The organism is Streptomyces sp. NPDC030991, from assembly GCF_055571235.1.
Genome location: NZ_JBVIFR010000019.1, coordinates 56196 through 113866, shown reverse-complemented (window position 1 = coordinate 113866; position 57671 = coordinate 56196). Strand labels below are relative to the sequence as shown.

The following is a 57671-nucleotide window of genomic DNA, read 5'->3' as shown; positions in this document are numbered from 1 at the left end:
CGACCAGTACACCGCGCTCGTCCGCCTCGCCTACCTGACACTTCCCGCCGCCCTGTCCCGGCACCGCAGGGTGCTCATGGCGCACGCGGCGGCCCAGCGCGCCCTGCCCGGCGCGCGGCCGGTCCGCGTGCCGGGCCCCCGGGCCGCGGGCGCCGGGCCGGGCGACGCGGAGGACGCCCTGCGGGTGCGGGTGCTGCGGTCCGCCCTGGCCGGGGCGCACCGCCCGGCCGGCTGGCCCGCGGTGCTGCCGCCGCCCCGGGCGCTGCTGCCGCGGCTGCCCGTGGTGTGGGGGCTGCGGATGTTCCCGCGGGCCGGCGGCGCCGAGGAGATCGCCCTCGGACAGGCGCTGGCCGGGGCGTCGGCGCCGGCCAGGGCCGCGTTCGTGCTCCGCCGGGTCGACGGGTTCTCCGCCGGCCGCGCGGCGGCTCTGCTGGGCGCAGCCGGGGTGACGGACCCCGGCGACGTCGTCCGGGAGGCCGCGGGTCTCGACGCCGGGGCGGGCGCCGCCGCCGAGGCTCTGCTGCGCTCCCAGGAGTTCGACGCCTGCTCGGTGCAGACGCGGCCCACGGACCTGATCCGGCGCTCGCGCCGCAGGCGGTTCGCCTGGGCGCTGGGCGCGCTCGCCCTGATCACGGCGGTCGTGCTCACCACGCCCGGCGGCGACTCCGCCGGCCACCCGGCTCCCCGCGCGACCGCGGCCCGGGCGGGCGCCCTGGACGCCGGCCGGTTGGCGCGCGCGGCGGCGGACGAGTGGGCGGACACCTCCCGGGTCGACTTCACGGTCTGGCCCGCACGGGGCGGCCGCACCGGCGACGAGGCGTTGCTGGCGCGGGCCCTGGATTCCTGGGCGGCGTCCTCGGGCGCCGTCGCGGTGACGAGGACGCCCGGTACTCCGGCGGACGCGCCGCCCCGCACGCCCCAGCTGCTGTTCGCCGGGGACGTCGACGGGCACGGCGTGGTGCTGCTCCACGACGGTGACCGGCTGGCCCGGTACGCCGACCCCGTCGGCGACGGGCGCGCCACACTCGATCTGGCCCGCGTGGACGACGCCGATGTGACGACCGCGGCCGCGGTCGTGCTCTCCCGTGCCGACGGCGCCGCCCGCTACCTCACCGCCCCATGGGTCACCGAGGTCACCCGGCGTGATCTGCTGCGGCCCGACACCCCCGCGAAGCCCGTGCACCTCTCCGGGGACGGGCTGACCGACGCCGTGCCGGTCGCTCCGGCGGGGGGCTGCGCCCGGCGGCCGGTGCTGCAACTGCGTTCCTCCGCGCGCATCGTGGAGCACCATGCGTTCCTGGTCGCGGATCTCGGCGGGCTCTCGCCGGCGCATCTCACGTACACGCCGCTGCCAGGACACGGCACGCCCCCGCCGCGTCAGCCGCGTGAGGCGACGGGCGGCCGGGCCCTGCTGGCGTGGGCGCGGACCGCCTGTGGGCTCACACCCTGGCGGGGCGGCGCGGTGCGCGCCGTGAACGCGTGGGACTTCGCCGAGCAGGAGCTGCCGGAGGACGGCGGCCACGCGGTGTGGTCGTGCGCCCGCGCCTCGACCTGGCGCGGCCCCGGTGACGTGGCCCTGCTGCTGCGCGCGCCCGCCTCGTCGGCCGCCGCGCCCGCCCGGGTCGTCGGGCGGGCGCGGTCCACGGCCGCCTGCAGCCGGTTCGGGCAGCACGTGGTGGCTTCCGCCCGGTGGGAGTCCCCGAAGGGGCACTGGTATCTCGTGGCGGCGGGCAGCCGTGCGGTCGCCCGGATCACGGTGAGCGGCGCGGTGGACACCGCACGCGACGGCCGGGTGCTGGCCGTGCGGGCGCCCGAGCGGGGCGCGGCTCGGGTGACGGCGCGGCTGGACAACGGGGAGCGGCTGCCGGAGGTCGGTTCCTGAGCGGCGCCGCCCGGACCGAGGAGAAGCACGACAAGCAGGTCGAGCCAGGACAAGCGCTGGGCCCCCGTCCGTGTGGACGGGGGCCCAGTGTGGGGGTCCGTCGGCTCACCGCGCTGCCCGGGCGCCGGCCGACACCCGGTCAGCCAGGTACGTCACCATCCCCGGCGACCACCAGGAACGCGTCCGAATCCAGGTCCATCACTACCTTCGCGGACCGTCCCTGAGCTCGCAGCCGCGCGGCGTACTCCTCCGCCGGCCAGGATCCACGGGGCGCCCCCGCCGGAAATCGCCGCAACACCTTTGTCTGCATATCGCCGACACCTCCACACCGTCCGCACCGCACGGACGGTTCGCACCCGGTGACCGTCCGTTGTCCCTTGTGCTGCGCTTGCCCGCATCCGGAGAGACCATGCACGGGACACCGTGTCGGCCCGGGACTCATGCATCCGCGCAGGTCCCGGAGGAGGAAAGGAGTGAGGTGCCGCTGGGTGCGGTCAGCCGGTCCCTGTTCCCTCACCTCTGCCGGGAGTACTTCTGTGCGTGTCCGTGTCGTTCTGTTCACCGCCGACCTGCGGGTCCATGATCATCCGCCGCTGCGGGCCGCCCTGAACGCCTCCGACGCGGTGGTGCCGCTCTTCGTCCGGGACACGGGGATCGCCGCGACCGGGTACCCGGCGCCGAACCGGGAGGCCTTCCTCGCCGACTGCCTGCGGGACCTCGACGCGGGGCTGCGGCGGCGCGGCGGGCGGCTCGTGGTCCGGTACGGGGACGTGGCGGAGGAGGTCGCGAAGGTGGTGACCGAGACGGACGCGTGCGCGGTGCATCTGGCGGGCGACGTCAGCGCCTACGCCCGGCGGCGGGAGGACCGGCTGCGGAGCGCGCTGCACGGCATCGGCTGCGAGGTGATCGTCCACGACGCGGTGGTGACCTGTGTGCCGCCGGGCGCGGTCACCCCGGCGGCCAGGGACCACTTCGCCGTGTTCACGCCGTACCACCGGCAGTGGGAGCGGCAGCCCACGCGGGCCGTGCACCGGGCGCCGCGCGCCGTCACCGTGCCGGACGGCGTCGGCTCGGAGCCGCTGCCCGGGCGCGACGCCGTCCCCGGTGTGTCGCCGGGTCTCGCCGAGGGTGGCGAGCGGGCGGGCCGGGCGCGCCTGGCCGCCTGGCTGCGCTCGGGGATCGCCGCGTACGAGGACCGGCACGACGACATGGCGGGCGACGCGACCTCGCGGCTCTCCCCCGATCTGCACTTCGGGACGGTCAGCCCGGTCGAGGCGGTCCACCGGGCGCGGGCGGCAGGCGGCCCCGGCGCGGAGGCGTTCGTACGGCAGCTGGCGTGGCGGGACTTCCACCACCAGGTGCTGGCCGCCTGCCCGGCCGCCGCGCACGACGACTACCGCACCCGGCACGACCGGTGGCGCGGGGAGCGGTCGGCGCGCCGGGAGATCGAGGCGTGGCGGCAGGGGCGTACCGGATTCCCGGTGATCGACGCGGCCATGCGGCAACTGCGCCACGAGGGGTGGATGCACAACCGGGCCCGGCTGCTGACGGCGAGTTTCCTCGCCAAGACGCTGTACGTCGACTGGCGGATCGGCGCCCGGCACTTCCTGGACCTGCTCGTGGACGGGGACATCGCCAACAATCAGATGAACTGGCAGTGGATGGCGGGCACCGGCACCGACAGCCGGCCCAACCGGGTGCTGAATCCGGTGACGCAGGGCAAGCGCTACGACCCGGACGGGGCGTACGTACGCCGCTGGGTGCCGGAGCTGGCGGGGCTGTCCGGACGCGCGGTGCACGAGCCGTGGAAGCTGACGGGCAAGGACCGGGCCGCGTACGACTATCCGGAGCCGCTGCTCGAACTGGCCGACGGGCTGGCCCGGTTCAGACGGGCGCGGGACGTTCGGTGAGTTCGGGGTAGAGCCGTTCGATGCTGGTCAGCGCCTGCGGCAGCGTCGCCGGGCGCAGCGCGCCGCGGACCGTGCGCCCCGCCCAGCCCGGCCCGCCGAGCAGCACGGCGGGGCCGCCCCGGGCGCCGCGCACACCCCATCGGGTGTCGGTGAGGTGCCGGGCCAGCGGCATGGAGGCGGTCGACCGGGCCTGCGCCCACAGCACGACGACGCGCGGGCCCGTCCGGCGTACGGCCGCCGCGACCGCCTCGACGGGCACGGCCGCCCCGAACATGCGCTGCGGCAGGCCGAGTTCGTCGAGGGCGGCGCTGAGCGCCTCCAGGGGCAGCGAGTGCTGTTCGGCTGGTACACAGGCCAGGACGAGCGGCGGTACGGCCGTGGGGCCGTGCGCGGTGGCGCCACGGTGCAGGGTGCGCGAGACCTGGCAGGACAGCAGGTGTTCGACCTCGACGTAGCGGTCGCCCGCCTCCTCCCACTTGCGGCCGATCGCGTGCAGCGTCGGCGCCATCACGTCCTGCCAGGCGGCGACCAGGCCGTGCCGCGCCACCGCCCGGGCCAGCAGCTCCGCCACGGCGGCCGCGTCGAGGCGGGTGGCGGCGCGCGCCAGGCCGCGGCGCTCCCGTTCCAGCGCTGCCTCCGAGGGTCTCGCCGGTGCGCGGCGCGGGCCCGGGACGACGGCGGTACGGCCGCTGTCCTGGCGTTTGCCGGCCAGCCGCGCGGCCTCGGCGGGCGGCAGGCCCGTGGCCGTGAGACGGCACATCTCCTCGACGACCGAGACGTCCTGCGGGGACCAGCGCCGGTGGTGGCCCTCGGCCCGCTCGGCGGGGCCGAGGCCGTAGCGCCGGTCCCAGGTGCGCAGGGTCGTCGGTGAGACCCCCAGCCGCCGGGCGAGGGCGCCGGTGGTGACCCCGGGTTCCGTCGTCGGCGCGTCGCGCCCGTCCCGCTTCTCGCTCATCGGCTCACGATACGACGCACAAACGACGCGAGTTGCCGTTCGACCGCGTCTGTTTCCAGGATGACCGGTCCATGGACGGGGAGGCGTCCCGGCCGTCCGGTTCCCGTCCGGAAAAGGTCAAGTCCGGGGACGTCGCGAGGGGTTGACACACCGTTGATGAGCGCTGGGGTTCGGCCGGACACAGGCACCGCGTCCAGGTCGTCCGGGCCGGCGGCCGGGGCGGACCCGGCGCACCTGGCCGACCTGTACCTGCGGTGGGGTCCCCTGGTGTTCCAACTCGCCCGGCGGGCGCTGGGGAACAGCCGGGACGCGGAGGACGTCACGCAGCAGGTGTTCCTCGCCGCATGGCGCGGGCGAGCCGGGTACCGGCCCGAACGCGGCTCGGTGGCGGCCTGGCTGACGGGGATCGCCCGGCACCACATCGCGGACGCGCTGGCCTCGCGCACCCGGCGGGCGGAGCTGCTGGAGGGGTTGGCCGCCAGACGTACGGTGGCGGTGGAGGAGACGGAGGCGGCGCTCGACCGGGTGCTGGTCTCCCAGGAACTGGCACGGCTGCCGGTGCCGCAGCGCACGGTCCTGTGGCTCGCCTTCTACGAGGATCTGACCCAGCCGCAGATCGCGGACCGCACGGGTTGGCCGCTGGGCACGGTCAAGAGCCATGCGCGGCGCGGGATGGGGCGGTTGCGCATCCGGCTTCGGGAGTACGGAAAAATCTCCGGCCCGGGTGCATCCGTGCGGGGTCTCGCGCCCGAAGTACCGGACAGCCTCGTGTGACCGCCCTCGCGACGGCGAGGCGACCCGGACCCTGCCGCCTCGCGTCCTCGACGGAGTCGGCGCCGCCGAGGTACGCCCCCGGGGGACGGTGCCCGCCCGGGCACCGTCCCCCGGGGGTTCCCACGGGCGCGGGGCGTCGCTCCCGGCTAGGGTCTGCGATCATGAGTGTCCGATCCGTACAGATCCGTGAACTTCCCGAGTCCGACATCGAGCGTGCTCTCGCGCTCGCCTATCTGGTCTTCCACGAGTCACCGCGGGACGAGCGGCGCGAGCACCACCGCGAGACGCTGACCGCGTTCCTGCGTATCGGCGCCTACGAGGGCGAGGAGCTGGTCGGGTTCGCCGCCGCGCACCCGTTCTCGGTGTCCGTGCCCGGCGGCGGTGAACTCCCCTGCCCCGGGTTGACGTTCGTGTCGGTGGCGCCGACGCACCGGCGGCGCGGCGTGCTCTCCGGGATGATCACCGAGCTGTTCGCACGGTGCGCGCGGCAGGGCGCCCCGCTCGTGGCGCTGTGGGCGTCGGAGTCGTCGATCTACGGCCGGTACGGCTTCGGTCCCGGCGCGTACGGCGCGAGCGTGCGGATCGACTCGCGGCGGCCGCTGGCGCTGCGCGTCACGCCCGACCCCCGCCCCCTGCGGCTGGTCGACCCGTCGGCCGCCCCCGCGCTGCTCGGCCCGTACTTCGAACGGACGCGGGCGCAGCGGGCGGGCAGGCAGGCGCGCACGGAGGCGTGGTGGCGCGAGGAGTGGCTGGTCGAGAAGGACGAGAGCGACGACGCTCTGTCGCCGCCGCGGATCGTGGCGCTGGGCGATCCGCTCGCCGGGTACGCGGTCTACCGCACCAAGCCGGGCGACGAGGACACGGCCGCCCCGGGTCTGGTGCGGGTCGACGACCTGGAGGCCGACGGCCCCGAGGAGGCGGCCGCGCTGTGGAGCTATCTGAGCGCGATCGACCTGACCGGCACCGTGCGGGCCTGGGGCCGGCCGGTGGACGATCCGCTGCTGTTGATCGCGGCGGACCGGGACCAGGTGCGGGTCACGGAGTCGTTCCCTTCGCTGTGGGTGCGGCTCGTCGATGTGCGGGCGGCGCTGGAGGCCCGTACGTGGGCGGCGCCCGTGGACATGGTGCTCGCGGTCCGTGACGAACAGGTGCCGGCGAACGCGGGCAGGTACCGGCTGATCGCGTCGCCCGACGGGTTCTCCTACGCGCCGACGGGGGACGACCCGGATCTCTCGCTGGACGTGCGCGATCTGGCGACGGCCTACATGGGTGCGACGCCGGTGCGGGCCCTGGTGCGGGCGGGGCTGGTCGTCGAGCACAAGCCGGACGCGGCGTCGATGCTCGATGCCGCGCTCCGCACGGACCTGCTGCCCCACACGCTCGACGAGTTCTGAGGAGCCTGTCCTTCGAGAACCCCCGCCGCGCCGGCTCGGTCACGGGTCGGACTGTCAGACCGAGGCGTGGGCGCGGGAACGTAGGGCGGTGCGGGCCATGCGCAGGGCGTCCACGGACTCGGCGAGGAGTTCGTACTCGGTGGTCTCGTCCCGGGTGGCCACACGGACGAGCCGGCCGCCCGCCAGCTCCTCGGCGACGCGCTCCTGCTGGGCGGTGTCCGCGCACCAGGCGCGCAGCAGGGCGGGCACGTCCGGGGTGTCGTCGCCGACCGGCATCAGGGCGCCCTCGGGCAGGTGCGGCTGGCCGGGGCGTGGATCGAGGCGTTCGGCGATCCAGGCGGCACGGTCGCGCAGCCACCACAGGGCGAGCGGCAGGGTGGGCGCGCGGTAGGTGCCGAGCGGAACTCCGACGCGCCGTCCGCCGCAGATTCCGTACGCGGTGACATGGCACAGGAATTCATCGTGCACGATCTCCCCCAATGCCCGGCGCCATTGATCACTGCCTGTTCGGCAATTGATCAGCGATCGACCCCGGCGGCGGAAGCGATCAAGATTGTCGATCTGCCGCGCGCCGCCAGGGAACGGAATTCAACCGTCCCACCCGTCGAGTATCGGCACTTCGCACGCACTGTCACCACGCTTTTCTGGCCAGTCTCCTGGCATATTCAGGCACTCCGTTGGCCGAAATCGGCGTGGTCGACGAAACTGCACTCCATGCACTCCCATGACGTACTCATCGACGGCTACGGCCGCATTCAGGAAGAAGTACACGCGGCGGTCGAGGGACTTTCCGCCGATGATCTCCACGCGCGGCCCGGTGACGGCGCGAATTCCATCGCCTGGCTGATCTGGCATCTCACGCGCGTGCAGGACGACCACGTCGCCGACGCCTCGGGCAAGGAGCAGCTCTGGCTCGCGGGGGGCTGGGCCGACCGTTTCGCCCTGCCGCTGCCCGCGTCCGACACCGGGTACGGCCACACCTCGGAACAGGTCGGCCAGGTGAAGGTCGACTCCGGCGAGCTGCTGCTCGGCTACTACGACGCGGTGCACGAGCAGACGCTGGGCTTCCTCGGGGATCTGAAGGACGCCGCGTTCGACCGCGTCGTGGACGAGAACTGGGACCCGCCCGTGACCCTCGGCGCGCGGCTGGTCAGCGTGCTGGCGGACGACCTCCAGCACGTGGGACAGGCCGCCTACGTACGCGGGCTGCTCTGATCGCTCCGCCGCCTCCCCACGCCACCACCGAACGGCGCTGAACTACTTGTTCAGCGCCGTTTCGCCGTCCGGGCGCACCGCCGTGACGGCCGCCGCGCGCCAGAGGTCTTGACAACTCGATTGGTCTGGACCAGCTTTGGCGCACAGCGGTGGCCACCGTTCACATCCGCTCCCCACCTCTCCCCCGGAGGCACCCCCGTGGACCGTGTACGTCATGGCAGACCCAGCCCCCTGCGCCGGCTCGGCGGCGCACTCGCCGTCACCTCGGCCGCGGCGCTCGGCGTCACCGCGCTCGCCGCTCCCGCGCAGGCCGCGGACGTCAACGTGGCCAAGAACGCCGGCTTCGAGTCGGACCTGTCCAACTGGACCTGTTCGGCGGGCAGCGGCAGCGTCGTCTCCTCGCCCGCGCACGGCGGCGCCAAGGCGCTGAAGGGCACCCCGGCCGGCCAGGACAACGCCAAGTGCACCCAGACCGTCGCGGTCAAGCCCAACTCGACGTACACGCTCAGCAGTTGGGTGCAGGGCGGTTACGCCTACCTCGGCGCGAGCGGCACCGGCACCACCGACGTCTCCACCTGGACGCCGGGGAGTCCGTCCTGGCAGCAGCTGACCACCAGTTTCAAGACCGGCGCGAACACGACGTCGGTGACGGTCTACACGCACGGCTGGTACGGGCAGAGCGCGTACTACGCCGACGACGTGAGCGTCTTCGGGCCCGACGGCGGCGGTGGCAGCGACCCGGTCGTGATACCGGCCGTGCCGTCGGGGCTCGCCGCGGGCGCGACCACCTCGTCCTCCGTCGGCCTGTCCTGGACCCCGGTCTCCACGGCGAGCGGTTACAACGTCTACCGGGACGGCACGAAGGTCGCTTCGGTCACGGGCGCCTCGGCGAGCGTCACGGGGCTCGCGGCCGACACCTCGTACAGCTTCCAGGTCAGCGCGACGAACGCGGCGGGCGAGTCCGCGAGGTCGGCGGCCGTGAGCGCGCGGACGGCCACGTCCGGGGGCGGCGGGGGCGGGGGCACCGTGCCCAAGCACGCGCTGACGGGGTACTGGCAGAACTTCGACAACGGCGCGACCGTGCAGAAGCTGCGGGACGTCCCGGCGCAGTACGACATCATCGCGGTGTCGTTCGCCGACGCCACGACCACGCAGGGACAGATCACCTTCAACCTCGACCCGGCCGTCGGTTATGCCTCCGCCGCCGACTTCAAGGCGGACATCGCCGCCAAGCACGCGGCGGGCAAGTCCGTGATCCTCTCGGTCGGCGGGGAGAAGGGCAGCATCTCGGTCAACAGCGACACGTCGGCGACGGCCTTCGCGAACAGCGCGTACGCGCTCATGCAGGAGTACGGCTTCGACGGCGTCGACATCGACCTGGAGAACGGCCTCAACTCGACGTACATGACGAAGGCGCTGCGTCAGCTGGCCGCCAAGGCCGGGTCGAAGCTGGTGCTCACGATGGCGCCGCAGACCATCGACATGCAGTCCACGTCGGGCGAGTACTTCAAGACCGCGCTGAACGTGAAGGACATCCTCACGGTCGTCAACATGCAGTACTACAACAGCGGTTCGATGCTCGGCTGCGACGGCAAGGTCTACAGCCAGGGCTCGGTGGACTTCCTCACCGCGCTCGCCTGCATCCAGCTGGAGGGCGGCCTCGACCCGTCGCAGGTCGGCATCGGCGTCCCGGCGTCGACGCGCGGGGCGGGCAGCGGCTACGTGGCTCCGTCGGTCGTGAACAACGCGCTGGACTGCCTGGCGCGCGGTACGGGCTGCGGTTCCTTCAAGCCCGCGAAGACCTATCCGGCGCTGCGCGGGGCGATGACCTGGTCGACGAACTGGGACGCGACGGCCGGGAACGCCTGGTCGAACTCGGTCGGGCCCAAGGTGCACACCCTGCCGTGACCCGGGGCGGGTGCCGCCGGCGCGTCCGGCGGCACGTCGTCGCCGGACGCGTCAGCCGCCCATGAAGAGCACCGTGCCGTCGGGGCCCCGCGCCTCGACGCGTGCGCCGTGCTCGACGGTGCGGCTGACCGTGCAGTACTTCTCGTGGGTGAGGCGGATGCCGCTCTCGATGATCTCTGCGGTACGGGTGTCGCCCTCGGGCAGGGCGATCTCGTAGGAGACGCGGACGGTACCGACACGGCCTTCGTCCTCGGGCCGGGAGACCGACTCGACGACGATGCGCAGACCGTCGTGGTCGGCGCCGCGGGCGGTGCGGTCGACGACGAGGCCCCCGCAGCCGCCGAACGCGGCGAGGAGGAGTTCGACGGGGGTGAACGAGGGCGGGCCCGCCTGCGCGGCGTCGGCGGGGGCGATCCGGACCTCGGCTCCCCGCTCGTTGCGGGCGGTCCAGTCGCGCTCGCCGTTACGGACGGTTTCGATGCGGTAGTCGGCCATGGCCGAACCGTAGCGAGGTACCGCGCCCGCGCCGCGCAGGCGGCCCCGGAGTGCGTGGCGGGGGCCTCAGGGCGCCTGCTGCACGTCGCCGCGGGTGGAGGAGGCGACGGTGTCGCGGTGGGCGAAGTCGCCGGGCGGGATCCCCGGATGGTGGCCGGCCGAGGGCGCCGCGGTGGTCGCGGCGGGGCCGAGCGTGAGGCGGGAGACGATCCGGTAGCGGTCGCCCCGGTACAGCGAGTGGACGTACTCCACGGGCCGCCCGGCCGTGTCCGAGGTGAGCCGCTCGAAGAGCAGTGCCGGGGAGAGTTCGGGGACGTCGAGGAGGTCGGCCTCGGCGCGGGTGACGACGGTCGGCTCGATGGCCTGCACTGCTTCGCGGACGTGTACGTCGTGGTGTTCGCGCAGATGGGCGTAGAGGTCGCCGCTCTCCAGCTCCTGGGCGCTCAGCCCCGGGACCAGGTCGGCGCGGATGTGCAGGTGCTCGATGGCCATGGGCGCCCCGTCGACGAGGCGCAGCCGGGCCACGTACACGATCTTCGCGGCGGGTGAGAGGCGCAGCTTGCGGCCGACGCGGGCGCCCGCCTGGATGGTGGTGAACTCCAGGAGCCGGCTCGACCAGGCGCCGGCGGCCTGCGGCACCGTCAACGCCTGTTCCTGGGCGACGAGTTCCTGGGTGATCTTCTGCGGGGCGACGAACATTCCGCGGCCGTGTTCGCGGACGAGAAGGCCGGCGGCCACGAGTTCGTCGACCGCCGCGCGGAGCGTGGGCCGGGAGACGCCGAGCCGGGCGCAGAGTGTGCGCTCGGAGGGGATCGCGTCGCCGGGGCGCTGTGACTCGATGAGTTCCAGGATGTGGTCGCGCACCCGCTCGCGCTTGAGCACCGCACCCGGCGCGTCCGGGTTCTCGACGGTCCCGTCGGCGTTCACGTCCGCCCCCTCGTGCCGTACGACCAGTTGTCTGACCAGTTGACCACGCGGCGGCCTTGATCGACAACTCCCCAGTATTCACAAGGGGGTTGACGCGCCCAATGGTCTATGCCAGCTTTCTCCACCACCAGAGGTCACCTGACCAGTTGGAGAACTGGTCAGGTCCGGCGCCCAGAGGTGAACCGTGAAGCTCCGTATGCTCGCCGGTCTGTCCGCGCTCGTCGCGGTCGCCGGGCTCAGTGCCTGCAGTTCGTCCGGCTCCGGCGACGGGGAAGCCGCCGACGGCGGACGGACCGGTATCGACGTGTGGCTGATGCGCGACAGCGTGTCGGCCGCCTTCCAGAAGCAGTTCGAGAAGGGTTTCGAGGCAGCGCACCCGGACATCGACGTACGGGTCCAGATCCAGGAGTGGGACGGCATCGGTGAGAAGGTCACCGCCGCACTCGCCAGCAACGACGCGCCCGACGTGATCGAGACCGGGAACACCCAGGTCGCCCAGTTCGCGCAGAGCGGCGGCCTGCTGGATCTGAGCGACAAGGTCGACGCGCTCGGCGGCGAGGACTGGCTGAAGGGCCTGGCCGAGCCGGGCGCGTACGAGGGGAAGCAGTACGGCATCCCGTACTACGCGGCCAACCGGGTCGTCATCTACCGCAAGGACCTGTTCGAGAAGGCGGGCGTCGACGCGGCGTCGATCACGACGCGCGACCGGTGGATCGCCGCGACGAAGAAGCTCGACAAGGGGTCTCAGCAGGGCATCTACCTGCCCGGACAGAACTGGTACACCTTCTCCGGCTTCGTCTGGGACGAGGGCGGCGACCTGGCCATCGAGTCCGGGAAGAGCTGGAAGGGCGCGCTGGACACGCCCGAGGCGCTGCGCGCGATGGCGTTCTACAAGAAGCTGCAAGCCCTCGGCAAAGGCCCCAAGGACTCCGACGAGGCGCAGCCGCCGCAAGCCGAGGTGATGGCCAAGGGGCAGGTCGCCCAGGTCGTCGGCGTGCCCGGCGGCGCGGCCGTCGTCACCCAGAACAACCCGGAGCTCAAGGGCAAGCTGGGGTTCTTCCCCGTCCCCGGGAAGACCTCGGGCGCCCCGGGAGCGGTCTTCACCGGCGGCTCCGACCTGGTGATCCCGACCGTGTCGCAGCACCACGACGCCGCGTACACCTTCGTCAAGGAGCTGACCGGCGCCGCCTGGCAGAAGAAGCTCGCCGTCGCGATGAGCTACGTACCGAACAGGACGACGCTCGCCGGCGCCGTCGCCAAGGACCCGGGGGCCTCCGCGATGGCGGTCGGCGCGGCGGTGGGCCACGCGACGCCGAACACGCCCGGCTGGGCGGCCGTCGAGGCGAAGAACCCGGTCAAGGACTACCTGACGGCGGTGCTCACGGGGGCCGATCCGGCGCGGGAGGCGGCGAAGGCGTCCGACGCGATCACGTCGGCGATGAACTCCGGTTCCTGACCGGCGCCCTCGGATCGACCCCGCGAGCCCTGCCGAGCCCCCGCGAGAACCGACGAAAGGAGTGTGCGCCGTGTCGGTCGTCCGCGAGCGGACCGCGCCCCGCCCCCTCACCCGGCCGCCCCGGCACCCACGGGGTCCGTCCCGCCGCGCCACGATGTCCGGCGCCTGGCCGTACCTACTGGTGGCGCCCGCCGTCCTCGGCATGCTGTACCTGCTGCTCTACCCGCTGGGCCGGGCGGTCCTGATCTCCTTCCAGGACTTCGGCCTGCGTCAGCTCATCCTGGGCCACGCCCGCTTCACGGGGTTCGACAACTACACGACACTGCTCTCCGATCCCCGGTTCTGGACCGTCGTCCGCCGCACGTTCCTGTTCATGGCCGTCAGCGTCGCCCTGATCATGGCCCTGTCGACGCTCGTGGCGCTGATGGTGGAGCGGCTCGGCCGGACATGGCGGACAGCGGTGCTCAGCGCGCTCGTGCTCGCGTGGGCGATGCCGGTGGTGGCGGCGACGACCGTGTTCCAGTGGCTGTTCCACTCGGAGTTCGGGATCGTCAACCACACGCTGACCGGTCTCGGTCTCTCCTCGTTCGACGGATATCCGTGGCTGGCGCACGGCCCGGCCGCCTTCACCATCCTGGTGACGCTCGTCGTCTGGCAGTCGGTGCCGTTCGCGGCGATCACCCTCTACTCGGCGCTGACCACCGTGCCGGCCGACCTGTACGAGGCCGCGCGCATCGACGGCGCGTCCGGTCCGCGCGTCTTCCGGTCGATCACGCTGCCCATCGTCCGGCCGATCTTCATGCTGGTGCTGTCGCTGGAGGTGATCTGGACGTTCAAGGCGTTCGTGCAGATCTGGGTGATGACCCGCGGCGGCCCGGGCGACGCGACCACCATCCTGCCGGTGTACGCGGTGCAGACCGCGCTCTCCGGGCAGCGCTACGACCTGGGGGCGGCGGCGTCCATGGTGACGGTGCTGCTCATGTCCGGCGTGCTCGTCGCCTACTTCCGGCAGATGTTCCGGCAGGAGGGCGAGCTGTGACGACCTCGCGTGCGCTGCGGCGCCTCCCGCTCCACGTCGCCGCGACGGTCACGGTGATCGTCTGCCTCTTCCCCGTGTACTGGATGGTGACGACGGCGTTCAGACCCAGCCGCGACATCCAGTCGGACAGTCCCCGGCTGCTGCCGCGGAGCTGGACGCTGGACCACTTCCGGCGGGCGATCGACGCCGACGGGTTCGGCCTGTTCTGGCGCAACAGCGTGCTCGTGACGCTGGGCGCGGTGCTGCTGGCCCTGCTGGTGGCGCTCGGGGCGTCCTTCGCGGTGGCGCGGATGCGGTGGCGGGGGCGGCGGCAGTTCATGCTGATGGTGTTCGTCGCGCAGATGGCGCCCTGGGAGTCGCTGATCATCCCGGTGTACATCATCTCCCGCGACACCGGGATGCTGGACCGGCTGCCGACCCTGACCCTCGTGTACTTCATGATGACGCTGCCGTTCACGATCGTCGTGCTGCGCGGCTTCATCGCGACGATCCCGGCCGAGCTGGAGGAGTCGGCCCAGGTCGACGGCTGTACCCGCGCCGGCGCCTTCCGGCACATCGCCTTCCCGCTGCTCGCGCCGGGCCTGATGGCGACCTCGCTGTTCGGTTACATCACGGCGTGGAACGAGTTCGCGTACGCCAACTTCCTCATCATCAAGCAGCAGGACCACCGGACGCTGCCGGTGTGGCTGTCCTCGTTCCACAACACGTTCGGCACCGACTGGGGCGCCACGATGGCCGCCTCCACCCTCTTCGCGCTGCCCGCCCTGGTGATCTTCCTGGTGATGCAGCGGCACGTCACGTCCGGTTTCGCGGCCGGCGCCGTCAAGGGCTGACCCGCCCCTGCCCGGGGCCCGGTTCCGCTGCCCGCGGGCCCGCGCCGTCCGCAGGCCCGCTCCCCGCTCGGAGGTCCGCAGTGCCCGCACACCGCCCCTCTCTGATCCCGCTCCCCACCCAACTGGCCTTTCGCCCCGGTCACTTCACACTCCGGGCGGACACGACGGTCCGGGTCTCCCCCGGCGCCGGACCCGCCGCCGCACTGCTCCGTACACTCCTCGCGCCGGCCACGGGGCTGCCTCTGCGCGCCGCGTCCGACGGGCCGTTCGTGCTCGCGCTCGATCCCCGGCTGGGCGGGCTGGGCGACGAGGGGTACGGCCTGACGGTCGCGCCGGACGCGGTACTGCTGCGGGCCGCGCACCTCACCGGCCTGCTGCGCGGTGTCCAGACGATCCGCCAACTGCTGCCGACGGGCGCCCTGTTGAGCACCGCGCAGCGCGGGACCGTCTGGCGCGTGCCCTGTGCGGAGATCACCGACGTGCCCCGGCACCCCTGGCGCGGGTTCATGCTCGACGTGGCCCGCCACTTCCAGCCGGTGTCCCTGCTGCGCCGCTACGTCGACCTGCTTGCCCTGCACAAGCTGAACGTGCTGCACCTGCACCTGACCGACGACCAGGGGTGGCGGATGCCGGTCGCGGCGTATCCGCGCCTTACGGAGGTGGGCGGGCGGCGCGCCGAGTCGATGGCGGGACCCTCCGGGAGCCGCCACTTCGACGGCACTCCGCATGAAGGCGCTTACACGCGGCGGGAGTTGACGGACCTCGTGGCGTACGCCGCCGCGCGCGGGGTCACCGTCGTGCCGGAGATAGAGATGCCGGGACACGCGCGGGCCGCCCTCGCCGCCCATCCGGAGCTGGGCACCGTGCCGGGCCGGCGCCTCGACGTGTGGACGCGATGGGGCGTGTGCGAGAGCGTCCTCGGCGTGCACGAGCCGGTGTTCGACTTCTGCCGCACCGTCCTCGACGAGGTCCTCTCGGTGTTCCCTTCGCCGCATGTGCACCTCGGCGGCGACGAGTGCCCCACCACGGAGTGGGCGGCGAGCCCTGCGGCGCGGGCGCGGGCCGCCGCCGAGGGCCTGGCGGACACGGCCGCGCTGCGCGGCTGGTTCCTGGGCCGCGTCGGGGAGTTCCTCGTCGAGCGCGGCCGCACCCCGATGGCGTGGGCGGAGACCGGTGAGGGGCTGCCGCCGCACTTCACGGTCATGACCTGGCGCGACCCCGAGCACACCCGCCTCGCCCTCAAGCGCGGCCACGCGGTGATCAGCGGCCAGCACCGGGCGAGCTACCTGGACTACGCGCAGTCCTACGCCCCGACGGAACCGCAGGCGCAGCCGGGCCCCGTGGTCGATCTCCGCGCGGTCCACGACCACGAGTTGCCGGGCGACACCGACACGGCCGGCCGGCTCCTGGGTATGCAGGCGCAGTTGTGGACCGAGTTCGCCTCGACCGCCGGGCACGTCGACCATCTGGCCTTCCCCCGGCTCTGCGCCCTCGCCGACCGCGCCTGGCACGGCTCGCCGTCCTGGGCCGGCTTCCGGGCGCGGCTCACCGCGCACACGGCCCGGCTCGCCGCGCTCGGCGTGCGGCACGGGCCGCTCGACCCGTACGTCCCCGTCCCCCACCGTTCCGGAGAGGAACCGTCATGAGAAAGAGCATCGCGAGAAGAACGATCGTCACCAGGGCCGTCACCTGCGCCTCGGCCGCCGTGCTCGGCTGCGCGGGTCTCGTCGCGCTCCCGCCGGGGGCCTCCGCCGCCGCGGGCGGCCTGACGGTGCAGTACCACACGGGCAGCACCGGCGGCGACCAGGCCGAGCCGTGGCTGAAGGTCCGCAACACGGGGAGTTCGAGCGTCCCGCTCAGCGCGGTGAAGGTCCGCTACTACTTCAGGTCGGACGCGGCGAGCGCGAGTTACCGCTTCGCGTGCTCGTGGGCGGTCAGGGGCTGCGCCAACGTCACCGGCACGTTCGGCACGCTCGCCCACCCGACGGCGACCGCCGACCGGTATCTGGAGGTCGGCTTCGCCTCCGGCGCCGGATCGCTGGCGGCGGGCGCGGACACGGGCGACCTCCAGCTGCGCTTCTACCGCGCCGACTGGCAGCCGCTGAACCAGGCCGACGACTACTCGTTCGGCGGGGCGCAGTCGGGGTACGCGAACTGGGCGAAGGTCACCGCACAACTCGACGGCGCCGTCGTGTGGGGCTCGGCCCCCGAGGGCAACGACCCGACCGACCCCACGGACCCCACCGACCCCACCGATCCGCCCGGCGACGGAGCCACACTCTTCGACGACTTCGCCTACAGCGCGTACAACGACCCGCGGATCGCGGCGAACGGCTGGAGCGTGCGCTCCAACTCCGGCGGCCCGGGCGTTCCCGGCGCGACCTGGGCGCCGGAGAACGTGACGTTCCCGACCGTGAACGGCAACGCGGTGATGAACCTGGAGACGTCGACCGCGGGGAGCGGCGGCAGCACGGAGCAGACCGAAGTCCTCACCAAGGCCCTGAAGTTCAGGAACGGGACGTACGCGGCGCGCGTGAAGTTCAGTGACGCGCCCAGGAGCGGCCCGGACGGGGACCACCTGGTGCAGACGTTCTTCACCATCAACGACCTCAAGGCGCCGATGGCGGACGACTACGCCGAGTACGACTTCGAGTACCTCCCCAACGGAGGCTGGGGCGAGCCGTCGAACATCCTGTACACGACGTCCTGGGAGACGTACAACCCGGATCCGTGGCAGGCGGTGAACCAGCACACCGAGAGCCGGCGGAGCTACGCCGGCTGGCACGACCTGGTGCTCACCATCGACAACAGCACCATCCGGTACTTCATCGACGGGCAGTTGTTCGGCACGCACGACGCCGCGTACCTGCCGGAGCGACCGATGTCGATCAACTTCAACCAGTGGCTGATCGACCTGGTGGGTCAGACGAGCAGCAGCCCGCGCGCGTACGACCAGCAGGTCGACTACGTGCTGCACGTCAAGGACGAGGTGCTCACGCCGGCTCAGGTGGCGGCGAAGGTGGCCGCGTACCGCTCGGCGGGCCGGACGTTCGAGGACACGGTCCCGGCGGCCTGACGCCCTGACGGGGGTGGGGAGTCCGCGCGCCCCACACGTGCGGACTCCCCCGGTGGTGCTTCCCCTCCCCAGGACGGCCGCCACGGGAGTCGGCGACCGGCCTGGGCCAGAGTCTGCCGTGGGCGGGCCGGGAACTCATCCCGGACCCCCGGCTTTCAGTAACATTGTGTGTTGAATCAGTGGCGAGAAGTGACGGACGTGTCGTGCCGGACCCCTTGTACGGGGCTGCGGGCAGGGTGCGGAACCCGCCGTCTGGCTTGATCCCTCGCGCTCAAGTACGGCCGGAAGTCCCTCCTGGCAAGCGCTTCCCGCACCGGCCGCAGAAGCTCGCCCCGGCGTCCTCGGCGGCCCGGCCGCACTCCGCGCAGACGCGGGGCAGCAGACAGGGCGCCTCGCCGCCCTCGGACGTCACCGCGGCGGCCCGGCCGATCGTCATGCCGGGCCGCCTGCGGTGCGCCGTGACGTAGACGAGGCCGTCGTCACCCGCGCTGACGGCGCGCCGCTCACCGCGCGGCACGAACACGAGCGTGCCGGGCGCCAGTTCCTCGTCGCGATCCGCCCGGCGCAGAGTGCCGTGCCCCTCGACGACGACGAGCAGCACATCGAGATCGTTCTCGACGTACGCCTCGCCCCGCGCGCCGGGCCGCACCCGGACGACGTTGGAGTCGAGCTGCCGGGCCGCGCCCTCCAGGCGCCACAACGCCCCCGTCGCGGCCGGGTCGGCCCCCTTCAGGAGCTCTGCGAGCAGGACATGGGCAGCGGGCATCTCGATCGTTCCTCCGTCGTGGGGCCGGGTGGACGGCAGTGGCCTCGTCGGATTCTCCCGCATCGCAACTACCTCTGTTCAAACGGTGGACTCCGCAACATCACTCTGCAATTCTCCAACAACTAAACGCAAGAACCTGATGTAACGGGCCTTTGGATCACTCGCTGCAACTCGCTTCACTGCACGACCGGTGCAGGGACAGGGGCAACATGATCGGACAGTCATCGCTCGGATTTAGATGGCGGAGCAGAAGGCGGGGCCTCGCGGTCGCGTTCCTCGCCTTCGCCCTGGCCTTCCTCGGTCTGCCGGCGATATCGGCGCAGGCCGCGGGCGGCCCGAACCTCGCGGCGGGCGCCGCGGCAAGGGCGAGCAGCGCGAACGCGGAGTACGGCGCGGCGAACGTCACCGACGGCAACGCCGCCACGTACTGGGAGAGCGCAGGCTCCGGCCTGCCGCAGTGGGTGCAGGCCGACCTGGGAGCGACGGCCCGCGTCGACGAGGTGGTGCTGCGCCTGCCGGGCGCCTGGGAGAGCCGGAACCAGACGCTGTCGGTGCAGGGCAGCGCGGACGGTTCCTCGTTCGACACCCTGAAGCCGTCGGCGTCTTACACCTTCGCGCCGGGCTCCGGCAACACGGTGACGGTGTCGTTCGCGGCGACGCAGACCCGTTACGTACGGATCGCGGTGAGCGCCAACTCGGGTTGGCAGGCAGCCCAGTTGTCGGAGCTCGAGGTGCATGGCGCGGGCGAGTCCTCGGTGAACCTGGCCCGGGGCAGGACGTTCACGGCGAGCTCCTCGACGCAGACGTACGCGGCGGCGAACGCCGGTGACGGTGATGCCGCCAGCTACTGGGAGTCCAGGAACGACGCACTGCCGCAGTGGGTCCAGGTGGACCTGGGCGCTTCGGTGCGCGTGAACCGCGTGGTGCTGCGGCTGCCGTCGGGATGGGAGACCAGGACGCAGACCCTGACGCTGCGGGGCAGCACGAACGGCACGGACTTCCAGGACCTGGTCGCGTCGAAGGCGTACGAGTTCACTTCGGCGGGCGGGCAGTCGCAGACCCTGTCCTTCGACACGGTCACGACGCGCTACGTGCGGGTGCAGATCACCGCCAACACCCGGCAACCGGCGGGCCAGCTCTCCGAGTTGGAGGTGTTCGGGCCGACGAACGGTGACACCGAGGCGCCCGGCGCGCCCAGTGCGCTGGCCTACACCGAGCCCGCGACCGGTCAGATCAAGCTGACCTGGAAGGCGGCCACGGACAATGTGAAGGTCACCGGTTACGACATCTACGCGGACGGGACGCTGCGCGCGTCGGTCGACGGTTCCGCTCTCACCTACACCGACACCCAGCCGGCCTCGGCGACGCTCACGTACTTCGTGCGCGCCAAGGACGCGGCGGGCAACCAGTCGGCGAACTCCAACTCGGTGACCCGCAAGGGCGATTCGGGTGACACACAGGCACCGACCTCGCCCGGGAACCTGACCTTCACCGAGGCGACCAAGGGGCAGGTCAAGCTCGCCTGGCAGGCGTCGGCCGACAACGTGAAGGTCACGGCGTACGACCTCTACGCGAACGGCACGCTGCGCACGTCGGTCGCCGGGGACACCACCACATACACCGACACGCAGCCCGCGTCGGCGACGGTCACGTACTTCGTGCGGGCCAAGGACGCGGCGGGCAACCAGTCGGCGAACTCCAACACCGTCACCCGCAACGGCTCCACGACCGTCGGGGCGAACCTGGCCGTGCGCAAGCCGGTCACGGCGTCCTCCTCGACACAGACGTACGTGGCGGAGAACGCGGTCGACGACAGCACCAGCACGTACTGGGAGGGCGGCGGGGGCAGTTACCCCAACACCCTGACCGTGAAGCTCGGCGCGAACGCGGATGTCTCCTCGCTCGTCCTGAAGCTGAACCCGGACGCCGCCTGGTCCACCCGCACCCAGAAGATCGAGGTGCAGGGCCGTGAGCAGAGGGCGTCGGACTTCACGACGCTGGCCGCGGCGAAGGAGTACACGTTCAACCCGTCGAGCGGCAACACCGTGACGGTACCGGTCACCGCGCGCGTCGCGGACGTACGTCTCGTGTTCACGGCCAACTCAGGGTCCGCCGCAGGCCAGTTGGCAGAGTTCCAGGTCATCGGTGAGCCCGCACCCAACCCCGACCTCCAGGTCACGGGCATCACGTCGCAGCCCGCCTCGCCGGTGGAGTCCGACCGGATCACTCTCTCGGCGACCGTGCGCAACGCGGGCAGCGAGGCGAGCACCGCCACCGACCTGGACTTCAGGCTCGGCTCCGACAAGGCCGGTTCCGCGTCCGTGGGCGCGCTCGCGGCCGGGGCGACGGCGACCGTCAGCGCGGACATCGGGGTGCGCGACGCGGGTACGTACCAGGTGGGCGCGGTCGTCGACCCGGGCAACAAGGTCGTGGAGCGCGACGAGGGCAACAACGCCTACACGAGCCCGACGGGTCTCGTCGTCAAGCCGGTGTCCAGCGCCGACCTGGTCGCCTCGCCCGTCTCCTGGTCGCCGAGCGCGCCGGGCGAGGGCGACACGGTGACCTTCTCGGCCGTCCTCAAGAACCAGGGCAACCAGGCGAGTTCGGCGGGCGGCCACAGCATCACACTCACCGTCGCCGACTCCGGCGGCACGGTCGTCAAGACGCTCACCGGTTCCTACGACGGGTCGATCGCGGCCGGTGGCACGACCGCGCCCGTGAAGCTCGGCACGTGGACGGCGGGCAAGGGCAAGTTCACGGTGAAGACCGTGATCGCCGCCGACGCGAACGAGCTGCCGGTCAAGCGCGACAACAACACGTCGTCGCAGCCGCTGTTCGTGGGGCGCGGCGCGAGCATGCCGTACGACACCTACGAGGCGGAGGACGCTGCGGTCGGCGGCGGCGCGAAGGTGCTCGGCCCCAACCGCACGGTCGGCGACCTCGCGGGCGAGGCGTCGGGCCGCAAGGCGGTGACCCTGGACAGCACGGGCAGCTATGTCGAGTTCACCGCGAAGGCGCCGACGAACACGCTCGTCACCCGCTTCTCGATCCCGGACGCGGCGGGCGGCGGAGGCCGGAACTCGACGCTCAACGTCTACGTCGACGGCACGTTCCTCAAGGCCATCGACCTGACGTCGAAGTACGCCTGGCTGTACGGGGCGGAGACCGGGCCCGGCAACGCGCCGAGCGCGGGCGCGCCCCGGCACATCTACGACGAGGCGAATCTGCTGCTCGGCCGGACCGTGCCGCAGGGCAGCAGAATTCGGTTGCAGAAGGACGCCGCGAACGACACCACGTACGCGGTCGACTTCGTGAGTCTGGAGCAGGCGGCCCAGCTGCCCAACCCGGACCCGGCGGCCTACGCCGTGCCGACCGGATTCACGCAGCAGGCCGTGCAGGACGCGCTGGACAAGGCGCGGATGGACACGACGGGCAAGCTCGTCGGGGTCTATCTGCCGGCCGGTGACTACGAGACGTCGAACAAGTTCCAGGTGTACGGGAAGGCCGTGAAGGTCGTCGGCGCCGGTCCGTGGTTCACACGGTTCCACACACCGGCGTCGCAGGAGAACACGGACGCCGGGTTCCGCGCGGAGGCGAGTGCCAACGGGTCGACGTTCGCGCACTTCTCCTTCTTCGGGAACTACACCTCGCGCATCGACGGCCCCGGCAAGGTCTTCGACTTCTCGAACGTCGCGGACATCACCATCGACGACGTCTGGAACGAGCACACGGTGTGCCTGTACTGGGGCGCCAACACCGACCGGGTCACCGTCAAGAACTCCCGGATCCGTGACACGTTCGCCGACGGCGTCAACATGACGAACGGCTCGACGGACAACCACGTCGTGAACAACGAGTCCCGGGCGACCGGTGACGACAGTTTCGCCCTGTTCTCGGCGATCGACGCGGGCGGCGCGGACGAGAAGAACAACGTGTTCGAGAACCTGACGTCGCTGCTGACGTGGCGGGCGGCGGGCATCGCCGTGTACGGCGGGTACGACAACACGTTCCGCAACATCCTGGTCGCCGACACCCTCGTCTACTCCGGGGTCACCATCAGCTCGCTGGACTTCGGGTATCCGATGAACGGGTTCGGCACCGGCCCGACCGCCCTGGAGAACACCTCGGTCATCCGCTCCGGGGGGCACTTCTGGAACGGGCAGACCTTCCCGGGGATCTGGATGTTCTCCGCCTCGAAGGTGTTCCAGGGCATCCGCGTCACCGACGTCGACATCGTCGATCCGACGTACAGCGGGATCATGTTCCAGACCAACTACGTAGGAGGGCAGCCGCAGTTCCCGATCAAGGACACGATCCTGACCGACGTGACGATCTCGGGCGCGCACAAGAGTGGCGACGCGTACGACGCCAAGTCCGGCTTCGGAGTCTGGGCGAACGAGATGCCGGAGTCGGGCCAGGGCCCGGCGGTCGGTGAGGTCACCTTCCACAACCTGAAGCTGAGCGACAACGCGGTGGACATCCGCAACACCACGTCCACCTTCAAGATCAACACGCTGCCGTAGCGCGGCGCGCGACACAGCATGATGGGAGTGGCCGGGCGATTCGCCCGGCCACTTTCGCGTTAAAGGCACTGTGGTTCCATTACGGATCGATCCCCTGCTACAGTCGCGGCACGTACTAAAGGAACCAGCAGCCCATTTAAAGAGGAGATCGTCATGGAGTACCGCCAGTTGGGGACATCCGGCCTGAAGGTCCCCGCGCTCAGCTTCGGCGCCGGGACGTTCGGCGGACGAGGCCCCCTCTTCTCGGCCTGGGGCACCGCCGGTACGGACGAGGCCCGGCGCATGGTGGATCTGAGCCTGGACGCGGGGGTCACGATGTTCGACACCGCCGACGTCTACTCGGACGGGGCGTCCGAGGAGGTACTGGGCGCGGCGCTCAAGGGCCGCCGCGACCGGGCACTGATCTCCACGAAGGCCGCACTGCCGACGGGCGCGGGCCCGTACGACGCCGGAGTCTCCCGCTCACGCCTGGTCCGGGCGGTCGAGGCGGCGCTGCACCGCCTCGACACCGACCACATCGACCTGTTCCAGCTGCACGCCTATGACGCGAGCACGCCGGTGGAGGAGCTCCTTTCGACCCTCGACGACCTGGTCAGGGCGGGCAAGATCCGTTACACCGGAGTCTCCAACTACTCGGGCTGGCAGCTGATGAAGGGGCTCGCGGAGGCGGAGAAGCACGGGCGGCCGCGGTTCGCCGCGCACCAGGTGTACTACTCGCTGGCCGGACGCGACTACGAGTGGGAGCTGATGCCGCTCGGCGCGGACCAGGGCGTGGGCGCCGTCGTCTGGAGCCCGCTGGGCTGGGGCCGGCTCACCGGGAAGATCCGGCGCGGACAGCCACTGCCCGCGAACAGCCGGCTGCACGAGACGGCCCAGTTCGGCCCGCCGATCGAGGACGAGCACCTGTACCGCGTCGTCGACGCGCTCGACGAGATCGCCGAGGAGACCGGGAAGGCGATCCCGCAGATCGCCATCAACTGGCTGCTGCGCCGCCCCACCGTCTCCTCCGTACTCATCGGGGCCCGCAACGAGGAGCAGTTGAAGCAGAACCTGGGCGCTGTCGGCTGGGAGCTGACCCCCGAGCAGGTCGCCCGGCTGGACGCGGCGAGCGAGGTCAAGGTGCCCTATCCGTACTACCCGTACCGGAACCAGGACGGCTTCCGGCAGCTGAACCCGCCGACCGTATGAGCGGACGTCGCAACGGGGTGTCAACCCGACGTTGACACCCCGCCACTGTCAACCTAGGGTTGCCTCATGGTGAACCCAGTAGGCACCCACGTCCGCCTCGACGACCTGATCGAAGCCATCAAGAAGGTCCACACCGACGCGCTCGAACAGCTCCAGGACGCCGTACTCGCGGCGGACCACCTCGGCGATGTCGCCGACCATCTGATCGGTCACTTCGTCGACCAGGCCCGGCGCTCCGGCGCCTCCTGGACCGATATCGGCAAGAGCATGGGGGTCACCCGGCAGGCCGCGCAGAAGCGGTTCGTGCCCAAGGGCTCCGAGAACGACCTCGACCCCAGCCAGGGCTTCAACCGGTACACCACGCGCGCCAGGAACGTGGTCGTCTCCGCGCAGAACGAGGCCCGCGCCGCGCAGAGCGGCACGATCGGCACCGCCCACCTCGTCCTCGGTCTGACGGGAGAGCCTGCGAGTCTCGGCGCGGAAGCGATCGCCGCGCAGGACGTGCCGCTCGACACCGTACGAGCGGCGGCGACGGCGCTGCTCCCGGCGGCCTGCGACGACATGCCGGCCCTGGTGCCGTTCGACGCCGAGGCGAAGAAGGCGCTGGAGCTGACGTTCCGCGAGGCGCTGCGCCTGGGGCACAACTACATCGGCACCGAGCACATCCTGCTCGCGCTCCTGGAACAGGAGAACGGCTCGGGGCTTCTCGCCGGCCTGGGGATCGACAAGGGCAAGGCCGAGACCCACATCCTCGCCGCGCTCGCCGCGCTCGTCGCCGCAGGTGAGCAGGCGGACGGCCAGGACTGAGCCCCGGCCACGAGCCGGAACCAGGCGGGCGGCCACGAGGGATCACCCGGTCGCGAGCCACCAGCAGGCCGGGCGGGAGCGGCGCCTGCGGACGTCCCATAGACGCAGGTGGGACACTGTTCGCATGACTGACCGTTCAGGAACCCCCGCCCGGCCGGACGACCTCGTCGACCTCGACGAGCTGGTCGACGCCTATTTCTCGAGGGAACCCGACGTCGCGCGCCCCGAGCAGCGCGTCGTCTTCGGCACGAGTGGCCATCGCGGCTCCAGCCTCGACGGCGCCTTCAACGAGAAGCACATCGCCGCGATCACCCAGGCCATCGTCGAACACCGCACGGCCGAGGGCATCACGGGCCCGCTGTTCATCGGCCCCGACACGCACGCCCTGTCCAGGCCCGCGCTCGGGACGGCGCTGGCCGTGCTCGCCGCGCACGGCGTCCGGGTCATGGCCGACGCGCACGACGGCTACGTACCGACGCCCGCCCTCAGCCACGCGATCCTGCGCTGGAACCGCACGGAGCCGGCCGACCGCGCCGACGGCATCGTCATCACCCCGAGCCACAACCCGCCGCGCGACGGCGGCTTCAAGTACAACCCGCCGCACGGCGGCCCCGCCGACTCCACGACGACGTCCTGGATCGCGCAGCGCGCCAACGAGCTGCTGGAGGACCCGAGTTGGACGGCGCGCACGGCCGAGACCCCGGCCCCGGAGCCGTACGACTTCCGTGAGGCCTACGTCGAGGACCTGCGGACCATCATCGACGTGGACGCCATCCGGGCGGCGGGCGTACGCATCGGCGCCGATCCGCTGGGCGGCGCGAGCGTCGACTACTGGGCGCGGATCGCCGAGATGTACGACCTCGACCTCACCGTGGTGAACCCGGACGTCGACCCGACGTGGCGCTTCATGACGCTGGACTGGGACGGCAAGATCCGGATGGACCCGTCGTCGGCGCCCGCGATGGCGTCGGTGCTCGCGCGCCGCCACGACTACGACCTGCTCACCGGGAACGACGCGGACGCGGACCGGCACGGCATCGTCACCCCGGACGCCGGCCTGATGAACCCCAACCACTATCTGGCCGTCGCCATCCACTACCTGTTCTCGCACCGGCCGCAGTGGTCGGCGTCGGCGGCGGTCGGCAAGACGCTCGTGTCGAGCGCCGTCATCGACCGGGTCGCCGGCTCGCTCGGCCGTGAACTGGTGGAAGTCCCCGTCGGGTTCAAGTGGTTCGTGCCGGGCCTGGTCGACGGCTCGGTCGCGTTCGGCGGCGAGGAGAGCGCCGGGGCGAGCTTCGTGCGCAAGGACGGCAGCGTCTGGACGACCGACAAGGACGGCATCCTGCTCGCCCTGCTGGCCGCCGAGATCACCGCGGTGACCGGGAAGACGCCGTCCGCGTACTACGCCGAACTCGCCGCGGAGTTCGGGGCGTCGGGCGCCGCGTACGCGCGGATCGACGCGAAGGCGACGAAGGAGCAGAAGGCGCGGCTGTCGAAGCTGACGGGCGAGGCCATCACCGCGGACACCCTGGCGGGCGAGCCGATCACCGCCCGGCTCAGCGAGGCCCCGGGCAACGGTGCGGCGATCGGCGGCGTCAAGGTGACCACGGAGAACGCCTGGTTCGCGGCGCGGCCCAGCGGCACCGAGGACGTCTACAAGATCTATGCCGAGTCGTTCCGCGGCGCCGAACATCTCGCGCAGGTGCAGAGCGAGGCGCAGGCGATCGTGGACGCGGCACTCGCCTGAGCGACGGCAGTGCGCGGCGTCGTGGGGCGGGTCCGTACCGTCCACCCCACGACGCCGGTCGCGTTCAGTCGCGGGCGGTCTCCTGCAGGCCGGGGATGTCCGCGACCGAGTTCAGCACATGGGTGTGCGGGTGCCGTTCGAGCTGCTCGCGGGTCAGCTGCCCGGTGAGTACGCCCACGACGACACCCGCTCCCGCGTTCACCCCCGCCTCCAGGTCGACGGCCGTGTCCCCCGCGACGAGCACCCTGCGCACGTCCACGACGCCCGTCTTCTCCATCGCCCGGTGGATCATGTAGGGCGCGGGCCGCCCGCGGCGCACCTCGTCGGAGGTGACGACGGCGTCCAGATTGCCGCCCTCGCCGGTGGACCAGCCGAGCGAGGCGAGCAGCGGCAGGGCCACGTCGTCGCTGAACCCGGTCGTCAGGGCGATCTTGACCCCGCGGGCCCGCAGCTCCTCCAGCGCCTTGTCGGCGTGGGCGATCGGCTCCGGCGGCACCTCCTCGTACCGCCGCTTCAGGAACGTACGGAAGACGCCGTACTGGCGCTCGACCAGTTCGACGTCGGGGGTGCCGCCGCCGATGCGGACGAGGGCGGCGATGGCTTCGCGCTTGTCGGTGCCCATCCAGGTCTGCAGGTCGGCGCGGGCGACGGGGGCTCCGGTCGACTCGACGGCGTGGCGCAGCGCCTCGTACACCGCGCCGTGCTCCTCGATCGTCGTGCCTGCCATGTCGAAGACGGCGAGTTCGATCACTGGGGTTCCTTCACGCTGGGCCGGGGAGGCGCGCCGTCGGAGCGGTCGCGGCCGGCGACGGTGCGGCCCTCGATGGTGTTCTCGATGGTGAAAGTGGCCATGGAGGGCAGATAACGGTCGTCCGCGAACTCCACGGGGACGCCGTCGCCGGTGAACGCCAACCGCCGTACGCGCAACAGTGGTTGCCCCTCCGATGTGGCCAGGAGGGCGGCGTCGGCGCGGTCCGCGGCGATGGCGTCGATGGTGTGGCGTGCGTGGTGGAGGTCGACGCCGCGGGAGGTGAGGGCTTCGTAGACGGAGCCCGCGTCGGGGTCGACCGTGAACAGGTGCGTGCCCACATCGAGGACGAACGTGGACCGCTCGACCATGGCGGGCACCCCGTCCAGGTGGCGCAGGCGCACGAGGTCGACGACCGGGGCGCCCTCGTCGAGGCCGAGGCGCGCGGCGGCTTCGGGGCCCGCGCGGCGGCGGGCGACCTCGACAGTGAGCTGTCCCGGGGTGCGTCCGATGGAGTGCGCCCACTGCGTGAACGACATCAGCGTGGCGAACGGCTGGGACGGTGTGATCCGGCGGGCGACCGGCGGCCTGCCCCGGCCGCCGACGAGATGCCCTTCGGCGCGGAGCTGGGCGAGGGCCTGGCGGACCGGACCGCGCGAGGTGCCGAACTCCTCGCACAGCTGGGCCTCGCTCGGCACGGGCGCACCCTCGGGCCACTCCCCCGCTTCGATCCGGCGCCGGAACTCCGCACCAAGCCGCTGATGTAGCGGCCCGTCCTCACTTGTATTCACAAGTTGAGTCTCGCAGCCCGAGGTCAGAAAGATCAAGAGATACCTTCGCGGCGTCTCGGTAAATATCCAGGAAACTTGTATAGACACCCTTGTCGAAGCCGGTCACCTCTCTCCACGCTGAGGACATGACCTCTGCCATCGCCTCCTCCGCCCCCACCGCTCTGCCGCGCGACCGCAGCGATCTCGTCGTGGTCGGCGCGGGCATCATCGGCCTCGCGCACGCCGTCGAAGCGGTGCGCCGCGGCCTGCGCGTGACGGTGGTCGAGCGGGACCGGCGGCCGGTAGGGGCCTCCGTACGCAACTTCGGGCACTGCTGCGTCACGGCCCAGCGCGGTGAACTGCTCGACCTCGCGACCCGCTCGCGCGCGGGCTGGCTGGACGCCGCGGCGCGGGCCGGACTGTGGGCGCCGGAGGCGGGCGCGCTCGTGGTGGCGCGGTCGGCGACCGAGCTGGCCGTACTGGAGGAGCTCCGCGAGGGGCGCGGGGCGGACGCGGTACTGATGCGCACGCGGGACGAGGTGGGCGACGCCCTCGGCCGTCCCGCGGACGAGCGGGGCGACCTGGCGGGCGGCGCGCTGCTCCCGGCCGACCTGCGGGTCGATCCGCGGGAGGCGGCGCCCCGGCTCGCCGCGTGGCTCGCGGAGCAGCCCGGCGTGAGCATCGCCTGGGGCACCAATGTGACCGGGGTCGAGACCGGGACCGTGCACACCAGCCGCGGCCCGGTCCACGGCGATCAGGTCCTGCTCTGCGTCGGACATGACCTCGACCGCCTGTACCCGGTGGAGGCGGAGGCGCACGGCATCGAGCGCTGCCGCCTGTCGATGGCCCGCATCGAGGCGCCCGACGGCTTCCGGGGCGACGCCGCGGTCCTGACCGCCACCTCGATGCTGCGCTACGACGCGTTCACGGCGACGCCGTCGGCGAGCGCACTGCGCGCCGAGGTGACGGGTCACAGCGCGGAGTTGCTCGGCATCGGGGCCAACGTGATGTTCACGCGGCTGCCCGACGGGACGGTACTGGTCGGCGACTCGCACGCGTACGACATCACGGAGATCCCGTTCCAGGACGAGGCGGTGTCGGCGCTGTTGCTGCGCGAGGTGGCGCGCGTCCTCGGGGTGGGCGAGGTCCGGGTGACCGAGCGCTGGCAGGGCGTGTACGCGAGCAGCGCCCGCGGGCCGCTGTTCGTCCGGGACGTGGCGCCGGGCGTGCGGGCCCTTTCGGTGACGTCGGGGGTCGGGATGACGCTGTCGTTCGGTCTGGCCGCGGCGACGTTCGACGGGTCTCTGCGCGCGACGGCGTGAGGAAGGGTCCCGGCGGCCCGCGGCAGGATTGATCAAACCTTTGCCGTTGGCCGAATCGCACTGGTAGCCCGAGGCAACCGAACGCGATACCCCGGGTAGACCGGGGATTTGCGAAGGGGATCACATCGATCACCGGGTCGGCAGGCGGCCGAAACCCTCCGGGTCGCCCGGTCCGGCGCGTTACGGGCACGTTGACCGGGCCCGCCGCCATGACACACGCTCGTTATATAGATGCCGTGTACAACGGACTCCGTCCGACGGCGACCGCACCTGTATCCACGCAGGTCACACGGTCGTGTCCGATTGTCCACGGCGGAACGGGAAGCAGGAGGAAGCGTATGTGTGGCATCACCGGCTGGGTCTCCTACGACCGTGACCTGCGGGCCTCGGCCGACGCGTTGCATGCGATGACGCAGACGATGGAGTGCCGCGGCCCCGACGACCGCGGCACCTGGATCGAAGGCCCCGCGGCGCTCGGACACCGCAGGCTCGCCATCATCGACCTGCCGGGCGGCCGGCAGCCCATGACCGTCGAGACGCCGAGCGGCACCATCGCCCTGGTCTACTCGGGCGAGACGTACAACTACACCGAGCTGCGCGCCGAACTCGCCGCCCTCGGCCATGAGTTCAGGACCGACTCGGACACCGAGGTGGTGCTGCGCGGCTACCTCGAATGGGGCGAGGAACTGCCCGGACGGCTCAACGGCATGTACGCGTTCGCCGTGTGGGACGGCCGGGTGGACAAGCTGCTCATGATCCGTGACCGCATGGGCATCAAGCCGTTCTACTTCTACCGGACCGCGGACGGTGTGCTGTTCGGCTCCGAGCCCAAGGCGATCCTCGCGAACCCGCTCGCCAGGTCCCGGGTCACCCTCGACGGGTTCCGCGAACTGTTCACGTTCGTGAAGACTCCGGGGCATGCCGTGTGGGACGGGATGCATGAGGTCGAGCCGGGCACGATCGTCACCGTCGACCGGTCGGGGCTGCGCAGCCGCGCGTACTGGACGCTGGAGACGCGGGCGCACACCGACGACCGGGACACCACGATCGCCACGGTCCGCGACCTGCTCGACGACATCGTGCGCCGCCAGCTGGTCTCGGACGTGCCCCGCTGCACCCTGCTCTCCGGCGGCCTCGACTCGTCGGCGATGACGGCGATCGCGGCCCGGCAGCTGGGTCTCCAGGGCGAGACCGTACGGAGCTTCGCGGTCGACTTCGTCGGCCAGGCGGAGAACTTCGTCGCGGACGAGCTGCGCGGCACACCCGACACCCCGTTCGTCCACGACGTGGCGCGGGCGGCCGGCACCGATCACCGCGACATCGTGCTCGACTCGCACGCGCTCGCCGACCCGGAGGTGCGGGCCCGGGTGATCCGGGCCCGTGACATCCCGGCCGGCTTCGGCGACATGGACGCCTCGCTGTACCTCCTCTTCCGCGCCATCCGCGAGCACTCCACGGTCGCGCTCTCCGGCGAGTCGGCGGACGAGGTCTTCGGCGGCTACCTCCAGTTCTTCGACGAGGAGGCCCGCAACGCCGACACGTTCCCGTGGCTGGTGCGGATGGGACAGCACTTCGGCGACGACGCGGACGTGCTCCGCCCCGACCTCGGCAAGCGGCTCGACCTTCCGGGCTACGTCGCCGACAGCTACGCGGGGGCGGTGCGCGGCATCCAACGCCTCGACGGGGAGAGCGACTTCGAGTACCGGATGCGGCGCATCTGCCACCTCCACCTGACCCGGTTCGTGCGGGTGCTGCTCGACCGCAAGGACCGGGCGAGCATGGCGGTGGGCCTGGAGGTGCGGGTGCCGTTCTGCGACCACCGGCTCGTGGAGTACGTGTACAACACGCCCTGGGCGCTCAAGTCGTTCGACGGCCGCGAGAAGAGCCTGCTGCGCGAGGCGACCGCGGACGTGCTGCCGCAGTCGGTGTACGACCGGGTCAAGAGCCCCTACCCGTCGACGCAGGACCCGAAGTACGCGCTCGCGCTCCAGGACCACGCGAAGGACCTGCTCTCCCGGCCCTCGCACCGCGTCTTCGACCTGGTCGACCGCGACCGTGTGGCCCGTGCCGCGCACCGCGAGGCGCCCCAGATCACCCAGGCCTCCCGGCGCGGCCTGGAACGCACCCTCGACCTGGCCCTGTGGCTGGACATGTACAAGCCGGAACTGGTCCTGGACTGAGTCCGCCCGGCCCCGCGGGCCGCTCCGCGCGGAAGCTGCCGGTAGCACTCACCGCGCGGAGCCGCACGGCAGACGGCCCGGCGAGACCGACCGTCACGACGTCTGCCGTGGCGCCCCCTTCGAGGGTCCGCCGGTCCGTGGCGCGGAGGCCCCCTCCGCCTGGTGCGGGAGCGGCGACCGCGGAGAGACGACTGCGGGGCCGCGTCGACGACGCGGCCCCGCTCCGTGTACCCCGGCCGGTTTCAGCGGAAGTCCGTGACGTGGAGAACGAGGCACACCGTTCCCACGACCAACGCCGCGAATCCCAGCACCCCGAGCCCCAGGGCCGTCCGCCGCGCCGGGCGGCAGACCACTTCGGCGTCCTCCTGACGGACGCTCCCCGAGCAGGGCAGCGACGCGAGACCGTACGTCACCGCACCGGCCGCGCTGAGCGTCAGGCCCAGTCCGAGCCACGTCACACCCGCGGACATAAAGGACATAAGACTGATTCTGCGTCCGCTTCGGTGATCCCGCCAACGCGAGGGGACTGGGCCGATCGGGTGACGCGCACGCCTTCAGCCCCGCATCCCGCGCCCCGATGGCCGCGCCCCGCACCGGGCATCCCGGCGTCCCCGCACGCCGGTGCCCGCCGCGTCAGCCGCCGTACACGTCCTCCACGTAGCGCCCCTCCTCGACGAGCGCGGAGAGCCACTGTTCGGCGGCGGCCGCGTCGGCGCCGGGGACGTGCTCGCGATACAGGTCGCGGAACGCGGCCCGCACGCCGGGCGCCATCCTCGCGCCGTCGCCGCACACGTAGACGCGGGCGCCTGCGTCGAGCAGCTCCCGGAGTTCGGCCCCCTCGGCGGCGATGCGGTGCTGGACGAAGGCGTGCCCGTCGACGGGGGCCTCGCTGAAGACCGGCCGCAGGGAGATCGCCGCGGCGGCGTCGGCGGCGCGCAGCTCGTCGGCGTGGAGCAGGTCCCGGTCCGGGTGGTCGCAGCCGAAGTAGAGGAGAGCGGGCGGCAGTTGGGCGCCCGACGCCGCACGGTCCAGCCGCTCGGCGATCGCGCCGCGGAACGGCGCCAGGCCCGTGCCCGCCGCGATCATGACGACCGGCTCGGACCCGTCGACCGGGATGCGGAAGGCGTCGCGGCACGGCTGGACACGGCCGAGGACGGTGTCGCCCGGGCGCAGCGCCGCCAGGTGGGTGGAGCCGGTGCCCCGGTAGCGGCCGGTGCCGGACGCGGCGGGCGCGTCGAGCACGGACACCATCAGCTCCACCTGGCCGGGCCGCACGGCCGGGCTCGACGAGATCGAGTAGTGCCGTGGCTTCAACGGCGGCAGTATGTCGAGGAGTTGGTGCCAGGTCAGGGCGGAGCGCAGAGCCGGATGGGCCTCGACCAGTTCGAGGAAGGTCCGGCGGTCGTCGGCGGGCAGCGCCCTGAGCGCGGCGGCCTCGGGCGGGCAGGGGTTGGCCGCGGCGAGCACGGCGACCTGTCCGGGCGTGGGCCGGTGCTGCAACTCCACGTGATGAGTGAGGAGTTCACGGGCCGTCAGGGGGCGGTCCACGGCGATGGCGGCACGGCGCGGCCGGTCGGAGCGGATGTCGAGCACGGCGTCCGGGTCGATGCCGAGCGCGCGCACGGCGCGGTCGACGAGGGCGGGTTCGTGCGCGGGCAGCACGGTGAGGTGGTCGCCGGTGCGGTAGGTGGCACCGTCCGGCAGGGCGAGCCGCAGGAACCGCTTGGTGCGCGGGTGACCGGCGGCGGTGAGGTCGTATGTCTCGGTGACGGTCAGCGGGGCGAGCCCGTGCCGGGCGGCGGCGAGGTCCAGCGGGCCGCCGGTGATCTCACGGATTTCGTACGCCGTCGTGGGCGCGGGCCCCGCGTCGGCGGCGGCGTCGCCGTACCGCTCCAGGAGCGCGGCACGCAGACCCGCGGTGAAGGTGCGCACGGTGCCGGTCAGGTCCCCGGAGGCGTCGGCGGCGGCGCGCCCGCACAGGCGCTCGGCGCCGAGTGCGGTGAGGCGGTCGTCGATGCGGGTGGGAACGTGCTGGTAGGTGGCGGCCCAGTTGCGGTCGCCGACGCCGAGCACGGCGTGCAGCACACCGTCGAGGGAGCCGTCGGCGCCCTGGTCGAGAGCCGCGACGAACTCCCGGGCGTCATCGGTCGGCCGGCCGTTGTAGGACGCGGCGACGACGATCACCGGACGGTCGGTGGGCAGCTCGCGCGCGTAGGTGTCGAGCGGGGCGACCTCGGTCGTGCAGCCGAGGGCGGCGGCCTCGTCGGCGAGCTGGGCGGCCAGGTCCCGGCAGGTGCCGTAATTGCTGCCGTGCAGAAACAGGGCGCGGGTCCCGGGCAGGACCCGGACCGGCAACCGGGCGGTGTCGAGGTCCTGTCGCGGCGCCACGGCGTGGCCGGGCAGCGGGGCGTGGCGCCGGTCCGCCGGGGTGCGCCGGGTGAGGCCCACGGTGAAGCCGTCCGGCTTCAGGGTGAGGGTCTCCTTCACCGTGAGCCGGTAGTCGGCGTGGTCGTGCAGCCGGTAGCGGTGCACCAGCATCGCGAGCAGCATGGTGGCTTCGTGGAGCGCGAACTGCCGTCCGATACAGGCGCGTTCGCCGGTGCCGAAGGGCTTGAAGGCGTGCGGCGAGCGGGCCTCCTCGGCGTCGGGTGTGAACCGGTTGGGGTCGAACCGCTCGGGGTTGTCGCCCCACACGGGCTGCCGGTGCAGCATCGGTGCCAGCACGGTGACGCCCTGCCCGGCGCGGACGGGGACGCACCCGCCGAGCAGGGTGTCCTCGCGGGCCTCCCGGCTGAACGCGGCCGCCGTGGGCCACAGCCGCAGCGCCTCGTTGAGTACCTGGCGGGTATAAGTGAGCCGGCCTACCTCGTCGAAGTCCGGCTCGGGGTCGGCGGTGTCGCCCCACAGGTCGTCGACCTCCCGGCGGACGAGGTCGAGGACGGCGGGGTTCTTGGCCAGGTAGTACAGGGCGAAGGACATGGCGCCCGAGGTCGTCTCGTGTCCGGCGATCAGGAAGGTGATGACCTGGTTGCGGATGTTGGCGGTGGACAGTGTGGCGCCGTCCCGGGGGTGTGCGGCGGTCAGCATCAGGCCGAGCAGGTCGTCGGTGTGCTGCTCGCCGCCGCGCAGCCGGGCGGCGATGACGTCGTCGACGACCCGCGCGAGGTGGTCGGCGTCCGTGCGGAAGGCGGCGTCGGCCGCCGCGTGGTCGCCGCCCGGGGTGCGGGCGAGGCGTTTCATGCTCCACTCCAGGCAGCGCACCATCGACTCGACGAACGGGTGCGGCTCGGTGCCGGTGAACGATCCGAAGTCGTAGCCGAAGCCGGCGAGTCCGATGGTGTCGAGCGTCATCCGGGTCATGTCGCCGGGCACGTCGACGGGGCGGCCGTCGTGGGCGGCGCGGTCCCAGGTGTCGACGAGGCGGCGGGCCACGCGGTACATGACCGGGTGGTAGCCGCGCATCGAGCCGAGCGCGAAGGCGGGCATGAGAATGTCGTGGGCGCGGCCCCAGTTCGGCTCGTCGTTGTAGGCGGTGAACAGGCCGTCGGCGGCGAAGGCGCGGACGTTCTCCAGGGCGGGCCCGATGTGCTTGGTGAAGCGGGTCTCGTCGGCGAGTTCGGTGACGAGGTCGAGGTCGGCGACGAAGAGGGCGTCGCGGCCGTGCAGGCGGCGCACCAGGACGGGGCCGTGCTCCCGCATCAGCCCCATGACCTGTTGCAGCGGGGCCGCTCCCGGCCCGGTGGCCGAGATGTCGATGAGCGGGACGCCGTCGGTGAGGGGCGGCGGGAGCGGCGTGGGGTGCGGCATGGCGGGGCAACTGCCTTTCGCGGGTGGGGGGATCGGCGCTTCCAGCTTGATCCCGCTCCCCCGCCGGTCAGCGCCGGTGCACTACATGATTGTGTAGCGGGCGGGCGTGTGGCGGCCTTGCGTCCGGCGCGGGTTCGTGGCAGGCGGGAGAGGGAGGAGCGGGACGGTGGACGCGGTGGTGTGGCGCAATCGCGCGATGGTCCTCTTCGACCGCATTCCGCTGCCGGTCGCGGTGTGCGATCCGTACGGGGTGCTGCGTCTGGCCAACGCCGCGCTCGCCGCCGAGTGGGGGACGACACCGGGGCGGCTGAAGGGCCGTGAGCTGCTGAGTCTGTTCGTACCCCGGGACGGGACACAGGTCGACCGGATCGTCGAGGCGCTGAGGCTGCGGCGCCGCTCGCGCTACACGGTGGCGGTGACCTGGCGGGGCGCCGACGGGGTGGGCCGCAGCGGAGACCTGACGGTCGACCCGGTGAGCGAGACACCGAACGCGCTGCCCGATCTGCTGGTGATGGTGCGGGGGACGGGTGAGGCCCCGCGCCCCGCGCCCGCCCCCGCGCCGCTCCCCCCGCACGAGGGACGGATCCTCGCGCTGCTCGCCGCGGGCGCGACGACGGCGCGGGCGGCCCGCGAGACGGGCCTGACGACCGACGGAGTCACCTACCACCTGCGGCGCCTGTCGCAGCGGTGGGGCGCGGCCAACCGCACCGAACTCGTCGCCCGTGCCTACGCGTCGGGGGTCCTGGAGCCGGGGACCTGGCCGCCGCGGCTCAGGTCGTCCGGGCCGGGCACCCGCGCCCCGGAGGCGGACCCGGGCCCCTGAACCGTGCGGGCGGCCGCCCGCGGCGCGAGTGGTGCGCGGCGCGTTTCCCGGGCAGGCTCGACAGCACGGCCCGTGCCGGGCCCGGCTCTGGAGGGAGACCCCGTGAACGGCAACGACTCGTACGGCAGGAAGGGATTCAAGCGGTCCCGCAGCCACTTCGCCGACCGGATCACGGCCGACGGGCGGGACGGCTGGCCGGTGGAGGCGGGCCGGTACCGGCTCGTCGCCAGCCGGGCCTGCCCGTGGGCGAGCCGCGCGCTCGTGGTGCGGCGGCTGCTCGGTCTGGAGGACGCCCTGTCCCTGGCGGTCACCGACCCGATCCAGGACGACCGCAGCTGGCGCTTCACGCTCGACCCGGACGGCCGCGACCCGGTCCTCGGCATCCGTTACCTCAGTGAGGCGTACGACGCCCGCGAGAAGGACTACCCGGGCGGGGTCAGTGTGCCCGCGATCGTCGACGTACCGTCGGGCAGGCTCGTCACCAACGACTACCAGCAGCTCACCCTCGACCTGGAGACGGAGTGGACGGCGCTGCACCGGGACGGGGCCCCCGACCTCTACCCGGAGCCGCTGCGCGACGAGATCGACGCGGTGATGGAGGACGTGTACCGGGACGTGAACAACGGCGTGTACCGGGCCGGGTTCGCGACGGACCAGAGTGAGTACGAGGACGCCTACCGGGACGTGTTCCGGCGCCTGGACGCGGTGTCCGAGCGGCTCGCCGGGCAGCGTTACCTCGTCGGCTCCACGATCACGGAGGCGGACGTGCGGCTGTTCACGACGCTGGTCCGCTTCGACGCCGTCTACCACGGCCACTTCAAGTGCAACCGCAACAAACTGACCGAGGACCCGGTCCTGTGGGCGTACGCGCGGGATCTGTTCCAGACGCCCGGCTTCGGCGACACCGTCGACTTCGACCACATCAAGCGCCACTACTACCAGGTGCACTCGGGCATCAACCCGACCGGGATCGTGCCGCTGGGCCCGGATCTCTCGGGCTGGCACACGCCGCACGGCCGGGAGCGGCTCGGCGGACGGCCGTTCGGTGACGGGACGCCGCCCGCCGCTCGATAGGGTCGGTGCGTACGTCCCGCCGGTCCCGGAGTCGCCATGTCCCGCCCTTACGTGCTGCTGTCCGCCGCCGTCTCGCTCGACGGCTGCCTCGACGACACCGGTCCCGAGCGGCTGCTGCTCTCCGGGTCCGAGGACTTCGACCGGGTCGACGCGGAGCGCGCGGCGAGCGACGCGATCCTCGTCGGAGCGGGGACGCTGCGCGCGGACCGGCCCCGGCTGCTGGTCAACTGCGCCGAGCGGCGCGCCCGGCGGGTCGTCGAGGGGCGGCCCGTGTACCCGCTGAAGGTGGCGGTCAGCGGGTCAGGCGACGTGGACCCCGGTGACCCGTTCTGGACGACCGGCGGCGAGCGGCTCCTCTACACGACGGACGACGGCGCGAGGCTCGCGCGCGCTCGCGTGGGGGGCGCCGCCGACGTGGTGGCGCTCGGCCCGGCGGTGGAGTGGGCGGCGCTCCTCGACGATCTCGGGGCGCGTGGCGTGCGGCGGCTGATGGTCGAGGGCGGGGCGCGGGTGCACACGCAGCTGTTGCAGCTCGGCTTCGCCGACGAACTGCGGCTCGCCATGGCCCCGTTGGTGGTCGGTGAGCCGGACGCGCCCCGGCTGTTCGGTCCCGGTTCGTACCCGGGCGGGCCGCGCGGGCGGATGCGGGTGCTGGACACGGAACGGGTCGGCGACGTGATCGTGACGCGGTACGCGCCGACCGTGCCCGGCGCCGGGTCCGTGGCCACGGCGGCGGACCGGCACTGGCTGCGGACCGCCTGTGAACTGGCCGAGGAGTGCCCGCCGTCCGGGACCGCGTTCAGCGTCGGCGCAGTGATCGTCGCGGCCGACGGCACGGAGCTCGCGCGAGGCCACTCGCGGGAGGCCGGCGACCCGGTCGTGCACGCGGAGGAGGCCGCGCTCGGCAAGCTCGACGCCGCCGATCCGCGTCTCGCGACCGCCACCGTGTACAGCAGCCTGGAGCCGTGCGCGCGCCGGGCGTCGCGGCCGAGGCCGTGCGCGCGGCTGATCGTCGACGCGGGGGTGCGGCGGGTGGTGACGGCGTGGCGGGAGCCGGACACGTTCGTGCCGGGCGCCGACGGGATCGGGGTGCTGGCCGGGGCGGGCGTCGCCGTGGCGGAGGTGCCGGAGCTGGCCGACGCGGCCATCCGCCCCAACCGGCACCTGGTCGCCCCCGCGGCGGATCAGGGGTAGCGGCTCGCGCGCTCGCCCGGCCGTGACGACGAGCCGGCGCGGACCGGTGCGGACCTTCGCCGCCGGGCGGCGCCCCGCTGTACGACCACGACGGCGACGAGACCGAGCGCGAGACCGAGGCCGGTGCGCACGCCGAACGGTTCGCCGAACATGAGCGCGCCCCACACCGCGGTCACCGGTGCCATCAGGAACATCAGGGTGTTGACCTGGGTCAGTCCGCGCCGGCGGAGCACGAGCCAGTACAGGCCGTAGCCGCCGAACGTCGACAGACCGACCAGCCAGGCGATCGCGAGCCAGAAGGACGGCTCGGCGGGGGGTGCGACCTGGCCCGCGGCGGCGGCGAGGGCCGTGAAGACGACGGCGCTGGTGGCGCAGTGGACGGTCAGGGCGGCCATCGGTTCCACGCGCGTGGGTGAGCGGCTCTCCACGAAGGTGGCGGCCACCAGGGCCAGCATGCCGCCGAAGGGAATGAGGTAGGCCCATCCCGCGACGCCGGTGGCCGCCGCCGCGTCGGCCGTGGTGACGACGGCGACGCCGGCCACGCCCAGGCAGAGGCCGAGCCACTGCCGCGCGGTGACGTACTGCCGCAGCAGCGGTCCCGCGAGCGCGCCCGCGACGAGCGGCTGGACGCCGTCGATCAGCGCGGTGGTGCCGCTGGAGACGCCGAGCTGGATGGCGTAGTAGACGGTCAGCAGGTAGCCGCTCTGCGACAGGGCGCCGACGACGGTCTGGCGTCCGATGTCGCGTGGCGTCAGACCGCGCCACCAGCGCCGTCCCGCGGTGGCGGCGACGGCCCCCAGGACGAGCGCGAGGGGCAGGAACCGCCACATCAGCGTGGTCACGGCGCTCGCCTCACCGGCGCCGAGTTTGGCGCCGATGAAGCCGGAGCTCCAGGTCAGGACGAAACCGAGAGACATCAGGACGTTCATGACGTGGACACCACCTCATCCATCAGGGGGAAGGTATACAGATCGGTTTACTGGGCTGATTATACAGATCGGTTTACTATGGGGGCATGCGTATGACTGCGACCCCGACCCCGACCTCGGCGCCCCTGACCGTCGACCCCGACCGCACCGATCTGACCCCGGCGGCGCGGCGCGTCCTGGAGACCGCCTCGCGGCTGTTCTACGAACGCGGCATCCACGCCGTCGGGGTCGACCTGATCGCGGCGGAGGCGGGCGTCACGAAGAAGACGCTCTACGACCGGTTCGGCTCGAAGGAGCGGATCGTCGTCGACTACCTCGTCACACGCGACGCGCGCTGGCGGGCCTTCCTCGCCACGCACCACGCCCCGGCCGCACTCTCCCCGGCCGAGCGGGTGCTGGCCGTCTTCGACGCGTCGAAGGAGTGGATGGCCGAGCACAGCGGCAAGGGCTGCGGCATGATCAACGCGCACGCCGAGATCAGCGATCCGGCACACCCCGCGTACGCCGTGATCACCGGGCAGAAGCAGTGGATGCTGGAGTTGTTCACCCGGCTCGCCGAGGACGTCGCACCGGACGCGGCACGGGAGTTGGGGCGCTCCCTGATGCTGCTGCACGAGGGTGCCCTCGTCACGGACGGCCTCGACGTGCTCCCGGACGCGTTCGGGCGGGCCCGTCGCCTCGCGGCGTTCCTCCTCTGCGCGGCACAGGAGACGCGATGAGCTGGGAGCCGGACGCCCCCGGCGTGCTGCGCCTGCCGTCGGGGCGGCTGGTGCGCGGCCGCGCGCTGCGCGAACCACTGCCGCCGGGCTCCGCACCGGCGTATGGCGTCTACCTTCTGGGCACTCCACCGGCGCCGGTGGAGTGGGAGTCCACCTGGCTGCGCTGGCCGGACTTCCGGCTGCCGTCCGACGCCGGACGCGCGCGCGTGGTGCTGCTCGACGCGTGGCGCAGGGCCGCCGGCGAGCGGGTGGAGCTGGCCTGCGGGGGCGGCCGGGGCAGGACCGGGACGGCGCTCGCCTGCCTGGCCGTCCTCGACGGGGTCCCGGCCGCCGACGCCGTCGCCCACGTGCGCCGCCACTACGACCGGCGCGCCGTGGAGACGCCGTGGCAGAAGCGGTTCGTACGCCGGTTCCCGGCCGCCGGAAATTGAGTTGCGGCCGGCGGTGGCCCGCTGCGCATCATGGGCGGGCCACGTCCTCGCCGGTTCAGGAGACCCGCATGCGCCGATTCCTCGAAGCAGTTCAGCGACCCCGCCGGACCACCGCTTTCGAGGACTCGACCTTCCATGCAGACCACGCAGGTTCGCACGACCCTGAACATCGGCATTCTCGCCCACGTCGACGCCGGTAAGACCAGCCTCACCGAGCGGCTCCTGTTCGACACGGGCGCCATCGACCGGCTCGGCAGCGTCGACGGCGGGGACACCCGCACCGACACCGGTGCGATCGAGCGGCAGCGCGGCATCACCATCCGCTCGGCCGTCGCCGCGTTCACCGCCGGCGACACACAGATCAATCTCATCGACACCCCAGGCCACTGCGACTTCATCGCCGAGGTCGAGCGGGCCCTCGACGTGCTCGACGGGGCCGTCCTGCTGATCTCCGCGGTGGAGGGCGTACAGGCGCAGACGCGCGTGCTCCTGCGGACACTGCGGCGGATCGGGCTGCCCACGCTCGTCTTCGTCAACAAGATCGACCGGGCGGGCGCGCGGGTCGCGCCGCTGCTCGACGACGTCAGGCGCCGGCTCACCCCGCACGTGGTGCCGCTCACGGACGTGCGGGACGCCGGCACGCCGCACGCCACCGTCACCGCCCGCCGCCTCGACGACCCGGCGGTACGGGACGAGGTGGCCCGCACTCTGGCGGAGGTCGACGACACGATGCTGGCCGCGCTCGTCGACGGGCCGCCGCCGCACGCCGACACCGTACGCGCCGCTCTGGCGGCCCACACCGGTGACGGATCCCTGCATCCCGTACTGTTCGGCTCCGCGATCGGCGGCCAGGGGGTTCTTCAACTGGTGGACGCGGTGCGGGCGTTCGTGCCCGCGGCCACGAGCACCGGGGTCGCGTCGGCGCGGTCGGCCGGCACCGTGTTCGCGGTGCGACGCGGACCCGGCGGGGAGCGCGTCGGCTGTCTCCGCCTGTACGAGGGCGAGGTGAGGGCCCGGCAGAAGGTGGTGTTCCTGCGGCGCGACGCCGAGGGCGGCACCGAGCGCATCGCCGCACGGCTCACCGCGGTCCGGGTCGTCGGCGCCGAAGGGGAGACCGCCGGGCCCGGCCAGATCGCCGAGGTGCGCGGCACGGCCGGGATCCGGGTGGGTGACCGGCTCGGTGAACTCCGGGGTGAGCAGGCCAGGTTCGCGCCGCCGACCCTGGAGACGCTGGCCCGCGCCGTCCGGCCCGGACAGGGCGCCGCCCTGCGCTCGGCCCTGCTCGACCTCGCCGGCCAGGACCCGCTGATCCACGCCCGCCCGGAACCCGACGGCAGCACCGCGCTCCTGCTGTACGGGGAGGTGCAGAAGGAGGTGCTGGGGGCCACGCTGGCCCAGGAGTTCGGCATCGAGGCGGAGTTCGAGCCCAGCCGGATCCGCTGCGTGGAGCGTCCCGTGGGTACGGGCGAGGCGGTCGAGGAGATGGGTCACCGCAGCACGACCGGGCTGCCCGCGACCGTCGGTCTGCGCATCGAGGCGGGACCGCGCGGCTCCGGCCGCGTCTTCCGGTACGAGACCGAACTGGGCGCGCTCCCCCGGGCGTTCCACCAGGCCGTCGAGGACACGGTGCACGCCACCCTGGCGCGGGGCGGGCCGTACGGCCGGCCCGTGACGGACTGCCGGGTGACGCTGGTCCGCTCGGGGTTCGACTCCCCGGTCAGCGTCGCGGGCGACTTCCGGACCGTGACCGCGCTCGTGACCCGCAAAGCGCTGGAGCGGGCCGGCACGCGCGTCTTCGAGCCGGTGCACGCCTTCGAGGTGGAGGTTCCGCTGGACGCGCTCGCTCCGGTCACCGCGCAACTGGCTTTTCTGGGCGCGGAGTTCGGGGAGACGACCGGCGGGCGGGAGACCTGGCTCGTGACCGGGGAGCTGACGGCACGCCGGGTACGGGAGATGGAGCTGGCACTGCCGGGGCTCACGCGCGGCGAGGGCGTGTGGTGGTCGCGGGTGTCGGGCGACCGTCCGATCCGGACGTCCGGGGCGCCGCCGAAGGCGTGATCACTGGATACGGTGGAACTAGGCCTCCTAGAAAGGAGGTTCCGTCATGACGTCGAGAGCTGTGGCACTGCCCCGTTGGGCGAAGCTCGTGGGTGTACTCGTCGTGGTGCTGGTGCTCGTCTTCACCGGGCTGCGCCTCGTGCACCGGCTGGACGACGTGTTCGGTACCGAGACGCACGACCGGTCGGGTCCCGCGCTGCTCAAGTCGGTGCGCGATATGAGCCGTTACCAGGCCGCGTCCGGGAACTTCCAGGTCGTGGTCGATCTGGAGAAGGACACCAAGTACCTCCCGGACGCGATCCGCGGGTCCCGGACTTTGTACATCGGGGCCGGCAGCGTGGACTCGTACGTGGACCTCGGGAAGATCGGCTCGGGGGACGTGCGGGTGAACGACGAGCGGACGTCGGCGACGCTGAAGCTGCCGCACGCCCGGCTCGGGACCCCCGCCCTGGACACGGACCGCTCCTACGCCGTGTCGAAGCAGCGGGGCCTCCTCGACCGGCTCGGTGACCTGTTCTCCGACAACCCGAACGACGAGCGGGCCGTACGCAAGCTCGCCGCCCGGCACATCGGGGAGGCGGCGCGGGACAGTGGCCTCACGGCCCGCGCCGAACGCAACACGACCGACATGCTGAAGGGGCTGCTGCACTCCCTGGGCTTCAAGGACGTCCGGGTCTCCTTCGACGCGTGAGCCCGGGCTCCGTCAAGGGGGGGGCGGCGCCCGTCAGGGCCGCGTCGCGATGATCACCGTGGCGTAGAGGTCGTCGTCCCGTACCACCCGCGGCCGCAGACCGGCGGAGCGTACCGCCGCCTCCGCGGCCGCGGCCTGGTGTTCGCCGGTCTCCACGAACAGGTGGCCGCCGGGTGCCAGCCAGCGCGGCGCTCCGGCGCTCACGCGCCGTAGGACGTCGAGCCCGTCGGCGCCGCCGTCGAGGGCCATGAGCCGTTCGTGGTCGCGGGCCTCGGGCGGCAGCAGGGGCACGTCGCCGGTGGGGACGTACGGGCCGTTGGCGACCAGGATGTCGACGCTGCCCGCCAGTTCGGCGGGGAGCGGTTCGAACAGGTCGCCCTCGTGCACCTCACCGCCGAGCGGCGCGATGTTGCGCCGGGCGCAGACCACCGCCGCCGGGTCGAGATCCGCCGCGTGCAGCCGCGCGGGGCGCCGGTCGGCAAGCACGGCGGCGACCGCCCCGCTGCCGCAGCACAGGTCGACGACGACGGCGTCGGGCGGGCAGAGGGCCAGCGCCTGCCGGGCCAGGAACTCGGTGCGCCGGCGCGGCACGAAGACGCCGGGGTCGACCGTGATCCGCAGCCCGCAGAACGCGGCCCAGCCCACGACGTGTTCGAGCGGGAGTCCGGCGGCGCGGCGCTCGACCATCGCGGTCAGTTCGGCCGCGTCCCGGGCGCTGGAGAGCAGGATGCGCGCCTCGTCCTCGGCGAAGACGCAGCCGGCTCGGCGCAAGGCTGTGACGACGGGCGCAGGGTCGACGGAAAGGGGCGCCGAGGGGAACAGGAGGGAAGGGGACGACGGGGGGAGCGACATGACTGATGTATGACCTCTCGGGAAGCCGATGGGGCTCCCGGGCGTCGGACGGCCGCCGTCCCGCTCAGAGGGGGCGGACGGTGCGTACGACAGGAGAAGGGAGCTCCCGACCTGACACAGCGGCGATCGGACTCACCTCCTCGGTCCCTCGTGGTACTGGTGGGACCGGTCACACTACCGCACCGTATTAAGTGTCAGTTTCCCGCCGGTGATCTCCCGCACGCGACCAGTCCGGAGCACGGCGGCGGCACGACGCCTCACCGCTCACTTCTGCACCAGCCGCTCCAGGAGCAGGGTCGCCTCGGCGAGGGTGCGCCGCTCGGCCGCGTCGAGTTCGGAGGCGAGCGCCTGGGTGAGCCAGCCGTGCTTGGCGGCCCGCACGGAGGCGAGCGTGGCGCGGCCGCTCTCGGTGATCGACATGACGGACTGGCGCCCGTCGTTCGGGTCCGGGGAGCGCGCCACGAAGCCCTGGTCCTCCAGGGCGCCGATCGTCAGCCGCATGGACTGCGGCCGTACGTACTCGGAGCGGGCGAGCGCGGCGGTGGTGGCGGGCCCTTCCGTGTCGAGGCGGGCCAGGACCGTGCGCTGCGTGGGGGTGAGGAGGCTGTCCGGCGACGCGCTGCGCAGCCGGCGCGAGAGCCGGCCGACGACGGTGGCGAGATCGGCGGCGACCTGCTCGGTGGGGGGCTCCGCGGCCGTGGGTCCGTGCGTTCCTGACATATTCCCACCGTAAGAGGTAGACAGGCAGCCTTGCAAGTTTTCCTTGCGATTACGGCGGTGCGGGAGGCGTGCGGGGAGCCGGGGGTCAGATCTCCAGGGCTCCGAGCAGGGCTCGCGCGCACAGGTCGCGCACCTGCGCGCGGGTCAGCTCGGGCTCGTCGAGCCAGTCGAGGCAGACGGTGACGAGGAAGGCGAGCCAGCCGCGCACGGCGAGGCCCAGCGCGACCGGCCCCGGGAGCCGGTCCACGAGCTGCGGGTCGGCGGCGAGCGCGGCCATGATCTGCGCCTCGTGGGCGGCGAGGCCCTCCCGGTACACGGTGCGCACGGCGGGGTCACCGGCCGCCTCGGCGCGGTGGAAGGCCCGAAAGCCCTGCGCGTGCGTGGCGACGTACTCCAGGAAGGTGTCCAGGCCGGTGCCGAGCTGGTCGCGGACCGGGACGCCGGGGACGGCGGCGGTCAGCCGCAGCATGCGTGTGCTCTCGCGACGGACGACGGCGGCGAAGAAGTCCCGCTTGGTCGGGAAATAGTGGTACAGCAGACCGCGCGAGACACCGGCGATCTCGGCGACCTGCTCGATCCAGACGTCGTCGTAGGGATCGCGCGCGAACAACCTGGCGCCCACCGAGAGCAGTTGCTCCCGGCGCTCCTCGCTGCTCAGCCTGCGCCGGGTCCGCTCCCCCGACGTCCGCGCTCCCCCTCGCTCTGCGCTCATGCGGGCACCCTACTGGACGTTCCTCCGCTTACTTGACGTCGGTTCAACAACGGGACCACACTGAGGCGCGTTGTTGAATTCACGTCCAACAAGGCGGTGGCGCGGACTCAACCGGCCGGTCGCGCAGGGGAGATGGGCACGATGGCGCAGATGACGCAGGTGGCCGAGGGCGTGCTGCCGCGGGGTTTTCGCGGCGCCGAGCAGGGCTGGCCGCGCCTGGACCGGATACCGCACCCGCCCCGCCGCGTACCGCTGATCGGCGATGTGTTCGGCGCCGACGTCCGCACGCCGCTCCAGGACTCCATGCGGATCGCGGCCGAGCTGGGTCCAATCTTCCGGCGGAAGGCGTTCGGCAAGGAGATCGTCTTCGTGGCGGGCGCGGAGCTGGCGGCGGAGCTCGCGGACGAGTCGCGGTTCGCCAAGCACGTCGGGCTCGGGGTCGCCAACCTGCGTCCTGTGGCGGGCGACGGGCTGTTCACCGCCTACAACCACGAGCCCAACTGGCAGCTGGCGCACGACATACTGGCGCCCGGCTTCAGCCGCGAGGCGATGGCGGGCTACCACCCGCTGATGCTGGACGTGGCGGGTCGGCTGACCGCCGCGTGGGACGCGAGTGCGGCGGCCGGGCGGAGCGTGGACGTGCCCGGGGACATGACGAAGCTGACCCTGGAGACGATCGCGCGGACCGGCTTCGGGCACGACTTCGGTTCCTTCGAGCGCGACTTCGACAAGGAGGGCCCGCATCCGTTCGTGACGGCGATGGTGGGCGCGCTGTCGTTCGCCCAGCGCCGCAACGTGGTGCCGCCGCTGCTCTCCCCGCTGCTGCGCGGCGCGGAGAAGCGCAACGCCGCGGATCGCGCCTACCTGGACCGCGCCGTCGACGAGATCATCGCCGCGCGCCGCGCCGCGGGCGGTGGCCCCGGCGACCTGCTCGACCGGATGCTGGAGGTGGCGCACCCCGAGACGGGCGAGCGCCTCGCGCCGGAGAACATCCGTCGCCAGGTGATCACCTTCCTGGTCGCCGGGCACGAGACGACGTCGGGCGCGCTGTCGTTCGCGTTGCACTACCTCGCGCAGGACCGTGCCGTGCTCGCGAAGGCGCGGGAGGAGGTCGACCGGGTCTGGGGCGACACGCCGGTGCCCGCTTACGAGCAGGTGGCCAAAGCGCGGTACCTGCGGCGGGTCCTGGACGAGTCGCTGCGGCTGTGGCCGACGGCTCCGGCGTTCGCGCGGGAGGCCGTCGCCGACACGACGCTGGGCGGGATCCACCCGATGCGGCGCGGCGCCTGGGCGCTGGTCCTGACGACGATGCTGCACCGGGACCCGGCGGCGTGGGGCGAGAACCCGGAGGTCTTCGACCCCGAGCGGTTCGCGCCGCAGGCTGTACGGGCGCGCCCCGCACACGTCTTCAAGCCGTTCGGCACGGGGGCCCGGGCCTGCATCGGCCGTCAGTTCGCCCTGCACGAGGCCACGTTGGTCCTCGGCCTGCTGCTGCGCCGCTACGACCTGCACGCGGAGCCGGGGTACCGGCTGCGGATCGCCGAGCGGCTGACACTGATGCCGCGCGATCTGCGGCTGCGCCTGACGCGCCGCTGATCCGGCGCGGCCGGGCGACCTGCGTCCCGGCGCTACTCGTCCGACGCCGACTCCATGGACGCCACGTCGAGGACGCCGTCGAGCTCGGCCAGCACCGCGACCAGTTCGGGGACGCCGGCGGGGCCCTCGATCTCCATGCGGACGGCCATGGTGCCGGGGCGGTCGGCGCCCTGCTCCCATTCGGTGCGGTCGGTGCGCAGCTCCACGACGCGAAAGCCCCGGCTCGTGCACTCCTCCAGGACCCGGGTCAGGACGCTGCTGCCGACCCGGTAGGCGAGGTGCAGGCCCGTGCGCCGCTCGGTGGCCAGGGCCGGGACGCGCCGGGTCAGCCAGGGGTATCCCCGTACGACGAGGAAGTGACAGGCCGTCGCGGCGAACGCGAGCAGGGGCAGTCCGCCACCGCAGGCCATCCCTATGGCGCAGGTCAGCCAGATCGTCGCGGCCGTGGTGAGGCCCCGGACGGCGTCCCTTCGTACGAAGATGAGCCCGCCGCCGATGAACCCGATACCGGAGACGACCTGCGCGGCGACCCGGGACGGGTCGAGCGACACGCCGTCCAGGCCGAGCACGGAGTTGAAACCGTGCTGCGACACCTCCATGAACAGGGCGCTGCCGACGCCGACGAGCGTGTGCGTGCGCAGCCCCGCGCTCTTCTGCTGCACGGCGCGCTCCGCGCCGATCAGGGTGGACAGGACCAGCGCGAGCCCCAACTCGGCCAGCTGCCGCACTCCTTGACCCGCCGCCGGATCGAACAGGGGAAAGGCGAGCGACGACAAAAGCGGATCCCTCCTGACACGTTCTCGGCCCCGCCGGGCGGACCGGGGTCTCCACGAGGCTAGCGCTGCCCCATTGGAGAGGGATTGTCAGACCCGTGCGCAAGAGTGGGAACATGAACGGGATCAGGAACAGCGACCAGCAGAGCAGGCAGCCGAAGAACCCCGAGCTGGCGGCGGCGCAGGCGTGTCTGCGGCTGCTGCACACGGCACGCGCCGCGCTCTCCGGCACCGAGCCACCCGCGACCGCGACCGTCCTCGCCGCGCCCATCGCGGAGGCCGACGAGGCGCTGCGCCGGGCGGGCCTCGCGGGCAACGAGGCGCGGCTGCTGGAGCGGATCTACGACCTGGGCCCCGGGGCGCAGGCGCCGTAGGATCCGAAGGCCGTCGCATAGGGGGAGTCGACGGGTCGCGCCGGGCCGGGCACTCCCCCGTGTTCGTCACCCGATCTGTCAGGAGACCCAGTTGACCGCCTCCTTCGATGCCACGGACGCCGACGCCCTCGAACCCGCCGCGCTCCCCGCCGATGCCTCCGTGGCGCACCTTATCGACCCCTCGGGCGGCTGCCCGCACGCGCGGAACGCACGGCTCAGGGAGCGTGGTGCGCTCGCCCCGGTCGTGCTCCCCGGTGACGTGCCCGGGATGCTCGTCCTCGGCCACGACGCGCTCAAGGAGTTCCTCGCGCACCCCGATGTCGCCAAGGACGCCCGGCATTTCACAGCGCTGACCGAGGGGCGGATACCGCCGGGCTGGCCGCTGCGCACGTTCGCGACGGTGCGCGGCATGACGACGGCCGACGGCGACGACCACCGGCGACTGCGGTCTCTGGTGAGCCGCGCGTTCACGACGCGGCGGGTGGAGGAGCTGCGGCCGCGCGTCGAGCGGCTCGTCGACGACCTGCTCGACGGGGTCGCCCGGCAGGCGGCCGCGGAGGAGGTGGTGGAGCTGCGGGCCCGGTTCGCGCTACCGCTGCCGATGCGCGTCATCTGTGAACTCTTCGGCGTGGACGAGGAGTTCAGAGACCGTCTGCATCACCTGTCGAGCCAGGTCGTCTCCACGGGCACCACACCGCAGGAGGCCATCGACGCCAACAGGGAGATGGTCGCGGTGCTCGCGCAGGTGGTCGCGGCCCGGGCGGCGGACCCGGGGGACGATCTCACCAGCGCGCTCATAGCGGCGCGCGAGGAGGGCGGTGACCGGCTGAGCCAGGAGGAGCTGATCGGCACGCTCATCCTCTTCGTCGTCGCCGGGCACGAGACGACGCTGAACCTGATCACGAACGCGGTACGGGCGCTGTGCGGGCACCGCGACCAACTCGGCCTGGTGCGTGCCGGGAGCGCGTCGTGGCCGGACGTCGTGGAGGAGACGCTGCGCTGGGACAGCCCCGTCAGCTACTTCCCGTTCCGCTACCCGACCCGGGACCTCACCATCGACGGGACGGTGATCCCCCGGGGCACGCCCGTGCTCGCCGGATACTCGGGCGCGGGCCGTGACCCGGCGGCCCACGGCCCGGACGCGGACCGCTTCGACCTCACCCGCAAGGCGGGCAGCCGGCACCTCTCGCTCGGGCACGGCGCCCACTACTGCCTGGGGGCGCCGCTGGCCCGGCTGGAGGCGACCGTCGCCCTGGAGCGGCTGTTCACCCGGTTCCCCGACCTCGATCTCGCCGTGCCGGACGAGGAGCTTCCCGCGCACGCCGGTTTCGTCGGCAACAGCGTCCGGCGGCTGCCGGTCCGGCCGGGCCCCGAAGCACGTGAGCGGTGACACCGGCCGCCCGGATGACCTGAGCCGCGCCCGCGCCGACGCCTGCCCGGCCCGCATCGGCGCCGCGCGCCCGGCCGCGCCGACCGCCGGGGCGCCGCGGGACTTCGAGGGCGCCTGGTACCACCGCGCCTCCCCCGCCTCCCACTTCACCCGGCCCCTGGTCTGTTCGCCGCTGACCGAGGGCGGCCGGATCACATGCAGCGGTCATACGCTCACGACGACGGCCGGCGCGGAGCGCACGCATACCGAACTGCCGTCGGACGCGGCGGCCCTCTGCGCCTACGACCAGTACGTCGGTCTCGGCCTGGACCGCCTCCCCGCGGAACCGGACCCCGCCGAGGACTGACCCCGTCCCCCGCCCGCTGGTTATGCTGCGGCCGAAGCGTTCAGCGAAGCGCTCAAACGAACAGCAGTCGTGAGGGGGCCCTCAGCATGCGCGAACCGGTCGATCTCAGGCGGCAGCGGATCCTCGCTGTCGTGCAGTCGCGCGGCGCGACCCGGGTCAGTGATCTCGCCGTGGAGCTCGCGGTGTCGGTGGTGACCCTGCGCCGCGACGTGGAGGAGCTGGCCCGCGAGGGCAAGCTGCGCCGTGGTCACGGGGTGGCCCGTCCGGTGCTGCCGGAGGCCGAGCGGGCCGAGGGGCCCGTGACGCCCGCGCCGCCCCCGGCCGACGGCGGCCCGGTCGCCGTCGTCGTACCCGAGCGGCACGCCTACTTGTACGAGACGCTGCACGGCGCCCGCACGGCCTTCGAGGAGGCCGGCATCCGCATCGCGCTGCACATCGCGCCGACCGCACCGGGCGCCGAACAGCCCATCGTGGAGCGGGCGTTGGCGGAGGGCGCGCGGGGGCTGCTGATCGCGCCGCGCTGGCGCAGCAGCGCCACGGAGGAGGCGGACTACGCCTGGCTGGCACGGCTGGAGGTGCCCGCCGTCGTGATGGAGCGCAGGCCGCGGCGCGGCAGCGCGCTGCACGCCCTCGACACCGTCTGCACCGACCACTGGTACGGCATCCATCTCGCCGTCGAGCACCTCACGGACCTGGGGCACCGGCGTATCGTGCTCGCCGCGCGCGACGACAGTCCGACGGCGCGCGCCATCCGGGCGGCCTTCGCCGACATAGCGGCGGCCCACCCGGACGTCGACGCGTGGGAGGTCGCTCTCAGCTCGCCGGGCGCCGCCCCCGATCCCGTGGCGGAGAGCGCCCAGCGGGCGATCGAACTCCCGGCTCTGCTCAGGGAGTCGGGGGCGACGGCCGCCGTGCTCCATGGCGACGTGGACGCGCTGATGCTGGTGCAGTCGCTGCGCGACAGCGGGGTACGGGTCCCGGAGGACTGCTCGGCGATCGCCTACGACGACGTGGTCGCGGCGCTCGGCAGCACGCCGCTGACGGCCGTGTCGCCGCCGAAGGCGGATGTCGGCCGGGCCGCCGCGGAGTTGCTGCTGCGCCGGCTCGCCGACCGGGCGTCCGGCGGCTCCCCGGGGCCGGTGCGCCGGATGGAGCTGTTGCCCGAGCTGAAGGTCCGCGGCTCGACCCGGGCCCCGGGCGCCTCCGGGCCGACCTCCGCTCACGAATGATCGTTTGACCGTTTAATTCTCTTCTGATCGATCTATTGACCAGGTCCGCTCAGCCGATCAGTATTCCCGTGACTCGAACACGCAGGAGCCGCGGGAGGCGCCCATGCCTGGTCGACAGAGCCGTCGATCCGTGCTCGCCGCGATCACCGCGCTGCCACTGACGGGCGCCCTGAGCGCCTGCGGCGGAAACGACAGCGCGTCATCCGGGAGCAGCAGCAAGTCCGGTACCAAGAGCACCAGAGGCACCACCACCATCACATTCTGGTCCGCTCTGCGCGGCAGCCAGGAGGTCGTGGACGCGTTCAACAGGACGCACGATCGCATCCAGGTCGATTTCGAGCAGATCCCCTCCGGGCCGGCCGGCGGATATCTGAAGCTCAGCAACGCGGCCCGGGCGGGCAACGCCCCGGACGTCGCCACGATCGAGTACCCCCAGGTGCCCGGGTACGCCATAGACGGCGTGGCCCGCGACATGACGGACATGATCAGCGACAGGCTCCGGGCGAAGCTGCTGCCGCAGGCCCTCGCCCTGACCACGTTCGAGAACCGCACCTACAGCGTGCCGCTCGACGTCGAACCGATGGTGCTGCACTATCGCGAGGACCTCTTCGACAAGTACGGCCTGGACCTTCCGACCACCTGGGACGAGTACGCGGACCTGGCCCGCGCCGTCCGGCGCACCGGTGGCGACCGCAAGGTCACCATCTTCGCCACGGACATGGGCCAGTTCTCGGGCTGGGCCTGGGCGGCGGGCGCCCAGTGGTTCGACACGTCGAAGGGCGCGTGGAACGTCTCGCTGGCCGACGCCGCCACCCGCCGCGTGGCCAGGTACTGGCAGCGGCTCATCGACGAGGACCTCGTCTACGTCAACTCCCCCAACAGCCGCGCCAACGACGCCCAGAACGCCAACGGTCTGATCCTCACCCGGCACAGCGGCGCGTGGGAGGCGGGCGCGCAGATGAACGCTCACCCCGAGGGGAAGGGCAAGTGGCGCATCGCCCCGCAGCCCCAGTGGGACCCGGCGAAGCCCCGGCTCGGCACCAACGGCGGCTCGACGTTCACCGTCACCAAGGACAGCAGGCACCCCGAGGCCGCCATGGAGTTCATCGAGTGGCAGGTCTCGCACCCCGACGCCCTCAAGGCCCGGCTCTCCAGTGGCGCGAGCAGCCAGTACCCGGCCGTGACCGAGCTGATCGGGGTGGGACGCGCCGCTTTCGACCGGGCGTACTACGGCGGCCAGGACATCTACACGCTGTTCGAGCAGGAGGCCCACAAGATCGGGGACAACTGGACGTGGGGCCCTCGTATGACGGCGACCGGCCAGGTGATGCAGGACGCCTTCGCCCGCGCGGCGGCCGGCTCCGGCACGCTCGAGTCGTCGATGCGCGCCGCGCAGGACGGCACGATGCCCGACCTGCGGGCGCTCGGTCTCACCACCACCCAGCACACCACGTGAACGCCCGCACCGGACAAGGCAGGTGACTTCGATGACCGCGACAACCCATGCCCCCGCGGCGGCGTCCGCGCCCCCTCGGGCGGCCGGCGTCTTCGGGCGCAAGGCGCAGCGTGCGGCCAAGCGGCGCCGCGGGGGCGCCGCGGGCGTCCTGATGGCCCCGTTCTTCCTCCTCCTCACGCTCGTCTTCCTGCTCCCGGTGGGCACGGCGGTGTGGCTGAGCTTCTTCAGCGACGACCAGCCGGGCCTCGGCTTCGGCCCGGAGCGTACGGTCTTCGTCGGCCTGCGCTCGTACACCTCCGTGCTGACGGACCCCTCGTTCCTGTCCGGGCTCGGCACGGTGGCGCTGTACTGCGTCATCTACATCCCGCTGATGACGGTCGGCTCGCTGACGCTGGCGCTGCTGCTCGACTCCGGCGTCGTACGGCTGCGCTCCTGGGCCCAGCTGGGGCTGTTCCTGCCGCACGCGGTGCCCGGCATCATCGCCGCGCTGATCTGGCTGTACCTCTACACCCCCGGCATCAGCCCGATCATCGAGGTGCTGGGCAAGGCCGACATCACGGTCGACTTCCTCGGTCTGCACACCGCGGTGCCGTCGATCGTGAACATCGCGCTGTGGAGCAACCTCGGCTACAACATGGTCATCTTCTACGCGGCCCTGCAGGCGGTCCCCCGCGAGGTGCTCGAGGCGTCGGTGGTCGACGGCGCGGGCCCGGTGCGCACCGCGCTCCAGGTGAAGGCGCCGCTCGTGCGCTCCTCCATCGTCATGGTCGCCATGTTCACCCTGATCTGGGCCCTGCAACTGTTCACGGAACCGGCACTGCTCCACCAGGGCTCGCAGATGATCGGCGCCCGCTTCTCGCCGAGCATGTACATCTACGACGCGGCCTTCAGCCGTAACAACTACTCGCTCGCGGCCGCGGCCTCGGTGATCCTGCTGCTCATCACGATCGCCGTCTCCTTCGGCGTCACCCGCTGGACCAATCGCGTCAACTCGGCCGAGGAGAGCGCCCGATGACCACCGCCGAGCTGAGCAGGTCCACCCTGCTCCGCCCCCGCCTGCTGGGCCGGGCGACCGTCAACGTCGTCGTCGCGATCTCCGTCCTCTACACGATGCTGCCCGCGCTGTGGCTGGTCCTCGCGGCGTCGAAGTCCCGCGACGCCCTGTTCAGCAGCAGCATCCTGTCGTTCAGCGACTTCTCCTTCGTCCAGAACGTCAAGGACCTGTTCGCCATGGACGGCGGCCTCTACAGCCGCTGGTACGGCAACAGCCTGCTGTACGCGGTGCTCGGCGCGGCGATCGGGTCGATGGTCAGCGTCGCGTGCGGCTACGCCTTCGACAAGTACCACTTCCGCCACAAGGAGAAGCTGTTCGGCCTGGTCCTGGCGGCGGTCATGGTGCCGCAGACCGTGCTCGCGCTGCCGCTGTACCTGATCGCCTCCGAGACCGGCGTCGTGAACACCTTCTGGTCGGTGTTCGTCCCGGTCCTGTTCAACCCGTTCGGCGTGTACCTGGGCCGCATCTTCGCCCAGGGCTATGTGCCCGACGAGGTCCTGGAGGCGGCACGGGTCGACGGCGCGGGCGAGCTGACGACGTACGTCCGGGTCGCCCTGCGGATGCTCGGCCCGGGCCTGGTCACCGTCTTCCTCTTCCAGCTCACCACGATCTGGAACAACTTCTTCCTGCCGATGGTGATGCTCTCCGACCAGGACCTGTACCCCGTCAGCCTCGGTCTGTTCCAGTGGAACAGTCAGGCGACCGTCTCTCCCGAGTACTACCCGGTGGTGATCATGGGCTCGCTCCTGGCGGTGCTCCCCCTTGTCCTCGCGTTCATCCTCCTCCAGCGGTTCTGGCGCTCCGGCCTGACGGCGGGGGCGGTCAAGTGAGCCGACCCCGCGTGGCGCTCGCCATGTCCCCCCAGGCCGCGGCGGCCGTCTTCACGCCACGGTCCATGGCCGCGCTCACCAAGGTCTGCGACCTGGCGCCGCTGCCCGTCCTCGACGACCTGACGAGCGCGCGGGCGCGGCAGGTACTCGCCGGCGTCGAGGTCCTTGTCACCGGATGGGGGTGCCCGCGGCTCGACGCTGAGGTCCTCGCGGCGGCGCCGCGCATCAAGGCGGTGGTGCACGCGGCCGGTTCGGTGCGCGGGCACGTCACCGACGCCTGCTGGGAGCGGGGCATCGAGGTCACCTCGGCCGCCGCCGCCAACGCGCTGCCGGTCGCCGAGTACACCCTCGCGATGCTCCTGCTGCACGGCAAGCACGTCCTGGAGCGGGCCCGCGACTTCCGGCGGGACCGCGCCCGCGGCGAGTGGCTGCTCACCTCGCACGAGGTGGGCAACTACCGCCGCACCGTGGGCCTGTTGTCGGCCTCGCTGATCGGCCGCCGCGTCATCGAACTGCTGCGGCCCTTCGACTTCGAGGTCCTCCTGCACGACCCGTACGTCTCCCCGGCGGAAGCCGCGGCGCTGGGCGTGGAGTGGGTGGAACTGCCCGAACTGTTCACGCGCAGCGACCTGTTGAGCGTCCACACACCCCTGCTGCCGGCCACCCGCGGGCTGGTCAGCCGTGGCCTGCTCGCCTCGATGCGGCCGGGCGCCACGCTGATCAACACCTCGCGCGGCGCCGTCGTCGACCAGGAGGCGCTCACCGACGTGGTGCGCGCGGGCCGCATCCGGGCGGTGCTCGACGTCACCGACCCCGAAGTGCTCCCCGCCGACCACCCGTTGTGGGACTGCCCGAACGCTCTGATCACCCCGCATCTCGCCGGTTCCCAGGGCAGCGAGTGGGAGCGGCTCGCCGACACGGCCGTCGGCGAGGTGGCCCGGTGGGCCGCGGGCGACGGTTTCGCCCACCCCGTACGACGCGAAAGGCTGGCGTTCCTGGCATGAGCATCCCCTTCGAACTTCCCGCGGAGGACCGGGCGTTGAGCCCGTACACCGGCTACACCCGCGCCCACTGGGAGGCCGTCGCCGACGGGCTGCTGGGCGCCGCCTGGCGCTGGGCCACTCCGCGGGGCGCGCTGCTCGACCTGCCGGGCCGCCCCTCCGCGTCAGGGGTCCGCTCGGACGGCCTCGAAGGGTTCGCCCGTACGTTCCTGGCGGCCGGGTTCCGGGTCGCGGGCGCCGACGGCAAGGACCCGCACGGCTGGCTGGAGCGGTACGCGAGCGGCCTCGCCGCGGGCACCCGGACACCCGGCGCGGACGACGCCGAGTCGTGGCCGCTGATCCTCGACCACCATGTGCAGGGCCAGCCGATGGTCGAGTCCGCGTCGGTGGCGCTCGGCCTGATGCTGACGCGGCCGTGGCTGTGGGACCGGCTCGACAGCGACGTACAGGACCGGACGGAGGCGTGGCTGCGCGGCGCGGTCGACCACACGCCCGCCCCCAACAACTGGTACCTCTTCCCCTTCATGGTGGCGTCGTTCCTGGAGTCCGCGGGCCGCGGTGACGCGGCGACGGCGCGGGCCATGGAGCGGGCACTCGGTCTGATGGAGACGTGGTACCGCGGCGACGGCTGGTACGCGGACGGCGACGGGCGGGCCTTCGACCACTACAACGGCTGGGCGCTGCACCTGTACCCGATGCTGCACGCCCACCTGACGGGCGACGCCGAGCTGTCGGCCCGCTTCGGCCCCCGGCTGCGCGAACACCTCGAAGGCTTCTCCCTGCTCTTCGGCGGGGACGGGGCGCCGGTCCACTTCGGGCGCTCGCTCACGTACCGGTTCGCGGCCTCGGCGGCGGTCGGCGCCGGAGCGGTCACCGGGCACACCCCGCTGACGCCCGGCACGTCGCGCCGTCTGATCAGCGGCAACCTGCGTTACTTCCTGGACCGGGGCGGCGTGACGGACGACGGTCTGCTGAGCCTGGGCTGGCACGGCCCGCACACCGCCACGCTCCAGCCGTACTCCGGGCCCGCGTCCCCGTACTGGGCGTCGAAGGGTTTCGTGGCGCTGCTCGCGCCGCAGGACGATCCGCTGTGGACCGCGACGGAGGAGGCGGCCCCGAGCGAGGGCCCCGACCGGGTGCTCGCGCTGCCGGCGCCGGGGCTGCTCGTGCAGTCGACCCGGGCCGACGGGATCGTACGGCTGCACAACCACGGCAGCGACCATGTCCGGCCGCACGAGGGCGAGTTCGCGGCACAGGACGACGCGCTCTACGGCCGTCAGGCGTACTCCACGCACACCGGCCCCACGTCCCGGGCCAACATCGCGGACAACCACCTGTCGGTCGAGGTCGGCGGCGCCGGGAGTGTCCGGCGCCGGATCCATCCGCTGGGTGCGGGCCAGGGCGACGGATGGGGCTGGGCCGCCTCCTGGCACCGGCCGGTGTTCGCGGCCGGGCCGCCGATGGTGCCCGGGCTGCGCGTGGAGAGCGTGACGGTGGCGCGGGGCCGCCACGAGCTGCGGGTCCACCGGGTCGTCGGCGCCCCGCGCGGCGCCCGGGTGACGCTGACGGGGTGGGCCACGGAGGCGCTCCGCTCGGAGCTGGTGGGGGTGCACGGGTGGGGTGAGCAGGACTCGGTGCGGGCGCCCGAGGGGACGGCCTATGAGGGGTGGGTGCGGGTGCCCAGGCTCACGGCCGGT

The 57671-nt window shown here is 72.6% G+C and carries 48 protein-coding genes (2 of these 48 cut by a window edge); 34 read left to right on the top strand and 14 right to left on the bottom strand.

The window, feature by feature from the left end; translation table 11 throughout:
• Together ACZ45E_RS30105 and ACZ45E_RS30100 are read left to right on the top strand one after the other, a co-directional pair.
• A protein-coding gene (locus tag ACZ45E_RS30105; protein WP_468226539.1) for a hypothetical protein crosses the window boundary here: on the top strand, window positions 1-1882 show its 3' portion. Its footprint begins 74 nt before the window's first position; only the last 1882 of its 1956 coding nucleotides appear in the window; the start codon falls outside the window, past its left edge; its stop codon occupies window positions 1880-1882.
• A gap of 536 nt (window positions 1883-2418) precedes the next feature.
• On the top strand, window positions 2419-3792 hold the full coding sequence (locus ACZ45E_RS30100; RefSeq protein WP_468226536.1) for a cryptochrome/photolyase family protein: 1374 nt from the start codon (window positions 2419-2421) through the stop codon (window positions 3790-3792).
• Here ACZ45E_RS30100 and ACZ45E_RS30095 read toward each other — a convergent pair.
• Window positions 3767-4747 (bottom strand): MerR family transcriptional regulator, encoded by a 981-nt coding sequence (locus ACZ45E_RS30095; protein ID WP_468226533.1) that lies wholly within the window; start codon window positions 4745-4747, stop codon window positions 3767-3769. The genes ACZ45E_RS30100 and ACZ45E_RS30095 overlap by 26 nt on opposite strands.
• A 156-nt stretch (window positions 4748-4903) precedes the next feature.
• On the opposite strand from ACZ45E_RS30095, the gene ACZ45E_RS30090 reads away from it, so the two are divergent.
• Window positions 4904-5521, top strand: a complete 618-nt coding sequence (locus tag ACZ45E_RS30090; protein ID WP_468226531.1) for an RNA polymerase sigma factor — start codon at window positions 4904-4906, stop codon at window positions 5519-5521.
• 161 nt (window positions 5522-5682) lie between these two features.
• Complete coding sequence (locus ACZ45E_RS30085; RefSeq protein ID WP_468226529.1) at window positions 5683-6915, top strand: GNAT family N-acetyltransferase; 1233 nt, start codon at window positions 5683-5685, stop codon at window positions 6913-6915.
• Window positions 6916-6969: 54 nt separating this feature from the next.
• Here ACZ45E_RS30085 and ACZ45E_RS30080 read toward each other — a convergent pair whose 3' ends face one another.
• On the bottom strand, window positions 6970-7383 hold the full coding sequence (locus tag ACZ45E_RS30080; RefSeq protein WP_468226526.1) for a hypothetical protein: 414 nt from the start codon (window positions 7381-7383) through the stop codon (window positions 6970-6972).
• Between the two features lie 246 nt (window positions 7384-7629).
• Here ACZ45E_RS30080 and ACZ45E_RS30075 point away from each other — a divergent pair, with 246 nt between their 5' ends.
• Both ACZ45E_RS30075 and ACZ45E_RS30070 read left to right on the top strand, forming a co-directional pair.
• Window positions 7630-8130 (top strand): mycothiol transferase, encoded by a 501-nt coding sequence (locus tag ACZ45E_RS30075; RefSeq protein WP_468226523.1) that lies wholly within the window; start codon window positions 7630-7632, stop codon window positions 8128-8130.
• 198 nt (window positions 8131-8328) lie between these two features.
• Entirely contained in the window at window positions 8329-10038 is a 1710-nt protein-coding gene (locus tag ACZ45E_RS30070) for a chitinase (RefSeq protein ID WP_468226520.1), read from the top strand.
• Window positions 10039-10089: 51 nt separating this feature from the next.
• Here ACZ45E_RS30070 and ACZ45E_RS30065 read toward each other — a convergent pair whose 3' ends face one another.
• Both ACZ45E_RS30065 and ACZ45E_RS30060 read right to left on the bottom strand, forming a co-directional pair.
• Window positions 10090-10533 carry an OsmC family protein gene (locus ACZ45E_RS30065; RefSeq protein WP_468226518.1) on the bottom strand — a complete coding sequence of 148 codons (444 nt, stop codon included), beginning with the start codon at window positions 10531-10533 and terminating at the stop codon, window positions 10090-10092.
• 66 nt (window positions 10534-10599) lie between these two features.
• Entirely contained in the window at window positions 10600-11460 is an 861-nt protein-coding gene (locus ACZ45E_RS30060; protein ID WP_468226516.1) for a GntR family transcriptional regulator, read from the bottom strand.
• 184 nt (window positions 11461-11644) lie between these two features.
• On the opposite strand from ACZ45E_RS30060, the gene ACZ45E_RS30055 reads away from it, so the two are divergent.
• The 5 genes from ACZ45E_RS30055 to ACZ45E_RS30035 all read left to right on the top strand — a co-directional run bounded on the left by ACZ45E_RS30055 (window position 11645) and on the right by ACZ45E_RS30035 (window position 17864).
• The gene (locus ACZ45E_RS30055; RefSeq protein ID WP_468226514.1) at window positions 11645-12916 is read left to right on the top strand and encodes an extracellular solute-binding protein; all 1272 of its coding nucleotides are present in this window, start codon (window positions 11645-11647) and stop codon (window positions 12914-12916) included.
• 70 nt (window positions 12917-12986) lie between these two features.
• A complete protein-coding gene (locus ACZ45E_RS30050) occupies window positions 12987-13955 on the top strand; it encodes a carbohydrate ABC transporter permease (RefSeq protein WP_468226511.1) in 969 nt (322 codons plus the stop codon).
• Complete coding sequence (locus tag ACZ45E_RS30045) at window positions 13952-14788, top strand: carbohydrate ABC transporter permease (RefSeq protein WP_468226508.1); 837 nt, start codon at window positions 13952-13954, stop codon at window positions 14786-14788. The genes ACZ45E_RS30050 and ACZ45E_RS30045 overlap by 4 nt, the downstream gene beginning before the upstream one ends.
• 80 nt (window positions 14789-14868) lie before the next feature.
• Window positions 14869-16434, top strand: coding sequence for a beta-N-acetylhexosaminidase (locus ACZ45E_RS30040; RefSeq protein ID WP_468226504.1), 1566 nt, complete (start codon window positions 14869-14871; stop codon window positions 16432-16434).
• On the top strand, window positions 16431-17864 hold the full coding sequence (locus tag ACZ45E_RS30035) for a cellulose binding domain-containing protein (protein ID WP_468226501.1): 1434 nt from the start codon (window positions 16431-16433) through the stop codon (window positions 17862-17864). The genes ACZ45E_RS30040 and ACZ45E_RS30035 overlap by 4 nt, the downstream gene beginning before the upstream one ends.
• Before the next feature lie 271 nt (window positions 17865-18135).
• Here ACZ45E_RS30035 and ACZ45E_RS30030 read toward each other — a convergent pair whose 3' ends face one another.
• Window positions 18136-18630 (bottom strand): cupin domain-containing protein, encoded by a 495-nt coding sequence (locus tag ACZ45E_RS30030; RefSeq protein ID WP_468226498.1) that lies wholly within the window; start codon window positions 18628-18630, stop codon window positions 18136-18138.
• A 209-nt stretch (window positions 18631-18839) separates the two neighbouring features.
• Here ACZ45E_RS30030 and ACZ45E_RS30025 point away from each other — a divergent pair, with 209 nt between their 5' ends.
• From ACZ45E_RS30025 to pgm, 4 genes are all read left to right on the top strand, one after another.
• Window positions 18840-23153, top strand: coding sequence for a discoidin domain-containing protein (locus ACZ45E_RS30025; RefSeq protein ID WP_468226496.1), 4314 nt, complete (start codon window positions 18840-18842; stop codon window positions 23151-23153).
• A gap of 153 nt (window positions 23154-23306) precedes the next feature.
• Window positions 23307-24341, top strand: a complete 1035-nt coding sequence (locus ACZ45E_RS30020) for an aldo/keto reductase (protein ID WP_468226493.1) — start codon at window positions 23307-23309, stop codon at window positions 24339-24341.
• A 66-nt stretch (window positions 24342-24407) separates the two neighbouring features.
• A complete protein-coding gene (locus ACZ45E_RS30015) occupies window positions 24408-25148 on the top strand; it encodes a Clp protease N-terminal domain-containing protein (protein ID WP_468226490.1) in 741 nt (246 codons plus the stop codon).
• A gap of 124 nt (window positions 25149-25272) precedes the next feature.
• Window positions 25273-26895 (top strand): phosphoglucomutase (alpha-D-glucose-1,6-bisphosphate-dependent), encoded by a 1623-nt coding sequence (pgm, locus tag ACZ45E_RS30010; RefSeq protein WP_468226488.1) that lies wholly within the window; start codon window positions 25273-25275, stop codon window positions 26893-26895.
• Between the two features lie 64 nt (window positions 26896-26959).
• Here the strand turns inward: pgm and ACZ45E_RS30005 are convergent, their stop codons facing one another.
• A complete protein-coding gene (locus ACZ45E_RS30005) occupies window positions 26960-27646 on the bottom strand; it encodes a phosphonatase-like hydrolase (protein ID WP_468226486.1) in 687 nt (228 codons plus the stop codon).
• Window positions 27643-28434, bottom strand: a complete 792-nt coding sequence (locus ACZ45E_RS30000; protein WP_468226483.1) for a GntR family transcriptional regulator — start codon at window positions 28432-28434, stop codon at window positions 27643-27645. Before ACZ45E_RS30000 ends, ACZ45E_RS30005 begins: the two co-directional genes overlap by 4 nt.
• Before the next feature lie 125 nt (window positions 28435-28559).
• Here ACZ45E_RS30000 and ACZ45E_RS29995 point away from each other — a divergent pair, with 125 nt between their 5' ends.
• Together ACZ45E_RS29995 and asnB are read left to right on the top strand one after the other, a co-directional pair.
• The gene (locus ACZ45E_RS29995; protein ID WP_468226480.1) at window positions 28560-29735 is read left to right on the top strand and encodes a TIGR03364 family FAD-dependent oxidoreductase; all 1176 of its coding nucleotides are present in this window, start codon (window positions 28560-28562) and stop codon (window positions 29733-29735) included.
• Window positions 29736-30073: 338 nt separating this feature from the next.
• Window positions 30074-31915: an asparagine synthase (glutamine-hydrolyzing) gene (gene asnB, locus ACZ45E_RS29990; protein ID WP_468226479.1), complete on the top strand. Its 1842-nt coding sequence runs from the start codon at window positions 30074-30076 to the stop codon at window positions 31913-31915.
• 242 nt (window positions 31916-32157) lie between these two features.
• Here the strand turns inward: asnB and ACZ45E_RS29985 are convergent, their stop codons facing one another.
• Both ACZ45E_RS29985 and ACZ45E_RS29980 read right to left on the bottom strand, forming a co-directional pair.
• On the bottom strand, window positions 32158-32394 hold the full coding sequence (locus tag ACZ45E_RS29985) for a hypothetical protein (protein WP_468226477.1): 237 nt from the start codon (window positions 32392-32394) through the stop codon (window positions 32158-32160).
• Between the two features lie 154 nt (window positions 32395-32548).
• Window positions 32549-35722 (bottom strand): bifunctional cytochrome P450/NADPH--P450 reductase, encoded by a 3174-nt coding sequence (locus ACZ45E_RS29980; RefSeq protein WP_468226474.1) that lies wholly within the window; start codon window positions 35720-35722, stop codon window positions 32549-32551.
• Window positions 35723-35918: 196 nt separating this feature from the next.
• Between ACZ45E_RS29980 and ACZ45E_RS29975 the strand changes: the two genes are divergently transcribed.
• The 3 genes from ACZ45E_RS29975 to ACZ45E_RS29965 all read left to right on the top strand — a co-directional run bounded on the left by ACZ45E_RS29975 (window position 35919) and on the right by ACZ45E_RS29965 (window position 38813).
• Window positions 35919-36545: a PAS domain-containing protein gene (locus tag ACZ45E_RS29975; RefSeq protein ID WP_468226630.1), complete on the top strand. Its 627-nt coding sequence runs from the start codon at window positions 35919-35921 to the stop codon at window positions 36543-36545.
• 72 nt (window positions 36546-36617) lie between these two features.
• Entirely contained in the window at window positions 36618-37619 is a 1002-nt protein-coding gene (locus ACZ45E_RS29970; RefSeq protein ID WP_468226471.1) for a glutathione S-transferase family protein, read from the top strand.
• A gap of 36 nt (window positions 37620-37655) precedes the next feature.
• The gene (locus ACZ45E_RS29965; RefSeq protein WP_468226468.1) at window positions 37656-38813 is read left to right on the top strand and encodes a dihydrofolate reductase family protein; all 1158 of its coding nucleotides are present in this window, start codon (window positions 37656-37658) and stop codon (window positions 38811-38813) included.
• Here the strand turns inward: ACZ45E_RS29965 and ACZ45E_RS29960 are convergent.
• Window positions 38804-39742: a DMT family transporter gene (locus ACZ45E_RS29960; protein ID WP_468226466.1), complete on the bottom strand. Its 939-nt coding sequence runs from the start codon at window positions 39740-39742 to the stop codon at window positions 38804-38806. The genes ACZ45E_RS29965 and ACZ45E_RS29960 overlap by 10 nt on opposite strands.
• A 92-nt stretch (window positions 39743-39834) precedes the next feature.
• Here ACZ45E_RS29960 and ACZ45E_RS29955 point away from each other — a divergent pair, with 92 nt between their 5' ends.
• From ACZ45E_RS29955 to ACZ45E_RS29940, 4 genes are all read left to right on the top strand, one after another.
• Window positions 39835-40461, top strand: coding sequence for a TetR/AcrR family transcriptional regulator (locus tag ACZ45E_RS29955; protein WP_468226628.1), 627 nt, complete (start codon window positions 39835-39837; stop codon window positions 40459-40461).
• A complete protein-coding gene (locus ACZ45E_RS29950; protein ID WP_468226464.1) occupies window positions 40458-40892 on the top strand; it encodes a protein-tyrosine phosphatase family protein in 435 nt (144 codons plus the stop codon). The genes ACZ45E_RS29955 and ACZ45E_RS29950 overlap by 4 nt, the downstream gene beginning before the upstream one ends.
• Window positions 40893-41027: 135 nt before the next feature.
• Window positions 41028-42950 (top strand): tetracycline resistance ribosomal protection protein Otr(A), encoded by a 1923-nt coding sequence (gene otr(A) / locus ACZ45E_RS29945; RefSeq protein ID WP_468226462.1) that lies wholly within the window; start codon window positions 41028-41030, stop codon window positions 42948-42950.
• 46 nt (window positions 42951-42996) lie between these two features.
• Window positions 42997-43641: a DUF4230 domain-containing protein gene (locus tag ACZ45E_RS29940; RefSeq protein ID WP_468226459.1), complete on the top strand. Its 645-nt coding sequence runs from the start codon at window positions 42997-42999 to the stop codon at window positions 43639-43641.
• 33 nt (window positions 43642-43674) lie between these two features.
• Here ACZ45E_RS29940 and ACZ45E_RS29935 read toward each other — a convergent pair whose 3' ends face one another.
• From ACZ45E_RS29935 to ACZ45E_RS29925, 3 genes are all read right to left on the bottom strand, one after another.
• Window positions 43675-44493, bottom strand: coding sequence for a putative protein N(5)-glutamine methyltransferase (locus ACZ45E_RS29935; protein ID WP_468226457.1), 819 nt, complete (start codon window positions 44491-44493; stop codon window positions 43675-43677).
• A 264-nt stretch (window positions 44494-44757) separates the two neighbouring features.
• Window positions 44758-45213: a MarR family winged helix-turn-helix transcriptional regulator gene (locus tag ACZ45E_RS29930; protein WP_468226455.1), complete on the bottom strand. Its 456-nt coding sequence runs from the start codon at window positions 45211-45213 to the stop codon at window positions 44758-44760.
• Window positions 45214-45298: 85 nt separating this feature from the next.
• Window positions 45299-45925, bottom strand: coding sequence for a TetR/AcrR family transcriptional regulator (locus tag ACZ45E_RS29925; RefSeq protein ID WP_468226452.1), 627 nt, complete (start codon window positions 45923-45925; stop codon window positions 45299-45301).
• Window positions 45926-46066: 141 nt separating this feature from the next.
• Here ACZ45E_RS29925 and ACZ45E_RS29920 point away from each other — a divergent pair, with 141 nt between their 5' ends.
• A complete protein-coding gene (locus ACZ45E_RS29920; protein WP_468226449.1) occupies window positions 46067-47521 on the top strand; it encodes a cytochrome P450 in 1455 nt (484 codons plus the stop codon).
• 32 nt (window positions 47522-47553) lie between these two features.
• On the opposite strand, the gene ACZ45E_RS29915 is transcribed toward ACZ45E_RS29920, so the two are convergent.
• Complete coding sequence (locus ACZ45E_RS29915; protein ID WP_468226448.1) at window positions 47554-48297, bottom strand: MgtC/SapB family protein; 744 nt, start codon at window positions 48295-48297, stop codon at window positions 47554-47556.
• Between the two features lie 113 nt (window positions 48298-48410).
• Between ACZ45E_RS29915 and ACZ45E_RS29910 the strand changes: the two genes are divergently transcribed.
• From ACZ45E_RS29910 to ACZ45E_RS29870, 9 genes are all read left to right on the top strand, one after another.
• Entirely contained in the window at window positions 48411-48668 is a 258-nt protein-coding gene (locus tag ACZ45E_RS29910; protein WP_468226446.1) for a hypothetical protein, read from the top strand.
• 160 nt (window positions 48669-48828) lie between these two features.
• A complete protein-coding gene (locus ACZ45E_RS29905) occupies window positions 48829-50058 on the top strand; it encodes a cytochrome P450 family protein (RefSeq protein ID WP_468226625.1) in 1230 nt (409 codons plus the stop codon).
• Window positions 50048-50404: an arylamine N-acetyltransferase gene (locus tag ACZ45E_RS29900; RefSeq protein ID WP_468226443.1), complete on the top strand. Its 357-nt coding sequence runs from the start codon at window positions 50048-50050 to the stop codon at window positions 50402-50404. The genes ACZ45E_RS29905 and ACZ45E_RS29900 overlap by 11 nt, the downstream gene beginning before the upstream one ends.
• Window positions 50405-50490: 86 nt before the next feature.
• Window positions 50491-51633: a substrate-binding domain-containing protein gene (locus ACZ45E_RS29895; RefSeq protein ID WP_468226440.1), complete on the top strand. Its 1143-nt coding sequence runs from the start codon at window positions 50491-50493 to the stop codon at window positions 51631-51633.
• A gap of 103 nt (window positions 51634-51736) precedes the next feature.
• Window positions 51737-53089, top strand: a complete 1353-nt coding sequence (locus ACZ45E_RS29890) for an ABC transporter substrate-binding protein (protein ID WP_468226437.1) — start codon at window positions 51737-51739, stop codon at window positions 53087-53089.
• 31 nt (window positions 53090-53120) lie between these two features.
• Entirely contained in the window at window positions 53121-54104 is a 984-nt protein-coding gene (locus tag ACZ45E_RS29885) for a carbohydrate ABC transporter permease (protein ID WP_468226435.1), read from the top strand.
• Complete coding sequence (locus ACZ45E_RS29880) at window positions 54101-54973, top strand: carbohydrate ABC transporter permease (RefSeq protein WP_468226432.1); 873 nt, start codon at window positions 54101-54103, stop codon at window positions 54971-54973. Before ACZ45E_RS29885 ends, ACZ45E_RS29880 begins: the two co-directional genes overlap by 4 nt.
• A 23-nt stretch (window positions 54974-54996) precedes the next feature.
• Entirely contained in the window at window positions 54997-55977 is a 981-nt protein-coding gene (locus tag ACZ45E_RS29875) for a hydroxyacid dehydrogenase (RefSeq protein WP_468226623.1), read from the top strand.
• Window positions 55974-57671 carry the 5' portion of a DUF2264 domain-containing protein gene (locus ACZ45E_RS29870; RefSeq protein WP_468226431.1) on the top strand. The gene runs 174 nt beyond the window's last position, so 1698 of the gene's 1872 nt are visible here — the first part of the coding sequence; its start codon is at window positions 55974-55976; the stop codon falls past the right edge of the window. Before ACZ45E_RS29875 ends, ACZ45E_RS29870 begins: the two co-directional genes overlap by 4 nt.

What these genes read in the sequence shown, in the direction of transcription:
- ACZ45E_RS29880 (WP_468226432.1), top strand. Translation starts at nt 54,101, where the DNA reads ATGACCACCGCCGAGCTGAGCAGGTCCACCCTGCTCCGCCCCCGCCTG.
- ACZ45E_RS29965 (WP_468226468.1), top strand. Translation starts at nt 37,656, where the DNA reads ATGTCCCGCCCTTACGTGCTGCTGTCCGCCGCCGTCTCGCTCGACGGC.
- ACZ45E_RS30020 (WP_468226493.1), top strand. Translation starts at nt 23,307, where the DNA reads ATGGAGTACCGCCAGTTGGGGACATCCGGCCTGAAGGTCCCCGCGCTC.
- ACZ45E_RS29910 (WP_468226446.1), top strand. Translation starts at nt 48,411, where the DNA reads ATGAACGGGATCAGGAACAGCGACCAGCAGAGCAGGCAGCCGAAGAAC.
- ACZ45E_RS30030 (WP_468226498.1), bottom strand. Translation starts at nt 18,630, where the DNA reads ATGCCCGCTGCCCATGTCCTGCTCGCAGAGCTCCTGAAGGGGGCCGAC.
- ACZ45E_RS29925 (WP_468226452.1), bottom strand. Translation starts at nt 45,925, where the DNA reads ATGAGCGCAGAGCGAGGGGGAGCGCGGACGTCGGGGGAGCGGACCCGG.
- ACZ45E_RS29995 (WP_468226480.1), top strand. Translation starts at nt 28,560, where the DNA reads ATGACCTCTGCCATCGCCTCCTCCGCCCCCACCGCTCTGCCGCGCGAC.
- ACZ45E_RS29985 (WP_468226477.1), bottom strand. Translation starts at nt 32,394, where the DNA reads ATGTCCTTTATGTCCGCGGGTGTGACGTGGCTCGGACTGGGCCTGACG.
- ACZ45E_RS30065 (WP_468226518.1), bottom strand. Translation starts at nt 10,533, where the DNA reads ATGGCCGACTACCGCATCGAAACCGTCCGTAACGGCGAGCGCGACTGG.
- ACZ45E_RS29975 (WP_468226630.1), top strand. Translation starts at nt 35,919, where the DNA reads ATGGTCCTCTTCGACCGCATTCCGCTGCCGGTCGCGGTGTGCGATCCG.
- ACZ45E_RS29875 (WP_468226623.1), top strand. Translation starts at nt 54,997, where the DNA reads ATGTCCCCCCAGGCCGCGGCGGCCGTCTTCACGCCACGGTCCATGGCC.
- ACZ45E_RS30015 (WP_468226490.1), top strand. Translation starts at nt 24,408, where the DNA reads ATGGTGAACCCAGTAGGCACCCACGTCCGCCTCGACGACCTGATCGAA.
- ACZ45E_RS30075 (WP_468226523.1), top strand. Translation starts at nt 7,630, where the DNA reads ATGCACTCCCATGACGTACTCATCGACGGCTACGGCCGCATTCAGGAA.
- ACZ45E_RS29935 (WP_468226457.1), bottom strand. Translation starts at nt 44,493, where the DNA reads ATGTCGCTCCCCCCGTCGTCCCCTTCCCTCCTGTTCCCCTCGGCGCCC.
- ACZ45E_RS29940 (WP_468226459.1), top strand. Translation starts at nt 42,997, where the DNA reads ATGACGTCGAGAGCTGTGGCACTGCCCCGTTGGGCGAAGCTCGTGGGT.
- ACZ45E_RS29890 (WP_468226437.1), top strand. Translation starts at nt 51,737, where the DNA reads ATGCCTGGTCGACAGAGCCGTCGATCCGTGCTCGCCGCGATCACCGCG.
- ACZ45E_RS29950 (WP_468226464.1), top strand. Translation starts at nt 40,458, where the DNA reads ATGAGCTGGGAGCCGGACGCCCCCGGCGTGCTGCGCCTGCCGTCGGGG.
- ACZ45E_RS30090 (WP_468226531.1), top strand. Translation starts at nt 4,904, where the DNA reads ATGAGCGCTGGGGTTCGGCCGGACACAGGCACCGCGTCCAGGTCGTCC.
- asnB (WP_468226479.1), top strand. Translation starts at nt 30,074, where the DNA reads ATGTGTGGCATCACCGGCTGGGTCTCCTACGACCGTGACCTGCGGGCC.
- ACZ45E_RS29895 (WP_468226440.1), top strand. Translation starts at nt 50,491, where the DNA reads ATGCGCGAACCGGTCGATCTCAGGCGGCAGCGGATCCTCGCTGTCGTG.
- ACZ45E_RS29920 (WP_468226449.1), top strand. Translation starts at nt 46,067, where the DNA reads ATGGCGCAGATGACGCAGGTGGCCGAGGGCGTGCTGCCGCGGGGTTTT.
- pgm (WP_468226488.1), top strand. Translation starts at nt 25,273, where the DNA reads ATGACTGACCGTTCAGGAACCCCCGCCCGGCCGGACGACCTCGTCGAC.
- ACZ45E_RS29955 (WP_468226628.1), top strand. Translation starts at nt 39,835, where the DNA reads ATGACTGCGACCCCGACCCCGACCTCGGCGCCCCTGACCGTCGACCCC.
- ACZ45E_RS30095 (WP_468226533.1), bottom strand. Translation starts at nt 4,747, where the DNA reads ATGAGCGAGAAGCGGGACGGGCGCGACGCGCCGACGACGGAACCCGGG.
- ACZ45E_RS30085 (WP_468226529.1), top strand. Translation starts at nt 5,683, where the DNA reads ATGAGTGTCCGATCCGTACAGATCCGTGAACTTCCCGAGTCCGACATC.
- ACZ45E_RS30025 (WP_468226496.1), top strand. Translation starts at nt 18,840, where the DNA reads ATGATCGGACAGTCATCGCTCGGATTTAGATGGCGGAGCAGAAGGCGG.
- ACZ45E_RS30035 (WP_468226501.1), top strand. Translation starts at nt 16,431, where the DNA reads ATGAGAAAGAGCATCGCGAGAAGAACGATCGTCACCAGGGCCGTCACC.
- ACZ45E_RS29930 (WP_468226455.1), bottom strand. Translation starts at nt 45,213, where the DNA reads ATGTCAGGAACGCACGGACCCACGGCCGCGGAGCCCCCCACCGAGCAG.
- ACZ45E_RS29980 (WP_468226474.1), bottom strand. Translation starts at nt 35,722, where the DNA reads ATGCCGCACCCCACGCCGCTCCCGCCGCCCCTCACCGACGGCGTCCCG.
- ACZ45E_RS29960 (WP_468226466.1), bottom strand. Translation starts at nt 39,742, where the DNA reads ATGAACGTCCTGATGTCTCTCGGTTTCGTCCTGACCTGGAGCTCCGGC.
- ACZ45E_RS29885 (WP_468226435.1), top strand. Translation starts at nt 53,121, where the DNA reads ATGACCGCGACAACCCATGCCCCCGCGGCGGCGTCCGCGCCCCCTCGG.